The 56,673-nt window shown below is 72.9% G+C and carries 58 protein-coding genes (2 of these 58 only partly in view); 32 read left to right on the plus strand and 26 right to left on the minus strand.

Going from position 1 to position 56,673, the window contains the following annotated elements:
* The 5 genes from tpiA to EDD33_RS07325 all read left to right on the plus strand — a co-directional run.
* Nucleotides 1-200 carry the end of a triose-phosphate isomerase gene (gene tpiA, locus EDD33_RS07305; protein ID WP_123389741.1) on the plus strand. The gene continues 616 nt to the left of window position 1, outside the view, so only the last 200 of its 816 coding nucleotides appear in the window; the start codon falls outside the window, past its left edge; the stop codon is at nt 198-200.
* A gap of 31 nt (nt 201-231) precedes the next feature.
* Nucleotides 232-468, plus strand: coding sequence for a preprotein translocase subunit SecG (gene secG, locus EDD33_RS07310; protein WP_123389742.1), 237 nt, complete (start codon nt 232-234; stop codon nt 466-468).
* Nucleotides 469-493: 25 nt separating this feature from the next.
* Nucleotides 494-853 (plus strand): RNA polymerase-binding protein RbpA, encoded by a 360-nt coding sequence (locus EDD33_RS07315; RefSeq protein ID WP_123389743.1) that lies wholly within the window; start codon nt 494-496, stop codon nt 851-853.
* A gap of 168 nt (nt 854-1,021) precedes the next feature.
* Nucleotides 1,022-1,678, plus strand: a complete 657-nt coding sequence (locus EDD33_RS07320; RefSeq protein ID WP_123389744.1) for a type IV toxin-antitoxin system AbiEi family antitoxin domain-containing protein — start codon at nt 1,022-1,024, stop codon at nt 1,676-1,678.
* A gap of 30 nt (nt 1,679-1,708) precedes the next feature.
* The gene (locus tag EDD33_RS07325; protein WP_123389745.1) at nt 1,709-1,996 is read left to right on the plus strand and encodes a hypothetical protein; all 288 of its coding nucleotides are present in this window, start codon (nt 1,709-1,711) and stop codon (nt 1,994-1,996) included.
* A gap of 137 nt (nt 1,997-2,133) precedes the next feature.
* Here the strand turns inward: EDD33_RS07325 and pgl are convergent, their stop codons facing one another.
* From pgl to tkt, 6 genes are all read right to left on the minus strand, one after another.
* On the minus strand, nt 2,134-2,853 hold the full coding sequence (pgl, locus tag EDD33_RS07330; RefSeq protein ID WP_123389746.1) for a 6-phosphogluconolactonase: 720 nt from the start codon (nt 2,851-2,853) through the stop codon (nt 2,134-2,136).
* Nucleotides 2,850-3,755 carry a glucose-6-phosphate dehydrogenase assembly protein OpcA gene (locus tag EDD33_RS07335; RefSeq protein ID WP_246003413.1) on the minus strand — a complete coding sequence of 302 codons (906 nt, stop codon included), beginning with the start codon at nt 3,753-3,755 and terminating at the stop codon, nt 2,850-2,852. The genes pgl and EDD33_RS07335 overlap by 4 nt, the downstream gene beginning before the upstream one ends.
* Entirely contained in the window at nt 3,752-5,317 is a 1,566-nt protein-coding gene (gene zwf, locus EDD33_RS07340) for a glucose-6-phosphate dehydrogenase (protein ID WP_123389747.1), read from the minus strand. Before zwf ends, EDD33_RS07335 begins: the two co-directional genes overlap by 4 nt.
* Nucleotides 5,314-6,993, minus strand: a complete 1,680-nt coding sequence (gene pgi, locus EDD33_RS07345) for a glucose-6-phosphate isomerase (protein ID WP_123389748.1) — start codon at nt 6,991-6,993, stop codon at nt 5,314-5,316. Before pgi ends, zwf begins: the two co-directional genes overlap by 4 nt.
* Nucleotides 6,990-8,096: a transaldolase gene (gene tal / locus EDD33_RS07350; protein WP_123389749.1), complete on the minus strand. Its 1,107-nt coding sequence runs from the start codon at nt 8,094-8,096 to the stop codon at nt 6,990-6,992. Before tal ends, pgi begins: the two co-directional genes overlap by 4 nt.
* A gap of 91 nt (nt 8,097-8,187) precedes the next feature.
* Entirely contained in the window at nt 8,188-10,218 is a 2,031-nt protein-coding gene (tkt, locus tag EDD33_RS07355; RefSeq protein ID WP_246003650.1) for a transketolase, read from the minus strand.
* Between the two features lie 308 nt (nt 10,219-10,526).
* On the opposite strand from tkt, the gene EDD33_RS07360 reads away from it, so the two are divergent.
* The gene (locus EDD33_RS07360; protein WP_123389751.1) at nt 10,527-11,468 is read left to right on the plus strand and encodes a heme o synthase; all 942 of its coding nucleotides are present in this window, start codon (nt 10,527-10,529) and stop codon (nt 11,466-11,468) included.
* Nucleotides 11,469-11,496: 28 nt separating this feature from the next.
* Here the strand turns inward: EDD33_RS07360 and EDD33_RS07365 are convergent, their stop codons facing one another.
* The 7 genes from EDD33_RS07365 to EDD33_RS20275 all read right to left on the minus strand — a co-directional run bounded on the left by EDD33_RS07365 (nt 11,497) and on the right by EDD33_RS20275 (nt 19,155).
* On the minus strand, nt 11,497-12,030 hold the full coding sequence (locus EDD33_RS07365; protein ID WP_123389752.1) for a hypothetical protein: 534 nt from the start codon (nt 12,028-12,030) through the stop codon (nt 11,497-11,499).
* A 72-nt stretch (nt 12,031-12,102) separates the two neighbouring features.
* The gene (locus EDD33_RS07370) at nt 12,103-12,990 is read right to left on the minus strand and encodes a COX15/CtaA family protein (RefSeq protein WP_246003414.1); all 888 of its coding nucleotides are present in this window, start codon (nt 12,988-12,990) and stop codon (nt 12,103-12,105) included.
* 2 nt (nt 12,991-12,992) lie between these two features.
* Nucleotides 12,993-13,760 carry an ABC transporter permease gene (locus tag EDD33_RS07375; RefSeq protein ID WP_246003415.1) on the minus strand — a complete coding sequence of 256 codons (768 nt, stop codon included), beginning with the start codon at nt 13,758-13,760 and terminating at the stop codon, nt 12,993-12,995.
* Entirely contained in the window at nt 13,757-14,695 is a 939-nt protein-coding gene (locus EDD33_RS07380; RefSeq protein WP_246003416.1) for an ABC transporter ATP-binding protein, read from the minus strand. Before EDD33_RS07380 ends, EDD33_RS07375 begins: the two co-directional genes overlap by 4 nt.
* Nucleotides 14,696-14,727: 32 nt before the next feature.
* Complete coding sequence (locus EDD33_RS07385) at nt 14,728-15,240, minus strand: mycothiol transferase (RefSeq protein WP_123389753.1); 513 nt, start codon at nt 15,238-15,240, stop codon at nt 14,728-14,730.
* Between the two features lie 76 nt (nt 15,241-15,316).
* Nucleotides 15,317-17,704, minus strand: a complete 2,388-nt coding sequence (locus tag EDD33_RS07390; protein WP_123389754.1) for a zinc metalloprotease — start codon at nt 17,702-17,704, stop codon at nt 15,317-15,319.
* Nucleotides 17,701-19,155 carry a hypothetical protein gene (locus tag EDD33_RS20275; RefSeq protein ID WP_211332455.1) on the minus strand — a complete coding sequence of 485 codons (1,455 nt, stop codon included), beginning with the start codon at nt 19,153-19,155 and terminating at the stop codon, nt 17,701-17,703. Before EDD33_RS20275 ends, EDD33_RS07390 begins: the two co-directional genes overlap by 4 nt.
* A gap of 266 nt (nt 19,156-19,421) precedes the next feature.
* Between EDD33_RS20275 and EDD33_RS07400 the strand changes: the two genes are divergently transcribed.
* From EDD33_RS07400 to EDD33_RS07435, 8 genes are all read left to right on the plus strand, one after another.
* Nucleotides 19,422-20,177: a helix-turn-helix transcriptional regulator gene (locus tag EDD33_RS07400; protein ID WP_425463841.1), complete on the plus strand. Its 756-nt coding sequence runs from the start codon at nt 19,422-19,424 to the stop codon at nt 20,175-20,177.
* Nucleotides 20,174-21,592 carry a Fe-S cluster assembly protein SufB gene (gene sufB, locus EDD33_RS07405; protein WP_123389755.1) on the plus strand — a complete coding sequence of 473 codons (1,419 nt, stop codon included), beginning with the start codon at nt 20,174-20,176 and terminating at the stop codon, nt 21,590-21,592. Before EDD33_RS07400 ends, sufB begins: the two co-directional genes overlap by 4 nt.
* A gap of 169 nt (nt 21,593-21,761) precedes the next feature.
* A complete protein-coding gene (gene sufD, locus EDD33_RS07410; RefSeq protein ID WP_246003417.1) occupies nt 21,762-22,931 on the plus strand; it encodes a Fe-S cluster assembly protein SufD in 1,170 nt (389 codons plus the stop codon).
* Entirely contained in the window at nt 22,931-23,257 is a 327-nt protein-coding gene (locus EDD33_RS07415) for a non-heme iron oxygenase ferredoxin subunit (RefSeq protein WP_123389756.1), read from the plus strand. The genes sufD and EDD33_RS07415 overlap by 1 nt, the downstream gene beginning before the upstream one ends.
* 1 nt (nt 23,258) lies before the next feature.
* Complete coding sequence (gene sufC, locus EDD33_RS07420; protein ID WP_123389757.1) at nt 23,259-24,035, plus strand: Fe-S cluster assembly ATPase SufC; 777 nt, start codon at nt 23,259-23,261, stop codon at nt 24,033-24,035.
* Between the two features lie 3 nt (nt 24,036-24,038).
* Entirely contained in the window at nt 24,039-25,319 is a 1,281-nt protein-coding gene (locus EDD33_RS07425) for a cysteine desulfurase (RefSeq protein WP_425463842.1), read from the plus strand.
* A 2-nt stretch (nt 25,320-25,321) separates the two neighbouring features.
* A complete protein-coding gene (gene sufU, locus EDD33_RS07430; RefSeq protein WP_056538794.1) occupies nt 25,322-25,804 on the plus strand; it encodes a Fe-S cluster assembly sulfur transfer protein SufU in 483 nt (160 codons plus the stop codon).
* The gene (locus EDD33_RS07435) at nt 25,801-26,172 is read left to right on the plus strand and encodes a metal-sulfur cluster assembly factor (protein WP_123389759.1); all 372 of its coding nucleotides are present in this window, start codon (nt 25,801-25,803) and stop codon (nt 26,170-26,172) included. Before sufU ends, EDD33_RS07435 begins: the two co-directional genes overlap by 4 nt.
* Here EDD33_RS07435 and EDD33_RS07440 read toward each other — a convergent pair.
* A complete protein-coding gene (locus tag EDD33_RS07440) occupies nt 26,162-26,857 on the minus strand; it encodes a hypothetical protein (protein ID WP_123389761.1) in 696 nt (231 codons plus the stop codon). The genes EDD33_RS07435 and EDD33_RS07440 overlap by 11 nt on opposite strands.
* A gap of 19 nt (nt 26,858-26,876) precedes the next feature.
* Here EDD33_RS07440 and EDD33_RS07445 point away from each other — a divergent pair, with 19 nt between their 5' ends.
* Together EDD33_RS07445 and EDD33_RS07450 are read left to right on the plus strand one after the other, a co-directional pair.
* Nucleotides 26,877-27,575, plus strand: a complete 699-nt coding sequence (locus tag EDD33_RS07445) for a dienelactone hydrolase family protein (RefSeq protein WP_123389763.1) — start codon at nt 26,877-26,879, stop codon at nt 27,573-27,575.
* A complete protein-coding gene (locus EDD33_RS07450) occupies nt 27,572-28,189 on the plus strand; it encodes an acVLRF1 family peptidyl-tRNA hydrolase (RefSeq protein ID WP_211332456.1) in 618 nt (205 codons plus the stop codon). The genes EDD33_RS07445 and EDD33_RS07450 overlap by 4 nt, the downstream gene beginning before the upstream one ends.
* On the opposite strand, the gene EDD33_RS07455 is transcribed toward EDD33_RS07450, so the two are convergent.
* Both EDD33_RS07455 and EDD33_RS07460 read right to left on the minus strand, forming a co-directional pair.
* Complete coding sequence (locus EDD33_RS07455; RefSeq protein WP_123389765.1) at nt 28,186-29,577, minus strand: amino acid permease; 1,392 nt, start codon at nt 29,575-29,577, stop codon at nt 28,186-28,188. The two genes, EDD33_RS07450 and EDD33_RS07455, sit on opposite strands and share 4 nt — an antisense overlap.
* A 96-nt stretch (nt 29,578-29,673) precedes the next feature.
* The gene (locus EDD33_RS07460; RefSeq protein WP_123389767.1) at nt 29,674-30,357 is read right to left on the minus strand and encodes a dienelactone hydrolase family protein; all 684 of its coding nucleotides are present in this window, start codon (nt 30,355-30,357) and stop codon (nt 29,674-29,676) included.
* A 90-nt stretch (nt 30,358-30,447) separates the two neighbouring features.
* On the opposite strand from EDD33_RS07460, the gene EDD33_RS07465 reads away from it, so the two are divergent.
* The gene (locus EDD33_RS07465; protein WP_123389769.1) at nt 30,448-31,368 is read left to right on the plus strand and encodes a phosphotransferase family protein; all 921 of its coding nucleotides are present in this window, start codon (nt 30,448-30,450) and stop codon (nt 31,366-31,368) included.
* Between the two features lie 65 nt (nt 31,369-31,433).
* Nucleotides 31,434-31,886, plus strand: a complete 453-nt coding sequence (locus tag EDD33_RS07470; protein WP_123389771.1) for a DUF6314 family protein — start codon at nt 31,434-31,436, stop codon at nt 31,884-31,886.
* 19 nt (nt 31,887-31,905) lie between these two features.
* On the opposite strand, the gene EDD33_RS07475 is transcribed toward EDD33_RS07470, so the two are convergent.
* Complete coding sequence (locus EDD33_RS07475) at nt 31,906-32,505, minus strand: biotin transporter BioY (protein ID WP_123389773.1); 600 nt, start codon at nt 32,503-32,505, stop codon at nt 31,906-31,908.
* A 115-nt stretch (nt 32,506-32,620) separates the two neighbouring features.
* Nucleotides 32,621-33,559, minus strand: a complete 939-nt coding sequence (gene ypfJ / locus EDD33_RS07480; protein ID WP_123389775.1) for a KPN_02809 family neutral zinc metallopeptidase — start codon at nt 33,557-33,559, stop codon at nt 32,621-32,623.
* Between the two features lie 142 nt (nt 33,560-33,701).
* Between ypfJ and EDD33_RS07485 the strand changes: the two genes are divergently transcribed.
* Genes EDD33_RS07485 through EDD33_RS07500 form a run of 4 tightly spaced genes read left to right on the plus strand, consistent with a single transcriptional unit; the run spans nt 33,702 to nt 38,880 of the window.
* Nucleotides 33,702-35,300, plus strand: a complete 1,599-nt coding sequence (locus EDD33_RS07485; RefSeq protein WP_123389777.1) for an ABC-F family ATP-binding cassette domain-containing protein — start codon at nt 33,702-33,704, stop codon at nt 35,298-35,300.
* A gap of 48 nt (nt 35,301-35,348) precedes the next feature.
* Nucleotides 35,349-36,167: an enoyl-CoA hydratase/isomerase family protein gene (locus EDD33_RS07490; protein ID WP_123389780.1), complete on the plus strand. Its 819-nt coding sequence runs from the start codon at nt 35,349-35,351 to the stop codon at nt 36,165-36,167.
* A 28-nt stretch (nt 36,168-36,195) separates the two neighbouring features.
* Nucleotides 36,196-38,082 (plus strand): ABC transporter ATP-binding protein, encoded by a 1,887-nt coding sequence (locus EDD33_RS07495; protein WP_123389782.1) that lies wholly within the window; start codon nt 36,196-36,198, stop codon nt 38,080-38,082.
* 39 nt (nt 38,083-38,121) lie between these two features.
* Nucleotides 38,122-38,880 (plus strand): SDR family oxidoreductase, encoded by a 759-nt coding sequence (locus tag EDD33_RS07500; RefSeq protein WP_123389784.1) that lies wholly within the window; start codon nt 38,122-38,124, stop codon nt 38,878-38,880.
* Here EDD33_RS07500 and EDD33_RS07505 read toward each other — a convergent pair.
* Nucleotides 38,821-39,648: an SURF1 family cytochrome oxidase biogenesis protein gene (locus tag EDD33_RS07505; RefSeq protein ID WP_170169724.1), complete on the minus strand. Its 828-nt coding sequence runs from the start codon at nt 39,646-39,648 to the stop codon at nt 38,821-38,823. The two genes, EDD33_RS07500 and EDD33_RS07505, sit on opposite strands and share 60 nt — an antisense overlap.
* A gap of 41 nt (nt 39,649-39,689) precedes the next feature.
* Here EDD33_RS07505 and moaA point away from each other — a divergent pair, with 41 nt between their 5' ends.
* Complete coding sequence (moaA, locus tag EDD33_RS07510) at nt 39,690-40,715, plus strand: GTP 3',8-cyclase MoaA (RefSeq protein WP_246003418.1); 1,026 nt, start codon at nt 39,690-39,692, stop codon at nt 40,713-40,715.
* A gap of 61 nt (nt 40,716-40,776) precedes the next feature.
* On the opposite strand, the gene EDD33_RS07515 is transcribed toward moaA, so the two are convergent.
* Together EDD33_RS07515 and EDD33_RS07520 are read right to left on the minus strand one after the other, a co-directional pair.
* On the minus strand, nt 40,777-40,992 hold the full coding sequence (locus EDD33_RS07515; protein ID WP_123389788.1) for an acetone carboxylase: 216 nt from the start codon (nt 40,990-40,992) through the stop codon (nt 40,777-40,779).
* Nucleotides 40,989-41,285 carry a DUF3099 domain-containing protein gene (locus tag EDD33_RS07520; RefSeq protein WP_056538854.1) on the minus strand — a complete coding sequence of 99 codons (297 nt, stop codon included), beginning with the start codon at nt 41,283-41,285 and terminating at the stop codon, nt 40,989-40,991. Before EDD33_RS07520 ends, EDD33_RS07515 begins: the two co-directional genes overlap by 4 nt.
* Before the next feature lie 114 nt (nt 41,286-41,399).
* Here EDD33_RS07520 and EDD33_RS07525 point away from each other — a divergent pair, with 114 nt between their 5' ends.
* Genes EDD33_RS07525 through EDD33_RS07535 form a run of 3 tightly spaced genes read left to right on the plus strand, consistent with a single transcriptional unit; the run spans nt 41,400 to nt 44,767 of the window.
* Nucleotides 41,400-41,612, plus strand: coding sequence for a dodecin (locus tag EDD33_RS07525; RefSeq protein WP_056538857.1), 213 nt, complete (start codon nt 41,400-41,402; stop codon nt 41,610-41,612).
* Between the two features lie 4 nt (nt 41,613-41,616).
* Complete coding sequence (locus tag EDD33_RS07530) at nt 41,617-43,347, plus strand: Mur ligase family protein (RefSeq protein WP_246003419.1); 1,731 nt, start codon at nt 41,617-41,619, stop codon at nt 43,345-43,347.
* Between the two features lie 25 nt (nt 43,348-43,372).
* A complete protein-coding gene (locus EDD33_RS07535) occupies nt 43,373-44,767 on the plus strand; it encodes an NYN domain-containing protein (protein WP_123389791.1) in 1,395 nt (464 codons plus the stop codon).
* 169 nt (nt 44,768-44,936) lie between these two features.
* Here the strand turns inward: EDD33_RS07535 and cphA are convergent, their stop codons facing one another.
* A complete protein-coding gene (cphA, locus tag EDD33_RS07540) occupies nt 44,937-47,789 on the minus strand; it encodes a cyanophycin synthetase (protein ID WP_246003420.1) in 2,853 nt (950 codons plus the stop codon).
* A complete protein-coding gene (locus tag EDD33_RS07545) occupies nt 47,786-48,769 on the minus strand; it encodes a cyanophycinase (protein WP_123389793.1) in 984 nt (327 codons plus the stop codon). Before EDD33_RS07545 ends, cphA begins: the two co-directional genes overlap by 4 nt.
* Before the next feature lie 33 nt (nt 48,770-48,802).
* Between EDD33_RS07545 and EDD33_RS07550 the strand changes: the two genes are divergently transcribed.
* Both EDD33_RS07550 and EDD33_RS07555 read left to right on the plus strand, forming a co-directional pair.
* Entirely contained in the window at nt 48,803-49,342 is a 540-nt protein-coding gene (locus tag EDD33_RS07550) for a SixA phosphatase family protein (protein WP_170169725.1), read from the plus strand.
* On the plus strand, nt 49,342-49,902 hold the full coding sequence (locus EDD33_RS07555; RefSeq protein WP_123389794.1) for a DUF1990 domain-containing protein: 561 nt from the start codon (nt 49,342-49,344) through the stop codon (nt 49,900-49,902). The genes EDD33_RS07550 and EDD33_RS07555 overlap by 1 nt, the downstream gene beginning before the upstream one ends.
* Before the next feature lie 7 nt (nt 49,903-49,909).
* Here EDD33_RS07555 and serB read toward each other — a convergent pair whose 3' ends face one another.
* Entirely contained in the window at nt 49,910-51,163 is a 1,254-nt protein-coding gene (gene serB / locus EDD33_RS07560; protein WP_123389796.1) for a phosphoserine phosphatase SerB, read from the minus strand.
* Between the two features lie 10 nt (nt 51,164-51,173).
* Nucleotides 51,174-51,878, minus strand: coding sequence for a hypothetical protein (locus EDD33_RS07565; protein WP_123389798.1), 705 nt, complete (start codon nt 51,876-51,878; stop codon nt 51,174-51,176).
* Between the two features lie 97 nt (nt 51,879-51,975).
* Here EDD33_RS07565 and EDD33_RS07570 point away from each other — a divergent pair, with 97 nt between their 5' ends.
* From EDD33_RS07570 to EDD33_RS07585, 4 genes are read left to right on the plus strand one after another with little or no spacing between them, the layout of a single operon-like run.
* The gene (locus EDD33_RS07570) at nt 51,976-52,773 is read left to right on the plus strand and encodes an ABC transporter ATP-binding protein (RefSeq protein ID WP_123389799.1); all 798 of its coding nucleotides are present in this window, start codon (nt 51,976-51,978) and stop codon (nt 52,771-52,773) included.
* Between the two features lie 46 nt (nt 52,774-52,819).
* Nucleotides 52,820-53,281, plus strand: coding sequence for an NfeD family protein (locus EDD33_RS07575; protein ID WP_123389801.1), 462 nt, complete (start codon nt 52,820-52,822; stop codon nt 53,279-53,281).
* Nucleotides 53,282-53,328: 47 nt separating this feature from the next.
* Nucleotides 53,329-54,522 (plus strand): SPFH domain-containing protein, encoded by a 1,194-nt coding sequence (locus EDD33_RS07580; RefSeq protein WP_123389803.1) that lies wholly within the window; start codon nt 53,329-53,331, stop codon nt 54,520-54,522.
* A complete protein-coding gene (locus EDD33_RS07585) occupies nt 54,522-55,328 on the plus strand; it encodes a sulfite exporter TauE/SafE family protein (protein WP_123389805.1) in 807 nt (268 codons plus the stop codon). Before EDD33_RS07580 ends, EDD33_RS07585 begins: the two co-directional genes overlap by 1 nt.
* Before the next feature lie 121 nt (nt 55,329-55,449).
* Here EDD33_RS07585 and EDD33_RS07590 read toward each other — a convergent pair whose 3' ends face one another.
* Nucleotides 55,450-56,673, minus strand: the 3' portion of a protein-coding gene (locus EDD33_RS07590; RefSeq protein WP_123389806.1) for a catalase. The gene runs 324 nt beyond the window's last position; the window shows 1,224 of its 1,548 coding nt (coding positions 325-1,548); its start codon lies beyond the right edge, outside the window; the stop codon is at nt 55,450-55,452.

The raw sequence follows: 56,673 nt of genomic DNA on the forward strand, positions 1-56,673 counted from the left end.
TCCGCGCCCGGATCGGCGAGGTGCACGGTGAGGCGGCCGGGTCCGGCGTACGCGTGCTCTACGGGGGTTCGGTCAAGGCCGCCAACGTCGCCGGCATCATGCAGCAGCCCGACGTGGACGGTGCGCTGGTGGGCGGAGCGAGCCTGCAGGCCGACGAGTTCGGCGGCATCTGCCGGTTCTACGACATGCCGGTCCTCTGAGCCGCGCGCCTCATCGGTTAGGGTCGCGCTCGTGGTTATCGTCTTCGAGGTCTTGCTCGTCATCACGAGCCTGCTCCTGATCCTGCTCGTCCTCCTCCACAAGGGGCGCGGCGGCGGGATGTCGGACATGTTCGGTGGTGGCATGTCGAGTGGCCTGGGTGGCTCCTCGGTCGCCGAGCGCAACCTCGACCGGATCACCATCGGCCTGCTGCTGGTGTGGTTCGCGTGCGTGGTCGGGCTCGGGCTGCTGCTCAAGACCAGCAACTGACCAACCTCGGACGAAGGAGACCAGCGTGGCAGGCGGAGGAAGTGCGATCCGGGGCAGCCGTATCGGCGCCGGTCCCATGGGTGAGGCGGAGCGCGGCGAGGCCGCCCCGCGGCAGAGCATCACCTACTTCTGCTCCCACGAGCACCGGACCCTGATCGCGTTCGCGATCGAGGCCGTCGTCCCGGAGTCCTGGGACTGCCCGCGCTGCGGCCTCCCGGCGAGCATGGACTCCGACAACCCGCCCCCGGCGCCCAAGATCGAGCCCTACAAGACGCACCTCGCCTACGTGAAGGAGCGCCGCTCCGACGCCGAGGCCAAGGACATCCTCAACGAGGCCCTGTCCACGCTGCGCCAGCGCCGCAAGTCCGGCGACCTGATCTTCTAGCCGACCGGGCACTTCTGGTCGGTCAGAGGCCGCCGACCGGGCAGTTGTGCTGAGGCCAGGCCCGCCCACCGGGCAGTTGGGCTGAAGCCAGGCCCGCCCACCGGGCAGTTCTGCCGGGGCCTGTGGACGGCGCGAGCGCGCCGCGCAGGTCCTTGCCATCCTGCGCTGATGCGCAGCGACTGGTGGGACGACGAGCGACGCTTCCTGGGCGCGGCCTTCCCGCTGCCCCTGGACCAGCCCTTCAGCGCGGTGGACGCGGCTCGCTGCGGTGTCTCCCGCTACGCGCTCCAGCGGCTCGTGGCGACGGGGCTGGTCCGCCGGCTCCTCCGCGGGGTGTACGCCGCCGCGCAGGCGCCCGACGACCTGCTGCTCCGCGCGACCGCGCTCGGGCTGGTCCTCCCGCCGGCCGAGGTGGTCTGCGGCAGGACCGCGGCGTGGCTGCACGGCGTCGACGTGCTGCCGCGGACGGCGCTGCGGACACCGCCGCCGCTCGAGGTCGTCGACACCGGCGACAACCACGTGCGCCGGCCGGGCGTCGACGGCCGCCGCAGGATGCTGCTGAGGCGTGATGTCGAGGTCGTCCACGGCGTCCGGGTGACGACGGCCCACCGCACGGCGCTCGACCTCGGCCGGCTGCTGTGGCGGTACGACGCCCTGGCCGCGCTCGACGGGTTCGTGCGGGCCGGCGTACTGCGGGAAGGCCTGCTGGACGACCTCGACCGGTTCCGCGGGTTCCGCGGCGTCCGGCAGCTCCGAGCCCTCGCGCCGCTCGCCGACGGCCGGGCGCAGTCGCCGGGGGAGTCGGCACTCCGGCTCTGGTGGTAGGACGCGCTGCTGCCGACGCCCGAGCCGCAGGTGCTGGTCGAGACGGACGCGTCGTACGTCCTGGTCGACATCAGCGACCCGGTCTGCCGGTTCGGGGCGGAGTACGACGGCGAGGAGTTCCACACCTCGCCCGAGGACAGGGCGCACGACGCGGCGCGGCGCTCCTGGCTCGTCGAGGAGCGCGACTGGACGATCGAGGTGTTCACCAAGCACGACGTCTACGACCCAGGTGCCGATCCGGTCGCGCGACTGCAGGAGGGTCACGAGCGCGCCCGTCGTACGCACCGTCGGTGGTCTCCGGGGCGCCGCTCCGCGTGACCGCACCGACAGAACTGCCCGCTCGGCGGCACCGGGCCCAGCAGAACTGCCCGCTCGGCGTCTCCGGGCCCAGCAGAACTGCCCGGTCGGCGGTCCCGGGCCCAGCAGAAGTGCCCGCCCGGTGCAGGTGCCTCTCGCTACAGCTTGCTCGCGGCGGCCTCGTCGAGCCACCAGGTGCGGTCGGGGGCGGTGATGCCGCGGGCGGGGGTGTCGTGGACGGAGCCCACGTCGGCCAGGGCGCGGGCGACGGCGTCGGCCTTCCCGTCCCCGCTGACCAGGAACCACACCGCGCGGGTGCGGTTGAGGGCGGCGAAGGTGAGGGTGATCCGCTCCGGCGGGGGCTTGGGGGAGTCGGTGACGCCCAGCGCGATCGCGTCGTCGACGTCGAGCTGGGGGTGGTCGGGGAACAGGGAGGCGACGTGGCCGTCGGGGCCCAGTCCGAGCAGCACCAGGTCGAAGGCCCCACCGCCCGAGGACCGCACCGCCTCGCCGTAGGCATCCGCCGCCGCGTGCACGTCGGCATGCGACTCGTCGGCGGCCGGCATCGCGTGCACGCGCAGGGCGTCGACGCCGACGACGTCGAGCAGGTCCCGCCCGACGCCACGGTCGTTGCGGTCGGAGGAGTCGGCGGCGACGTAGCGCTCGTCTCCCCACCAGAAGTCGACCTGCGTCCAGTCGACGGCCGAGGAGTCGAGCGCCGCCACCGCGCGGTAGATCTCGTCGGCGATGGTGCCGCCGGTGAGCGCGACCGAGGGCACCCGGCCCTCGGCCTGCACCTCGGCCAGCCGGGCGACGAACGCCTCGGCGACGGCCGAGACCAGTCCGGCGGCGTCGGGGTAGCGCTTCAGGTCGGTCATCGGGGCTCCTTCGTCAGGTGCCGCGCCACGGCGGCGTAGGTGTCGTCCTCGTCGAGCCGTCGCAGCTCCTCGGCCAGCAGCTCGGGGACCGTACGACGCTTCAGCGCGACCGGGCGGTCGGGCTGGCCAGGGGAGCGGAAGCTGGCCAGCAGCCCGTCGGGCCGGGCGATGCTGACCTCGCCCTCGGCGGTCGTCATGGTGACCTCGGTCAGTCCGGGGCCCGACGAGGTGTGCCGGGTCACCTCGACGCGCAGGCACAGCGAGAGCCAGGCGACCAGCAGGTCGGCGCTGGGGCTGACCTTCTCGGCGCTGACGGAGGCGGCGGTGACCTTGGCCGGGTGCTGGTCGAGCGCGGCGGCGAGCAGCGCCCGCCAGGGCGTCAGACGGGTCCAGGCGAGGTCGGTGTTGCCCTTGGCGTACGCCGCGGCCTGGCGACCGATGGCCCTGGTGCGGGCCGTGGTGGCACCGGCAGCGTCGGTGATCCGGCGCTGGGCCAGCCCGCCGAGCGGGTCGGCGGCCGGGTCGTGGGGGGCGTCGACCGGCCACCAGACGGCCACGGGGGAGTCGGGGAGCAGCAGCGGCAGCACCACCGACTCGGGGTGCTTGGTCACCTCGCCGTGGAGCCGGATCAGGGCGGCCTCGCCGCTCCAGCCGGCGCCGGTGCCGACCTGGGCGTCGACCCGACCGTGGCCGCGGCCGTCGCCGAGGATGACGCCCAGGACCCGGGCGGGGTGCTCGTGGGAGGCCTCGCGCGCGCACTCCATCGCCTGCGTGGCGTGGTCCTCGTCGACCACCACGACGAGCGTCATCACCATGCCCATCGCGGGCGACCCGGCACTGGTCCGGGCCTCGACGAGCGCGGCGGCGATGCCGGCGGAGCTGGTCTCGGTGAGCTCTCTCACGGTCGTCTCCAGGTGCGTCCGTCACGGGCGAGCATGGCGTCGGCGGACTCGGGGCCCCAGTGGCCGGGGGCGTACTGGTCGATGCCGTCGGCCGAGGGGGCGGCGTCGCGGCGGGCCCAGTGCTCGATGACGGGGTCGAGGATCTTCCAGCTCAGCTCCACCTCGGCGTTCTGCGGGAACAGCGGCGGGTCGCCGAGCAGGACGTCGAGGATGAGCCGCTCGTAGGCCTCGGGGCTGGACTCGGTGAACGAGCCGCCGTAGGCGAAGTCCATGTTGACGTCGCGGATCTCCATCGCGCCGCCGGGCACCTTGGAGCCGAACCGGATGGTGGCGCCCTCGTCGGGCTGGATCCGGAAGACGATCGCGTTCTGGGTGAGGTCCTCGGTCGCGGTCTCGGTGAACGGCAGGTGCGGTGCCCGCTTGAGCACCACCGCGATCTCGGTGACGCGACGGCCCAGGCGCTTGCCGTGGCGCAGGTAGAACGGCACCCCGGCCCAGCGGCGGGTCTCGACGTCGACGCGGATCGCGGCGAAGGTCTCGGTCGTCGAGCTCGCCTCGATGTCGTCCTCGTCGAGGTAGCCGATCACCTTCTCGCCGCCGGCCCAGCCCGCGGCGTACTGGCCCCGGGCGGTGTGGAGGTCGAGCCGCGACGGGAGCACGACCGAGGAGAGGACCTTCTCCTTCTCGGCCCGCAGGTTGGCTGCGTCGAAGGAGAGCGGCTCCTCCATGGCCACCAGCGCCAGCAGCTGGAGGAGGTGGTTCTGGATCACGTCGCGGGCGGCGCCGATGCCGTCGTAGTAGCCGGCCCGACCGCCGATGCCGATGTCCTCGGCCATGGTGATCTGGACGTGGTCGACGTAGTGGGAGTTCCAGATCGGCTCGAAGAGGTTGTTGGCGAAGCGCATCGCGAGGATGTTCTGCACCGTCTCCTTGCCGAGGTAGTGGTCGATCCGGAAGACCGACTCGGGCGGGAAGACGTCGTTGATGACGGCGTTGAGCTCGCGCGCGGACTCCAGGTCGTGCCCGAACGGCTTCTCCACCACGACGCGACGCCACGACCCGTCGGGGCCCTCGGTCAGGCCGTGCTCCTGGAGCTGGCCGATCACGTCGCCGAAGAACTTCGGCGGGATGGAGAGGTAGAACGCGTGGTTGCCGCCCGTGCCGCGGGCGACGTCGAGCTCCTCGATGGTGCGGCGCAGCGCGTCGAACTGCACGTCGTCGCCGAAGTCGCCCTGGACGAAGCGGAAGCCCTCGGCGAGCTGCTTCCACACCTCCTCGCGGAACTCGGTGCGGGCGTGCTGGCGGACGGAGTCGTGCACGATCTGCGCGAAGTCCTGGTCGGCCCACTCGCGGCGGGCGTAGCCGACCAGGCTGAAGCCCGGGGGCAGCAGGCCGCGGTTGGCGAGGTCGTAGACCGCCGGCATCACCTTCTTGCGGGCGAGGTCGCCGGTCACCCCGAACAGCACCAGCCCGCACGGACCGGCGATCCGGGGGAGCCGGCGGTCGGCGGGGTCGCGCAGCGGGTTGGTCCAGCCCTGGTCAGCCGACGGTGCCGGGCTCACCGGCTGCGGTGCTCGCGGTAGTAGGCGATCAGGGCGCGTGTGGACGCGTCCTGGGCCGCGAGAGCCTCCTCGTCGCCGGCGATCGCCGGGCCGACCTCCTGCGCGAGCTTCTTGCCCAGCTCGACGCCCCACTGGTCGAAGGAGTCGATGCCCCAGACCACGCCCTGGGTGAAGGTGACGTGCTCGTAGAGCGCGACGAGCTGCCCCAGCACCGACGGGGTCAGCGCCGGCGCCATGATCGAGGCCGTCGGCCGGTTGCCGGTGAACACGCGGGCGGGTACGACGGCCTCGTCGGTGCCCTCGGCGCGGACCTCCTCGGCCGTCTTGCCGAACGCCAGCGCGCGGGTCTGCGCGAAGAAGTTGGCCAGGAACAGCTCGTGGACGTCGGTGTCGCCGTCCTTGAGGTCGTACGCCGGGTCGGCGAACGCGATGAAGTCCGCCGGGACGACCCGGGTGCCCTGGTGGATCAGCTGGTAGAACGCGTGCTGGCCGTTGGTGCCGGGCTCGCCCCAGAAGATCTCGCCGGTGTCGGTGGTCACGGGGGAGCCGTCCCACCGCACGCCCTTGCCGTTGGACTCCATCGTCAGCTGCTGGAGGTAGGCCGGGAAGCGGTGCAGCAGCTGGGAGTAGGGCAGCACCGCGTGGCTCTCGGCGCCGAGGAAGTTGGCGTACCAGACGTTGAGCAACCCCATCAGCAGCGGCACGTTGGCGGCCGGCTCGGTGGTGCGGAAGTGCTCGTCCATCGCGTGGAACCCGGCCAGCAGCTCGGCGAACCGCTCGGGACCGACGGCGACCACCAGCGAGGTGCCGATCGCGGAGTCGAGGGAGTAGCGGCCCCCGACCCAGTCCCAGAAGCCGAAGGCGTTGTCGGGGTCGATGCCGAAGTCGGCGACCTTGTCGAGCGCGGTGGAGACGGCCACGAAGTGCTGGGCCACCGCCTCCTCGGCGTCCGCGTCAGCCAGGCCGGCGAGGAGCCACGCCTTGCACAGCCGGGCGTTGGTCAGCGTCTCCAGGGTGCCGAAGGTCTTGCTGGAGACGATGAACAGCGTCGTGGCCGGGTCGAGCCCGGCCAGCGTGGTGGCGGCGTCGGTCGGGTCGATGTTGCTGATGAACCGGCACTCCAGACCCTCCTGGCGGTACGCCGCGAGCGCCTCGTAGGCCATCACGGGACCGAGGTCGGACCCGCCGATGCCGATGTTGACGACCGTGCGGATCTGCTGGCCGGTGACCCCGGTCCACGACCCGTCGCGCACCGACCGGGCGAAGGTGTAGACCCGCTCCAGTACCTCGTGCACGTCGTGGACGACGTCCTGGCCGTCGACCTCGAGCCGGGCGTCGGCGGGCAGCCGCAGCGCGGTGTGGAGCACGGCACGGTCCTCGGTGGCGTTGACGTGCTCGCCCGTGAGCATGGCGTCGCGGCGGCGGGTCACGCCGACCTCCTCGGCCAGCGCCAGCAGCGCCTCGAGGACGTCGGCGTCGACCAGCGACTTGGACAGGTCGACCCGCAGGTCGGCCGCCTCGTGGGTCAGCCGCTCGACGCGGCCGGGGTCGGCCTCGAACCAGCCCCGCAGGTCGGGGGAGAAGCGGTCGGCCAGCTCCTGGAGCCGACCCCACGCCCGGGTGGACGTCGGGTCGACGGGCGCGACCGGTGCGTCGTTCCCGGGCGCGGCGCTCACGCCTGCGTCGCCCCGTCGAGCTGGCCCTGGACCGTCTTCAGCAGGTCGTTCCAGGCCGACTCGAACTTCTCCACGCCCTCGCGCTCGATGGTGGCGATGACGTCGTCGTAGTCGACACCGGCCGCGGCGAGGGCGTCCATCACCTGGCGGGCGTCGTCGTAGAACGGGCGGACCCGGTCGCCGGTGATCTCGGCGTGGTCGCGGGTGGCCTCGAGCGTCTTGCCCGGCATCGTGTTGACGGTGTTCTCGACCGTGAGCTCGGTGACGTACATCGTGTCGGGGAGCGTGGGGTCCTTGACCCCGGTGGAGGCCCAGAGCGGCCGCTGCTTGCGCGCACCCTCGGCCTCGAGCGCCTCCCAGCGCTCGCCGGAGAAGAACTCCTCGTAGGCCTGGTAGGCCAGTCGCGCGTTGGCGACGCCGGCCTTGCCCTTGAGGGAGGTGTCGGCGCCGGACTTCTCGATCCGGTTGTCGATCTCGGTGTCGACGCGGGAGACGAAGAAGGACGCGACCGAGTGGATCCCCGACAGGTCGTGGCCCGCGGCCTTGGCCTTCTCGAGGCCGGTGACGTAGGCCTCCATCACCGAGCGGTAGCGCTCGAGGCCGAAGATCAGGGTGACGTTGACGCTGATGCCCTCGCCGAGGGTGTCGGAGATGGCCGGCGCGCCCTCGGTGGTGGCGGGGATCTTGATCAGCAGGTTCTCGCGGCCGACCTCGGCCCACAGCTCCTTGGCGGAGGCGAAGGTGGCGTCCTGGTCGTGGGCCAGCAGCGGCGAGACCTCGATCGAGACCCGGCCGTCGACGCCGTTGGTCGCGTCGAAGACGGGCTTGAGGACGTCGCAGGCGTTGCGCACGTCGGTCGTGGTCAGGGCGAAGACGGTCTTGTCGACGTCGGCGCCCTCGGCGGCGAGCTCACGCACCTGCGGGGTGTACTTCTCGCCCTTGGCCAGTGCCGAGGCGAAGATCGAGGGGTTGGTGGTGACCCCCACGACGTGGTCCTCGTCGATGAGGCGCTTGAGCTCGCCGTCCTCGATGAGCTCGCGCGAGAGGTCGTCGAGCCAGATGGAGACTCCGGCGTCGCTCAGGTCCTTGAGACGGTCGGTCATGGTGGGTTCCTCCCCAGTCGGGGCCTCGGGACCGAGACCCGGTGTGCGTGGTGGTGCGGGCCCGGGCGACGGCGCCGCCCGGGCCGGTGGCTCAGCCGGTGGCGACCCGGATGCTGTCCTCGGCCGCGGCGGCCACCGCCTCGGCGGTGATGCCGAACTCGCGGTAGAGGCGCTGGTAGTCGGCCGAGGCGCCGTAGTGCTCGAGCGAGACGATGCGGCCGTGGTCGCCCACGATCTCGCGCCACCCCATGGCGATGCCGGCCTCGACGGCGACCCGGGCCTTCAGCGTCGGCGGGATCACGGTCTCGCGGTACGCCGGCTCCTGCTGGTCGAACCACTCACGGCACGGCATGGACACCACACGGGCCTGAACACCCTGCTCGGCCAGGATCTTCCGGGCCTCGACGGCGAGCTGGACCTCCGAGCCGGTGCCGACGAGCACGACGTCGGGGGTGCCGTCCTCGGCGTCGAGCAGCACGTAGCCGCCCTTGCTCACGTCGTCGAGCCCGGCGTAGCCGTCCTCGCCGCGCGGGTAGGTCGGCACGTTCTGCCGCGTCAGGATGATGCCGGCGGGACGGTCGTGGTTCTCGATGATCGCCTTCCAGCAGGCGGCCGTCTCGTTGGCGTCGGCGGGCCGCACGACGTCGAGGCCGGGGATCGCCCGCAGCGCGGCGAGGTGCTCGACCGGCTGGTGGGTCGGGCCGTCCTCCCCGAGACCGATCGAGTCGTGGGTCCAGACGTAGGTGACGGGCAGCCGCATCAGCGCCGCGAGCCGGACGGCACCGCGCATGTAGTCGGAGAAGGTGAGGAAGGTGCCGCCGAAGACGCGGGTGTCACCGTGCGCGGCGATGCCGTTCATGATCGCGCCCATGCCGTGCTCGCGGATGCCGAAGTGGAGCACGCGCCCGGCGTACGGGTCGGCCTTCCACATCTTCGTGGCCCGCTCCTCGGGGATGAACGAGGCGGCCGACTCGATGGTCGTGTTGTTGGACTCCGCCAGGTCGGCCGAGCCGCCCCAGAACTCCGGGAGGGCGGCGGCGATGGCCTGGATGACCGCGCCGGAGGCCTTGCGGGTGGCCACGCCCTTCTCGTCGGCCTCGAAGGTGGGGAGCTTGGCGTCCCAGCCGTCGGGCAGGGTGCGGCTCTTCATGCGGTGCAGGAGCGCGGCACGGTCGGGGTGCTTCGAGGCCCACGCGTCGTACTTCGCGTCGAACTCGTTGCCGTGGGTGACGCCGCGGTCGCGCAGCGCGCGGGTGTGGGCGATGACGTCGGCGGGCACCTCGAAGGTCTGGTCGGGGTCGAAGCCGAGGATCTCCTTGGTGGCGCGCACCTCGTCCTCGCCCAGGGCCGAGCCGTGGGCCTTGCCGGTGCCCTGGAGCTTCGGCGCGGGCCAGGCGATGACGGTCTTGAGCACGATGAAGCTGGGTCGGTCGGTGACCTTGTCGGCCGCCTCGACGGCGCGGTGGAGGGCGTGGACGTCCTCCTTGTACTCCTTGCCGCCGTTGGTCCAGTCGACGGTCTGGACGTGCCAGCCGTAGGCCTCGTAGCGCTGCGCGACGTTCTCGGTGAACGCGATGTTGGTGTCGTCCTCGATCGAGATCGCGTTGTCGTCGTAGATCAGCGTCAGGTTGCCGAGCTTCTGCGTGCCGGCGATCGAGGAGGCCTCGGCGCTGACGCCCTCCTCGAGGTCGCCGTCGGAGCAGATCGCGTAGATGCGGTGGTCGAATGGCGAGGTGCCCGGGGCGGCCTCGGGGTCGAACATGCCGCGCTGGCGGCGGGCGGCCATCGCCATGCCCACGGCGTTGCCGACGCCCTGGCCCAGGGGACCGGTGGTGGTCTCGACCCCGGCGGTGTGGCCGTACTCCGGGTGACCCGGCGTCTTGCTGTCCCACGTGCGCAGCGCCTTGAGGTCCTCCAGCTCCAGGCCCCAACCGCCCAGGAACAGCTGGATGTAGAGCGTCAGGCTGGAGTGTCCGGCGGAGAGCACGAAGCGGTCGCGCGAGGTCCAGTCGGGGTCGGCGGGGTCGTGCCGCATCACCTTCTGGAACAGCAGGTACGCCGCGGGGGCGAGGCTCATCGCCGTCCCGGGGTGGCCGTTGCCGACCTTCTGCACGGCGTCCATCGCGAGGACCCGGACGGTGTCGACCGCCTTGTCGTCCAGCTCGGTCCAGTCAAGGCTCTTGCTCGTGGGCACGGTGTGCGTTTCCTCTCGTCGCGTGGATGCAGTTCGAGCCTAGTGCGGGCGTACGGTGCAGGTCACGTCCGGCGGGTTCGTGGCAGGCGGGGTGGCACCGATAGACTCGTGACGACCCGGTACCCGAACCGCTGCGGCCCACCGTCGCCGCGCGGGGGCCACCGGTGATCACCGTCACCGCCACCACGGTGTCCGACCCGCTCCCCATCCGTACGCCCCACCGAAGGCGAGGCCACGTGACCGCCCTCCACTCCGAGGTGTCCGTCGACGGACACACCTCGGGACGGGCGACGCTGCGTGACGTGGTCGGCGCCTACGTCGGCCTCACCAAGCCGCGCGTCATCGAGCTGCTGCTCCTCACCACCGTCCCGGTCATGTTCTTCGCGCAGCGCGGGGTGCCGCCGCTGGGCCTGGTGCTGGCGACCGTGGTCGGCGGCACGCTGTCGGCCGGGGCGGCCAACTCGCTGAACTGCGTCTACGACCGCGACATCGACGAGCAGATGCGCCGGACCCGCCGTCGCGCGCTGCCGCGCCACATCGTCACCCCCACCTCGGCCCTGGTCTTCGGGCTGGTGCTGATGGTGGTCTCGACGCTGGTGCTCGGGTTCCTGGTCAACTGGCTCTCGGCCGGCCTGGCGCTGGCGGCCAACGCGTTCTACCTCTTCGGCTACACGATGCTGCTCAAGCGGCGTACGACGCAGAACGTGGTGTGGGGCGGCATCGCCGGGTGTTTCCCGACGCTCATCGGCTGGACCGCCGTCACCGGGGAGCTGGCGTGGACCCCGGTCGTGCTGTTCCTGGTCGTCTTCTTCTGGACGCCGCCGCACACCTGGGCGCTGGCGATGCGCTACCGCGAGGACTACGCCCGGGTCGACGTGCCGATGCTCCCGGTCCGCCGCGACGCCGAGGGCGTGGCTCGCCAGGTCGTGGCCTACTCCTGGGTGACCGTGGCGGTCTCGCTGGCGCTGTGGCCCGTGGCCGGGACCGGGCTGCTCTACCCCGTGGTGGCGCTCGCGCTCGGCACGGTGTTCCTGGTCGAGGCCCACCTGCTCTGGCGCCGGGCCCGTCGCAGCGACGACCTCGCCGAGGTCCGCCCGATGCGGTTGTTCCACTGGTCCAACATGTATCTCTCGCTGCTCTTCGTGGCCGTCGCGCTCGACCCGCTGCTGCGTCGCTAGACCCCTGGTCGTCGGGCCGTCGCCGCGCCTAGCGGCCGGTGTCGATCTCGGCGAGGACGCCCTCGAGGAGCTGCTGGGAGCGCTGCAGCGCGGCCGTCCCGCCGCGGGTCTCGACCCGGGCGGTGAGCACCTCGCGGCCGCGGCGCACCGCCACGCTGGCGACGTCCTCGCCGCGGGCCTCGCGCGTGCCGGCGCAGGTCTGGATCGCGCCCTCGACTGCGAAGCCCTTCGGCTCGTCGAGGCGGCTGCGGTCGATGGCGGCGCACTGGCTGCGCAGCACGACGTCGGCGGGGTTCTCCTCCTCCAGCTGCAGCCAGGTCACGACGGCGCGCACCGAGGGGTCCGAGGTGGACCGGAGCGAGCAGACGGCGCGCGGGTCACCGCCGTCTTCGCTGCTGGCGCTGCTCTGCAGGCCCCGGGACACGCCCTCGGGCACCAGGGCGCAGAGGTCGGCCGGAGCGGGCGGGGGCACGGACTCGACCGCGGCCGGAGGCTCGTCGGCGCCGCACCCGGCCACGAGGAACAGCGCGGCGAGGGTGAGCGCGGTGGCGCGGACGCCCATGGGCGACTACCTCCTCAGGGGCCGGTCGGACAGGCCACATCACACCACAGCAGACGTCGCGGCGTGGCCGCATCAGGCGTGCTGCGCGTCGCCCTCCAGGACGCTGAGCAGCGCCCAGGTCACCACGGCCGCGATCACGGCCGCGCCGAGCAGGTGGATGCCGACCAGGATCTCGGGCAGGTCGGTGAAGTACTGGACGAACCCGACGACGCCCTGGGCCAGCTCGACGCCGAGCAGCACCCCCACCGCCCGCCGGGGGCCGCGACCGGCCCCGGTGGCCGCGAGCGCGAGCAGCAGCCCGACGGTCAGCCCGACGAGCAGGAACACCACGTCGGCGTGCAGCTGGGACAGCTGGAGCGGGTCGAGGCCGTTGCGCGGCACGTCGAGGTCGCCGGCGTGGGGACCCGACCCGGTCACGACGGTGCCGACGTAGAGCACGGCCCAGGACACGGCGTACGTCGACCAGGCCAGCGCGGCGAGCCCGCGCGGCGCCGGTCTCTGCTCCGGCCGGGCGCGGTCGATGCGCCAGAGGTAGAGGACGGCCACGCTGATCATCGCCAGCGAGAGCAGCAGGTGGACCGCGACCAGCCAGGGGTTGAGGTCGGTCAGCACGGTGATGCCACCCACCACCGCCTGGCCCGGCACGCCGAGGGCCAGGACCAGCGCGAGCCGGCGCAGGACGCGGCGCCGGGACTGCCAGGCGCTGACGAGGGTGGCGATCGCGATCGCCGCCAGCACGAAGGTCAGCAGCCGGTTGCCGAACTCGATGGCGCCGTGGAGCCCGAGCTCGCCGTGGGCGCGGAAGGACTCCTCGGTGCAGCGCGGCCAGGTGGGGCAGCCGAGCCCCGACGCGGTCAGGCGCACCGCGGCGCCCGTGACGACGATGCCGATGTTGGCGACCAGGCTGGCCCAGCCGAGCCGGCGCAGCCAGTCGCGCTCGCCGAGCCTGCGGAGGTGCACGTCTACTCCCACTGGAAGGTCCTCGCGGTCAGGGCCGCCCCGACGACGGCCCAGGCGGTCAGCACCAGCCACGCGCCCCAGGCGGCCTCGCCCGAACACAGCGCGCTGCGCAGCGCGTCGCCCAGGGCGCCGGAGGGCAGCAGCCGGGTGACCCCGCCCGCCGAGCCGTACGCCGAGGAGGGGAGCACCACCGCGCCGCCGGCCAGCAGCAGCAGGTAGACCAGGTTGGCGGCGGCCAGCGTCGCCTCGGCCCGCAGCACCCCGGCCACGAACAGCCCGAGCGAGGCGAAGGCCGCAGTGCCGAGGACCGTGCTCACCAGCGCCGCCGGGAGCGAGGCGTCGGGGCGCCAGCCGAGCGCGAGCGCCACGCCGGCGATGACGACCACCTGCAGGGCCTCCACGAGCAGCAGCCCGAGCACCTTGCCGAGCAGCAGCCCGGTGCGGGGCAGCGGGGAGGCGCCGAGCCGCTTGATCACGCCGTAGCGCCGCTCGAACCCGGTGGCGATGGCCAGCGAGGTGAACGACGTCGACATCACCGCCAGTGCCAGGACCCCGGGCGTGAACTCGTCGACGGCCCGCCGGGACAGGTCGAGGCCGATCCGGTCGGCGCCGAGCACGGCGCCCACCAGCACGACCACGGGGATCACGACGGCGAGCAGCAGCTGCTCGCCGTTGCGCAGCAGCAGCCGCGTCTCCATGCCCGCCTGGGCGAGCACCTGCGAGGCCAGCGGGGCACCGCCGGGCCGGGGGCTGAGGTCGAGAGGAGTCACGCCAGGCCCCGCCCGGTCAGCTCGAGGAAGACGTCCTCGAGGGTGCGCTGGCCCAGGTTGAGCGACTCGGGCAGGACCCGCTGCTCCTCGCACCACGCCGAGACGACGGCGAGGGTCGTGCTGTCGGCGGGACCGGTGATGAGCAGGCTGACGTCGCTGATGGTGGTGACCTCCAGGTGGCCGCCCAGCGAGGCCTGCAGCGAGTCGGGGGCGCCGACGGGGAAGGGCTTGGTCACGACCAGCCGGATGGTCGAGGTGCCGCCGCGGGTGAGCTGGAGCGGCGTACCGCTCGCGATGACCCGCCCCCGGTCGATGATGTGGATCAGGTCCGCCAGCCGCTCGGCCTCGTCCATGTGGTGGGTGGTCAGCACGACCGTGACGCCGTCGGTGCGCAGCTGGCGGAGCAGCTCCCACGTCGTACGACGGGCGGCGGGGTCCATGCCGGCGGTCGGCTCGTCGACGAAGACCAGCTCGGGCCGTCCGACGAGCGCGAGCGCCAGCTTGAGGCGCTGCTGCTGGCCGCCGGAGAGTCGCCGGTACGGCGTACGGCCGCAGTCGCCGAGACCCAGCCGGTCGGCCAGCGCGTCGACGTCGAGCGGGTGGGCGTGGAGCCGCGCGACGTGGCGCAGCATCTCCAGCGCGCGTACGCCGGACCACGCGCCGCCGTCCTGCAGCATCACCCCGATGCGGGGGAGCAGCGCCCGCCGCTCTCGCTGGGGGTCGAGCCCGAGCACCCGCACGGTGCCCTGCTGGGGGGCGCGGTAGCCCTCGCAGGTCTCCAGGGTCGTGGTCTTGCCGGCTCCGTTGGGCCCGAGCACGGCGGTGATGGTGCCGCGCTCGACGCGCAGGTCGAGGTGGTCGACGGCCGTCTTCTCGCCGTACCGCATCACCAGTCCCGTCACCTCCACGGCGGGGGAGGGAGCGGCGTCGGGCACGGGGAGAAGTCTACGAACCGGGGTGGTGAGGCTCAGAGCAGACCCTTGACGTACGCCGCCTGGCCGAGGTGCTGCAGGCAGTCGCCGATCACGCTCACCAGCCGCACGCCGGCCGTGACCGGCGGGTCCCAGTCCTCGTCGACCACGCGGTCCAGCTCGTCGGGCCCGACCCCGGAGGCCGGGTCGAGACGGCGCAGGTAGGAGAGCGTCCGCTCGTGGACGGCCTGGTGGTAGGCCACCAGCAGGTCGAGGTCGGCGACCCGCACGGCTGCGACCTCCTCCGGACCGTGTCCGTAGCCGAAGTCCTCGAGGTCCAGGGGCAGGTCGAAGCGCCCGGCCCAGCCCGTCCAGGCCTGGGGGTCGCCGGAGAGGCCCGCCACGTGGTCGTCCAGCACCCGCGAGGTGTGCCAGAGCAGCCAGACGATCGGGTTGCCCCGGTCCAGCGGCCGTCGGTGCGCGTCGTCGAGCTCGAGTCCGTCGACGACGGAGTCGACCAGCTCGCGGATCCGTCCGACGTGGTCGACGAGCAGGGCGTGGGGGTCCATGACACCGACGCTACGTCGGGCCTGGGGGAGCGCCGGACGGCGCCGGTCCGGACGGCCGGCGCGAGACCCCGGCCGGTCAGGGCGCCGCCGTGGCCCCGTCCGTGGTCGGCGCGGTCTGGCTCTCCCCCTCGGCCGGTGCGTCGGTGGGGGTCGGGGTGGGCGACCCGCCCTCGGTCGTCGTGCCGCTCGTGGGGGTGGGGGACGGGGACGTGCTCGGCGCGGACGACCCGGTCCCTCCCGGGGACTCGGGGTACTCCGGGGCCTCGGGATCGGCGGGCGTCGTGCCGGACGGGGATGCGGACGGGCTGGGTGAGCTGCTCGCCGTGGCCGACGCCGTCCCGGCCGCCACCGGTGGCGCGCTGCCCAGGATGGCGACGATCTCGGCCTTGAACCCCTCGAGCCGCGCCGCGACCTCCGCGAGCGGGTAGGAGGTGATGGTGCGGCCGAGCTCGATCAGCCGGCCCCAGACCTCGCCCAGGGCGAGCAGCTGCTCCTCGCCCGGCTCGCTCGCCACCGAGAGCACCAGCTGGTTGGCGATGGCGGCGGTGATGCAGCGGTAGCAGTCGTAGTTGGCGGCGACCGCGAGGTTCTGCGGGACGATCACCCGCGCGTCGTCCATCACCAGCACGACCTGGAACGCGACGGCGACGGTCACGCAGTCGGAGCACGACGCGTAGGCGCGGGCCTCGTTGACCTGGAGCACCTCGTCGCCCTCGGCCCACACCAGGGCGAACGCGACGTCGTAGGACACGCTGTCGTCGCGCGTGTTGACGGCCAGGGCCTGGTTGTCGCCCTCGGAGGGCGGGAGCGGCCGGTCGAAGGGGAACACCCACGGCTGCTCCGCGCCGTCGCCCGCCCCGCTCGCCCCGTCGCCGGTCCCGGCGCCCGCGTCGCTGCGGACGAGCACCATCGCCAGTCGCGGCTCGGCCTTCGTGGGCAGCCGCTCGCCCTTCCCGAAGGTCGCGGCCAGCGGGTCGGAGCCCGCCAGGCGCCGCTCGGCGGCGGCCCCCGTGACCGAGGCCGAGGCGGCCGGGGCGGCCTCGACGGCCGGGCCCCTCACCGCGCCGGGCAGAGCAGCGGTCAGCAGGCCCTTCTCGTCGGGTCCGATGGGGCGGTAGGCGCCCGGGCGCGGAGCCCAGGCGAAGGACAGGAAGATCGCGACGGCGGCCACGAGCGCCACGGCGGCGGTCCGGCGGCCGACGGAGCCGCGGCTCCAGGCCACCAGCCCGGTGCTCCACCGCAGCACGAGGCGCCCGAGGATCATCCCGCCGGCCACGACGGGCAGGACGACGGCCAGCACCTGGACCACCTGGGCGGCGACGTCGACGGGGTCGCCCTGGGACCAGGCGGCGCCGACGGCCGAGGAGCTGTCGCCCATCGCGGCCCAGGCGGAGCCGACCAGTCGCGGGAAGGCCTTGACGAGCGTGAAGAGCATGAAGGCCATGAGCGGCACGGTCACCAGCACCCAGGCGGTGATGACGACCCGTGCCCAGGGCTTGAGCACGCGGTTCTCGTCGTCGCGCCAGTGGTGGGGCAGCAGGCCCAGGAGCGTGGGCCGGATCCGCTGGTAGAGGTCGGGGACGCCGGTGAGGTCGGCGAGGACGTGGTAGCCGTCGAAGCGCAGCAGGGGCATCAGCTGCTGCACCATCTGCAGGACCTGCGTGGCCACGAGGAGCAGCAGGGCGTCCCAGCCGGTGGCCCACCAGCCGACGAAGGTGAGCACCACGACGACGGCGTTGAAGTAGAGCCCTCCCAGGTCCGTGCGCAGCCGGCCTCCGCGGGGGAGGCGGTAGCTGTCGGTCACGTCGGTGTAGAACGCCGGCCAGACGAGGTAGAGGCCGGCGCCGATCACCCCGGGCACCGCACCGCCGTAGCGGGCGGCAGCGGCGTGACCGAACTCGTGGAAGCCACCCGACAGCACGGTCACCACGAAGACCAGGAGCAGCAGGTGGGGCCGCTGGAAGGCGTCGTACGCCGCCGGGGCCAGCCCGTGCCGGAAGAAGACCCACCCGGTGACGGCCAGGAAGGCCAGCACCACCGCACCCATGACGCTCGGTCGGAAGAGGATCCGGAACGGGTCGGTGATGCGGCGTGTGGCGGCAGGGTCGGTGACCTTGAACCGCATCTTCAGCCCGAGCAGGGGGTCGGAGCGCTTCAGGGCCGGCTCGCTGCCGTCGGCCAGCTTCAGCAGGCCCAGCGGCCGGAGCTGTTGGTCGACCAGCGTGGCGACGACCTCGGGGGTCACCTCACGGCGCACACGCTCGCGCACCCGGGCGGCGACCTCCTCCGGGCTGCTGTGGCCGTCGATGGCGTCGAGGACGGCGTACAGCAGCGGCGTGAGCTGGAGCGTCTGGCCGTCGCCGCGTCGCACCAGTGCAGGTGGGGTCCGGTAGCCGGACCCCACCATGGTCCCGAGCAGCTGGAGGCCGTCGGCGCGCGCCGGCGCGTCGACGAGCGCGGTCACGGCGCCGTGGTGGGCGTGCCCTGGTCGCCGGTGCCGGCCGACGTGGTGTCGGCCGGGGCCTCAGTCGGGGTCTCGGCCGGGGCCGGGGCCTCTGCGGGAGCCGGGTCGGTCGCGGCAGCGTCGCCGGTCGCGTCGGTGCCGTCCGCCGAGGCGGTGTCGGTGTCCGGCGGCTCGATCGAGCCCTGGTCGATGGCCGAGGTCTGCTCCGAGACCGCGTCGGCGGAGCCGGTGATCGACTGCGTGATGATGGCGTCCTGCTGGGCCAGGGCCGTGGCCTCGGAGTTCTCCGAGAGGATGTTGGCCGCCACGGAGGCGTCGATCGGGGCCGCGACGTTGGCGTTGGCCGCCACCGCGCCGTTGATCGGTGCCGCGAGGTCGGCGTCGAGGTCGACGTTGACGTCCACGTTGAGCAGGTCGCCCTTGAGCAGGTCGCCCGTGTCGAGCTGGTCGAGGGTGTCGGTGACGTCGTCCACGACGCCGCCGACCTGGCCGACGAGGTTGCCGGCGGCGTCGAGCACCTGACCGGTCAGCGGGTCGAGCGCACCCACGACGTTGCCCGCGGTGTCGACGACGTCGCCCGTGGCTCCGTCGAGGACGCCGACGACGTTGCCCGCGGAGTCGAGCACCTGGGTGCCGTCGACCAGGCCGGTCACCGTGCCGAGCAGGTCGCCGGTGAGACCGACCACCTGACCCGTCACGGGGTCCAGGGTGCCCACCACGTCGCCGGTCGGGTCGAGCACGTTGCCGGTGGCCCCGTCGAGCACGCCGACGACGTCACCGGTGGGCCCGGCGACGGACGCACCGTCCACCAGGTCCGTGACGGAGCCGACGACGGCCCCGGTGGTGTCGGTGACCAGGCCGGTGGCCTCGTTGAGGGTGCCCACCACCGCGCCGTCCGCGCCGAGGACGGTGCCGGTCGCCGAGTCGAGCGTGCCCACGAGCGCGCCCGTGGAGTCCACGACGAGGGCGCCGTCGACGGGAGCGCCGGCGGCAGCGGTGCCGGCGGCGTCCGCGGCGTCGGTCGTCCCGGCGGTCGCGTCGTCGACCGTCGTGGTCGCGGCCAGCGCGGGCTCCTCGCCCCCGGTGCCGCCGGTGTCGCCCGCGACCGGAGTGCCGGGCGTGACGGTGTCGGACTGGTCGATGGTGCTGTCCTGGATGCCGGTCGCGGACGCGTCGGCGTCGATGGTCTGCGTGACCTGCACGCCCTGGTCGGCCAGCGCCTGCGACGTCGAGCCGTCGGAGAGCAGGTTGGCGCTCACGGCGGCGTCGATCGGGGCCGCGACGTTGGCGTTCAGCGCGACGGCGAGGTCGATCGGCGCCGCACCGTCGATGGCGAGGTCGACGTCCGCAGCGAGGTCGAGGATCGAGACCACCTCCTTGTCCGGGAGGGCGGTCACCCCCTCGGACGCCAGGTCCTCAGCCGTGATGGGTGCGTACTCGTCGGTGCTCATGCGGTGTCCCTCTCCCTGTGCCGACCGGCGGGTGTGGACCAGTCGGACGCTCCTGTGTCGACGGGGACCGGTCCGTGGCCGGACGCGGGTCCTCGTGGGAAGACGCGTCGACCCGTCGGACGTGACGGCCCTCCGGGCCCCTTACTACCCTGGGGGGAACGGATCCACACCGAGTTCCCAGGAACACGGAGCGGCCGGTGGCGGCGGCAGGCGGGTAAGGGCAGCCTTATTTGAAAGGCCCCCACCAATAAGAGCACACTTGCGTTGTGGAAATCCCCAGCCAGAGCCTCGCCCCCGGCGCCACCGGCGTCGTGGACGGGCACGACCGGCCGACGCGTGAGCGCGTCGCCCGTTCGATCCTGGACAACGGGCCCTCCACCGCAGCGGTGCTGGCACAGCGGCTCGGGCTCACTCCCGCCGCCGTGCGCCGCCACCTCGACCAGATGATCGAGGACGGGACGCTCGAGTCCCGCGAGGCCCGCAGCGTCGGTGCCCGCGGCCGAGGCCGTCCCGCTCGGGCCTTCGCCCTCACCGAGACCGGTCGCGACCGGTTCGACCAGGCCTACGACGACCTCGCCGTGCAGGCGATGCGCTTCCTGGCCGAGACCGGCGGCGACGCAGCCGTCCGCGCCTTCGCCGAGCGTCGTGCCTCCCAGATCGAGCGGCGCTTCGCGGACCTCAGCGAGGAGCACCCCGAGCTGGTGGCCACCGAGGCGCTGGCCCGGGTGCTCTCCGAGGACGGCTACGCCGCCGCGGTCCGCGACGTGCCGGTGGGGGAGCAGCTGTGCCAGCAGCACTGCCCCGTGTCCCACGTTGCCCACGAGTTCCCCCAGCTGTGCGAGGCCGAGACCGAGGCCATCGGCCGCATGCTCGGCCGCCACGTCCAGCGCCTGGCCACCATCGCCCACGGCGACGGCGTCTGCACCACCTGCATCCCCTCGGCGCCCGGCACGACCGGCGCCGGGTCCCGCACCACCACCGGATCGACCACCGCTCCCCAAGGCAAGGAGATCGTCACATGACGTCCATCGAGGAGCTCAACCCCGAGCTCAAGGGCATCGGCCGCTACGAGTTCGGCTGGTCCGACAAGAACGACGTCGGCGCCAACGCCACGCGCGGCCTCAACGAGGACGTCGTGCGCAACATCTCCTCGCTCAAGAGCGAGCCGCAGTGGATGCTCGACCTCCGCCTGAAGGGCCTCAAGCTCTTCGGCCGCAAGCCCATGCCGACCTGGGGCTCCGACCTCGGCGGCATCGACTTCGACAACATCAAGTACTTCGTGCGGTCGACCGAGAAGCAGGCCCAGACCTGGGACGACCTCCCCGAGGACATCAAGAACACCTACGACAAGCTCGGCATCCCCGAGGCCGAGAAGGCCCGCCTGGTCTCCGGCGTCGCCGCGCAGTACGAGTCCGAGGTCGTCTACCACGCGATCAACGAGGAGCTCGAGGCCCAGGGCGTGCTGTTCCTGGACACCGACACCGCGCTCAAGGAGCACCCCGAGATCTTCGAGGAGTACTTCGGCACCGTCATCCCCGTCGGTGACAACAAGTTTTCCGCGCTGAACTCCGCGGTGTGGTCCGGCGGCTCGTTCATCTACGTGCCCAAGGGCGTCCACGTCGAGATCCCGCTGCAGGCCTACTTCCGGATCAACACCGAGAACATGGGCCAGTTCGAGCGGACGCTGATCATCGCCGACGAGGGCTCCTACGTGCACTACGTCGAGGGCTGCACCGCGCCGATCTACTCCTCGGACTCGCTGCACTCCGCGGTCGTGGAGATCATCGTCAAGAAGAACGCCCGGGTGCGCTACACGACCATCCAGAACTGGTCGAACAACGTCTACAACCTGGTGACCAAGCGCGCGACCTGCGAGGCCGGCGCCACCATGGAGTGGGTCGACGGCAACATCGGCTCCAAGGTGACGATGAAGTACCCCGCCGTCTACCTCATGGGCGAGCACGCCAAGGGCGAGACCCTCTCGATCGCGTTCGCCGGCGAGGGCCAGCACCAGGACGCCGGCGCCAAGATGGTCCACGCCGCGCCCCACACCTCCAGCTCGATCCTGAGCAAGTCGGTGGCGCGTGGCGGTGGCCGGACGTCCTACCGCGGCCTGATCCAGGTCAATGAGGGCGCCCACGGCTCCAAGAGCAACGTGCTGTGCGACGCGCTCCTGGTCGACCAGATCAGCCGCTCCGACACCTACCCCTACGTCGACATCCGCGAGGACGACGTCTCGATGGGGCACGAGGCATCGGTCTCCAAGGTCTCCGACGACCAGCTCTTCTACCTCATGTCGCGCGGCATGGAGGAGGACGAGGCCATGGCGATGATCGTGCGCGGCTTCGTCGAGCCGATCGCCAAGGAGCTGCCCATGGAGTACGCCCTCGAGCTCAACCGCCTCATCGAGCTCCAGATGGAGGGCGCGGTCGGCTGAGCCGCCGGAGCCGGCACAGCCGACCAGTGGGGCCTGCTCGTCCTCGCTGGCGCTCGTCCTCGGTGTGGTCACCGACCAGCCGACCGTCAACCAGAACTACCGAAAGAGTCTTGTGACTGTTGCAACCGAACCCGTGCGCGACGCGCTCGAGGTGCCGGAGGGGTCCCAGGTGGTCTCCCACCTGAACCCCCCGGCGTCCTACGACCTGGCCGACCACCCGGCGCCCACCGGGCGCGAGGAGGTGTGGCGCTTCACCCCGCTGAAGCGGCTCCGCGGCATCCTCGACGGCGAGGCGTCCGACGCCTCGCTGACCTGGACGACCTCGCTGCCCGAGGGCGTCACCGTCTCGACCATCACCGCGCAGGAGGCTCGCGACCTCGGTGAGCTCGGGCCCAACGAGCGGCCCGCCGCGCTGGCCGTGGCCAACGCGGGCGGGGCCGTGCTCATCGACGTGCCCGCCGAGCTGGTCGGCGACGAGCCGCTGGTCATCGACCTGTCGGGCACGTCGGCCGACGACCTCGTGTGGGGCCACCTGGTCTTCCGGGTCGGCCACCACGCCGAGGTGACCATCGTGGTGACCCACACCGGGTCCGCGCGCTACTGCGCCACGACGTCCTACCTCGTCGGCGAGGGCGCGCAGGTCGACGTCGTCAGCCTCCAGGACTGGGACGACGACGCGGTGCACCTGGGCCGCGACGCGATCCGCGTCGGTCGCGACGCGCGGGTCAAGCACACCTCGATCAGCTTCGGGGGCGACCTGGTCCGGATGCACGCCAACGTCTCGTACGCCGGCCCGGGTGGCGAGTCCGAGCTGCTCGGCCTCTACTTCGCCGACGAGGGCCAGCACCTCGAGCACCGGCTCTTCGTCGACCACGACGCCCCGCGGACCCAGAGCAACGTCCTCTACAAGGGCGCGCTGCAGGGCAAGGGCGCCCACACGGTGTGGATCGGCAACGTCTTGATCCGCAAGGTCGCCGAGGGCATCGAGACCTACGAGGAGAACCGCAACCTCGTCCTCACCGACGGCTGCCAGGCCGACTCCGTGCCCAACCTGGAGATCGAGACCGGCGAGATCGAGGGCGCCGGGCACGCCTCGGCGACCGCCCGGTTCGACGACCAGCAGCTGTTCTACCTCCGCTCGCGCGGGGTCACCGAGCAGGAGGCCCGACGCCTCGTGCTGCACGGCTTCTTCCACGACCTGATCCGCAAGGTCGGCGTCCCGTCGCTCGAGGAGCGGCTGACCGCCACCGTCGAGGAGGAGCTGTCGAAGAACGTCTTCCGGGCCGACCACGTCGTGCCCGTGGACCAGCCGACGGTCGCCGCGGAGGCCGGCGCCTGATGGCCTTCCAGCGCGCCTGCGCCCTCGCCGACCTGACCCCCGACCGGCCCCTGCGGGTCGAGGTCGAGGGGGTCGACGTCGCCGTGGTGCGCCACGGCGAGGAGGTCTTCGCCATCGAGGACGAGTGCAGCCACGCCGCGGTCGCCCTCTCCGAGGGCGACGTGGAGGACTGCACCATCGAGTGCTGGCTGCACGGCTCGCGCTTCGACCTCCGCACCGGCAAGCCCACCGGCCTCCCGGCCACCGAACCCGTTCCCGTCCTCGCCGTCCGACTCGACGGCGACGACGTCCTCATCGACCCCGACACCACTCTGGGAGACAACTGACATGGCAACGCTCGAGATCAAGGACCTGCACGTCGCGGTCGCCGCGTCCGACGAGGACGGGGGCTCCGAGGGGTTCAAGCAGATCCTCAAGGGCGTCGACCTCACCATCCGCGACGGTGAGACCCACGCGATCATGGGGCCCAACGGCTCCGGCAAGTCGACCCTGGCCTACTCCATCGCCGGCCACCCCAAGTACACCGTCACCCAGGGCTCGGTGACCCTCGACGGCGTCGACGTGCTCGCGATGAGCGTCGACGAGCGTGCCCGCGCCGGCCTGTTCCTGGCGATGCAGTACCCCGTGGAGGTGCCCGGCGTGTCCGTGGCCAACTTCCTGCGCACCGCCAAGACGGCCATCGACGGCGAGGCGCCCAAGCTGCGCACCTGGGTCAAGGACGTCAACGCCGCCATGGAGCAGGTCAAGATGGACACCGCGTTCGCGCAGCGCTCGGTCAACGAGGGCTTCTCCGGCGGCGAGAAGAAGCGTCACGAGATCGTCCAGCTCGAGCTGCTCGACCCCAAGGTCGCGGTGCTCGACGAGACCGACTCCGGCCTCGACATCGACGCGCTCAAGATCGTCTCCGAGGGCGTCAACCGCTTCAAGGCCAACGCCGACAAGGGCGTGCTGCTGATCACGCACTACACCCGCATCCTGCGCTACATCACCCCCGACTTCGTGCACGTCTTCGTCGACGGCCGGATGGTCGAGCAGGGCGGGCCCGAGCTCGCCGACGAGCTCGAGGCGCACGGCTACGACAAGTACGTCACGGCGAAGGCCTGAGTCGTGACCGCGACCGGCTCGAGCACCCTGCCGGGGCTGCTGCCCGACCTCGAGGTGATCCGCAAGGACTTCCCGATCCTGTCGCGGCGGCTGGCCGACGACCGGCCCCTGGTCTACCTCGACAGCGCGAACACCTCGCAGAAGCCGCAGTGCGTGATCGACGCGATGGTCGACCACCTCGAGCGGCACAACGCCAACGTGGCCCGGGCCATGCACCAGCTGGGCGCGGAGTCGAGCGAGGCCTTCGAGGCCGCGCGCGACAAGGTCGCGGCGTTCCTCAACGCCCCGTCGCGTGACGAGGTGATCTTCACCAAGAACGCCTCCGAGGCGCTCAACCTCGTGGCCAACACGCTCGCCTGGGCCCGCGGACCGCTCGAGGTCACCGACGGCGACCGGGTGGTGATCACGCAGATGGAGCACCACTCCAACATCGTGCCGTGGCAGCTGCTGACCCAGCGCACCGGCGCCGAGCTGCGCTGGTTCGGGCTCACCGACGACGGCCAGCTCGACCTGTCCGACATCGACGAGCTGATCACCGAGCGCACCAAGGTGGTCTCGCTGACCTGGGTGTCGAACATGCTCGGCACCATCAACCCGGTCGCCGAGATCGCCCGCCGGGCCCACGAGGTCGGCGCGATCGTCGTCGTCGACGCCTCGCAGGCAGCACCCCAGCTGCCCGTCGACGTGCAGGCGTCGGGGGCCGACGTCGTGGTGTTCACCGGCCACAAGGTGACCGGGCCGACCGGGATCGGCGTGCTGTGGGGCAGGCGCGAGCTGCTCGACCAGCTGCCGCCTTTCCTCGGTGGCGGCGAGATGATCGAGACGGTCACGATGGAGCGGTCGACGTACGCCGGGATCCCGCACAAGTTCGAGGCCGGGACCCCGCCCATCGTCGAGGCCGTCGGTCTCGGTGCGGCCGTGGACTACCTCGGCGCCATCGGGCTGGACAACATCCACCGGCACGAGCAGGCGATCACCGGCTACCTGCTCGAGGGTCTGGCGACCGTCCCGGGCGTGACCGTGCTCGGCCCGCTTGACCCGACGTTGCGCGGGGGAGCGGTCTCGTTCGAGGTCGACGGGGTCCACCCCCACGACGTCTCGCAGCTGCTCGACAGCTTCGGCATCGCCGTGCGCGCCGGGCACCACTGCGCCAAGCCGGCGCACAAGCGGTTCGGGGTGCAGAGCTCGACCCGCGCCTCGTCGTACCTCTACACCACGCCGGCCGAGGTCGACGCCTTCGTGGAGGGAATCATCGCCACCCAGAAGTACTTCAAGGTGGCATGAGCGTGGACCTCGACAGCCTCTACCAGGAGATCATCCTGGACCACTACCGCAACCCGCACCACGCGGGCCTGCGGGACCCCTTCGAGTCCGAGGTCCACCACGTCAACCCGACGTGCGGCGACGAGATCACGCTGCGGGTGCACCTCGACGGCGAGCCCGGCCACGAGACCGTCTCCGACGTGTCCTACGACGCCGAGGGCTGCTCGATCAGCCAGGCGGCGGCCTCGGTGATGGCCGACCTCGTCATCGGCCAGCAGGTCGACGAGGCGCTGCGCAAGCACCAGGCGTTCCTGGAGCTGATGCAGTCCCGCGGCACGATCGAGCCCGACGAGGAGGTGCTGGAGGACGGCATCGCCTTCGCCGGCGTCTCCAAGTTCCCGGCACGCGTCAAGTGCGCGCTGCTGGGCTGGATGGCCTTCAAGGACGCCACCTCGACCATCCTGGCCGGGACCGCGTCCACCACGACCCCCGAGGAGAACCGATGACCGCCGACCACAGCGACCTGCCCGACGTGCCCGAGGCCTCCGGCTCCGCCGGCACCGCCACGGTGAACCGCGAGGACGTCGTCGAGGCCATGAAGGACGTCGTCGACCCCGAGCTGGGCATCAACGTCGTCGACCTGGGCCTGGTCTACGACGTCCACATCGACGACGCGTCGGCCGCCGTGCTCGACATGACGCTGACGTCCGCGGCCTGCCCGCTGACCGACGTCATCCAGGACCAGACCAACCAGGCGCTCGAGGGTCTGGTCACCGACGTGACGATCAACTGGGTCTGGATGCCGCCGTGGGGCCCGGACAAGATCACCGAGGACGGTCGCGAGCAGCTGCGGGCGCTGGGCTTCAACGTCTGACGGACTCGCCCGACGCCCGCTGGCGGCGCAGCCCGTCCAGGGAGGCGTCGGCGTAGTAGCGCGGCTCGAGGTAGACCGACAGCTGCAGGGTCTCGCCCTCTCGCGCCGGCGTCGTCCTCGCGGTGATCTCGCCGACCAGACCGGAGGCGGCGAGGCCGACGCCGAAGCTGGTGCGGTGGGTGCTCTCCGGGTCGGCGAAGGGCCCGCTGGTGGCCAGCTCGACGCCCTCCTGCCAGCTCGCGACCGTGTCGTCCGGCAGTCCCCAGTGCTCGACCGCACGGGCCAGGGCGGCGTCGCCCTCGGCGCGGGTGTCGTAGGACTCGAACCAGGTCACCGAGGTCATCCGGTCGCGGCTGCTGTTGAAGAACGGCACGACCGTCGAGGTCCGCGCCCGCTCGGTGCCGCGGGGCCCGACCAGCTCGAGCTCGAGGAGCCGGTCGCGGGGCGAGCCGACCTGGGGGCCCAGGCGTCCGGGCTGGACGCCGACCTCCTGGCGGGTGACACGGAGGTCGCGCAGGTCGAACCGCATCCGGCCGGTCTGCTCGACGTGGGCGATGCCGGCCTCGGTGAGCAGCGAGAAACCCTCGGGACCGACGCGCGGGCCCTCGGGCTCGGGTTCGGAGAAGCAGCCCGCGGTCAGCCCGAGCGCAGCCGCGAGGACGAGCGCGCGGACCCGGACTGGCATGCGGGCTAGTTTGGCACCCATGACCCGTTCCGCGACGTACGTCGAGACTCCCGACGGCCAGATGCCCGCCCACCTCTGGCTGCCCGAGGGCGGGACCGGGCCGGGTCTGCTGCTGCTGCAGGAGATCTTCGGCATCAGCCGCTACGTGCAGTCCCGTGCCGAGGACCTCGCCGACCTCGGCTACGTCGTGCTCGCCCCGGAGATCTACTGGCGGCTCGGGGTCAGCCGCGTCGCGGAGGGGCCGCAGGCGATGGACGAGGGCCTGGCGCTCATGGGCCGGGTCGACTGGGACGCCGCGGTCCGCGACGCGGGCACCGCGCTCGGAGACCTCCGAGGGCGCCCCGAGGTCGACGGTGGCGCGGGCGTCGTGGGCTTCTGCTTCGGCGGGGGACTGGGCTTCCACCTCGCCGCCGTCGAGGAGCCCGACGCCCTGGTGGCCTACTACGGCTCCGCGATCCCGCAGCTGCTGGAGCTGGCGCCACGGGTGACGTGCCCGTCGCTGCACCACCTCGGGCTCGCCGACGCCTACATCGACGGCGACGCGCGGGCGGCGATGCTCGACGCACTGCGGTCGCGGCCCGCGACCCGGGTCGAGACCTACGAGGGCGCCGACCACGCGTTCGACAACCCCGACCTCCCGCTGCACCACGCGGACGCCTCGGCGGCGGCGTGGGAGCACACCGTGGCCTTCCTCGCCGAGCAGCTGCCCGCCACGTGAGCGCTGCCGGCGAGGTGCTGGTGCCGGCCGAGCGCGTGGTGCGCTGGACCGAGAACTTCGTCGCCCGCCACGGAGCCACGTCCTTCGTCGTCGCCGACGGGGTGCTGCACGGGACCGCGGCCGACGGGTCCGACTTCGTCGCCCGGCTGCCCTTCGACCTCGCCCACGCCGGCCCCGCCGACCCCGCGGCGCTGGCCCGGGCGTGCGTCACGCCCCCCGCCTGGGGGCTGCTGCTGGTGCGCAAGGGCGGCTTCGCGGTGGCGCGTCTGTCCGGCGACCGGCTGGTCGGCTCCAAGACCGGTCAGCGGCACGTGCAGGGTCGGACCAAGGCGGGCGGGCAGAGCCAGCAGCGCTTCGCCCGGCGGCGCGACAACCAGGCCCGGGCGGCGTACGACGCTGCGGCCGACCACGCGGCCCGCGTGCTGGGCGAGACCCCGCTGCTGCTGGTGACCGGCGGCGACCGGGAGGCCGTCGACGCGGTCGTGGCCGACCGCCGCCTGGCCGCCGTGTCCGTCGTCGGCCCGTGGCTGGCGGTCCCCGACCCTCGCCGGGCCGTGCTCGACCAGGCGGTCCGGGACGCGCAGGCGGTCCGGGTCGTGGTCCGGAACGCCTAGCGCTGGCCCCCGGTCGAGGCGGGCTGCTCGCTGAGCTCGTCGGGCGAGACCGACCCGCCGCGGGCCCGGGTGACCAGGTAGAGGTCGACCACGACCGCCCAGGAGAGCAGGCTCAGGAGCAGCTGCGAGCGGGTGTCGCTGGAGAGCGCCATCTGCACCAGGATCGCCAGGATCCCGGCGATGGCCACGATGGTCAGGGCCGGGAAGAGCCACATCCGGACCACGAGCTGCTCGTCGGGGGTCCGCCGCCGCAGCACCAGCTGCGAGATCGCGATCAGCAGGTAGACGAACAGGATCACCGCGCCCGAGGAGTTCAGCAAGAACAGGAAGACCGTGTCGGGCGAGACGTAGGCCGCGATCACGCTGAGGAACCCGATGACCGTGGAGAACAGGATCGCCCACACCGGGACCCCGCGCCGGTTCGTGGAGACCAGCACCGCGGGGGCCTCCTTGCGCGCGGCCAGCACGAAGATCATCCGCGAGGCGGTGTAGAGCCCGGAGTTCAAGCACGACAGCACGGCGGTCAGCACGACGGCGTTCATGATGTGGTCGGCGTACGGGATGCCCATCTCGCTGAAGGCGGCGACGTACGGCGAGGAGCCGAGCGCGTTGTCGTCCCACGGCACGATCAGCACCAGCAGGATCATCGAGCCGACGAAGAAGGTCGCCACGCGCAGGATGACCGACTGCGTGGCCCGGGCGATGGCGCGCTCGGGGTCGCTGGACTCGGCCGCCGCGATGGTCGCGATCTCGGCCCCCACCATCGAGAACACCACGACCACGATGCTGGAGAAGATCGCGCCGACGCCGTTGGGCACGAACCCGCCCTGGCTGGTCATCAGGCTGACGTCGAAGTCCTTGTCGGGCCAGAGCCCGACGACGAACAGCGTGCCGAGCACGAGGAAGACGATGATCGCGAACACCTTGATGCCGGCGAACCAGTACTCGAACTCGCCGTAGGAGCCCACCGAGACGAGGTTGGTGGCGGTCATCAGCACCATCAGCACCAGCGACATCAGCCACAGCGGGACGTCGATCCAGTAGCGCAGGATCTCCGCGCCGGCCACGGCCTCGAAGCCGACCACGATCACCCAGAAGTACCAGTACAGCCACGCCACCGAGAAGCCCGCCCAGCCGCCCAGCGCCCGCCGCGAGTAGTCGGAGAACGACCCGGTCGAGGGGTTGGCCGTGGCCATCTCGCCCAGCATCCGCATCACCAGGATGATCAGCACCCCGGTGACCAGGTAGGACAGGAACGCCGCCGGACCCGTCTGGTTGATCACGACGCCCGACCCCACGAACAGCCCGGCGCCGATCACGCCGCCGATCGCGATCATCGTCAGGTGGCGCTGCTTGAGGCCCTTCTGCAGCTGAGCGGGAGCGGACATCGCGAGATCCTCACGGCCGGGGGGCCGCGCCCGAGCAGACGGAGCCGTCCGCCAGCATCGCACGGCAGGACCGCGGCGAGCGAGGGCTGCGGGCGACTAGATGGTGAGCGAGGCCACACCCTCGAGCAGCTCCGAGACGGGCTCGCCGACCGCACGGTCCAGCAGCGTCGCCGTCGCGAAGTCGGCGGCGGCACGCTCGAAGACCGAGCCCCGTCGCAGCATGGCGTGCTTGCCGTCCTGCACGTCCAACCAGCCGAACGAGGCGGCGGTCCCGGCCACCTCCTGGCCGAGCCGTCGCGCCCGGCGGGGGTCGGCGACGCGGTCCGCGGTGCCGTGCACCATCAGCACCCGGCGACCGGCGAGCGTCGCGTGGTCGGCGGGTGCGATCCAGGCGTTGAGCGCGGCCACGCCCACGACCGGGGCGGCCGATCCCGCGAGGAGGGCCGCCCTGCCGCCGAGGGAGTGGCCGACCAGGCAGGTCGGCAGCGCGCCGAGCCGGCGGGCCACCTCGTCCAGGGCCCACAGCGCGTCGTCGACCGGGGTGTGCCCGGTGTCCCAGCCGCGGGTGGAGTTGAGCACCCGGAAGACGGCCAGCCCCCGGCCGCCCCCGACCCGGCCGACCCGCGCGATGCGCCGTGCCACCGGCACCATCCGCAGCACCGACAGCTGGGTCGGGCTGACCTCGGCGCGGTCCCGGCGGGCGGCACCCCCGTGCAGCACCAGCACGACGCCGTCGGGGTGGCGTGGCTCGCGGACGGGGACGAGACGGGGCTGCGGCACGTGGGCGCTCCTGGGCGTACGACGGGGGAGGGTGCTCGGCGACCGGCGGGTCGACGGTGATCGCGGGGGGCTGCTGCCAGGATGACGGACGTGTGGGAGCCGGACCCCTCGTGGGAGGTGCTGCCCGGCGCGGCCGGCCCGGCGAGCGCCGGGGTGTGGCGCGCCCGGTCGGGTGGTCGGAGCTGGGTCGTCAAGCGGCTGCGCCCCCCGTCTTACGACGAGCCGGGCGGTCACCTCGCGCTCGACCCCGTGCACCCCGGCTACTGGCGCCGTGAGGCCGACGCGGCCCTGACCGGCTTCGGCGACGGTCCCGGCCTGGTCCGCGCCGGCGACGGCCCGGTCGAGGAGGACGGCGAGGGCGTGACGCTGTGGAGCCCGGAGGCGGTGGGGGAGCCGCCGACGGGGCTCCACGTCGCCCGGGCCCTCGGCAGCTTCGCCGCGGCGGCGTACGACACCCCGCCGTGGGCCGCCCGCGAGCAGCTGCGCCGGCGGCTCGAGCTGGTGGAGGCCCGGGGCGGGTGGCGCACCCTGGCGCGCACCACGCTGGCCGACGTCACGAGCCTGCTGTGGGAGCGTCGCGGGCACTGGCTGGCCCGCCTCGACGAGGGGCCCCAGGGGCGGGTGCACGGCGACGCGGTGCCCTCGAACTTCCTCACCACCGGTCGGGGCGGTGCGGTCGTGGCGGTCGACTGGCAGTGCCTGGGCGTGGGACCCGTGGGTGCCGACCTGGGCTACTGGTCGCTGTCGAGCCGCGAGGAGTTCGGGGTGCTGCTGGAGGCGTTCCTCGCCGGGGTGGTCGCGGCGGCCGGTCGCGAGGTCGACGTCGAGGCCGTGGCGCGGGCGGCGCGGGTGCACGCGGCGTACTCCGTGCTGAGCCGTGCCGAGTGGGCGCTGGCCCAGGCGGCGAAGGGCGAGGGAGCGCTCGCCGGCAAGTTCCGCCACCCGGCCGTCGCGCCCTACCTGCGCGCGATCGAGCGGCAGTTCCCCCAGCTCGAGGCACTGCTCCCCTGAGCCCCGGGTCCCGAGGCGGACCCCAGCGCCTCACCGGAGGGCTGGCGCCGACCTAGGCTGACGCGGTGACCCCTGCGCACCCCCTGGCCGACCCGCGGCTCCTGCTCGGCGGCTGGCTGCTGGAGCGCACCATCGAGGACCGCCGCGGCGACCTCGACGGGGTGGTCGAGGGCCGGCTCGAGCTGGCCGAGGAGGCGCCCGACCGGCTGCGCTGGGAGGAGCGGGCCACCTGGCTCCGCCCCGGCGGCGAGGTGCCGGTGACCCGCACGCTGCGCGTCGTACGCCGCGGCGAGGGGTGGTGGGTCCTCTTCGAGGACGGGCGCGACTTCCACCCGTGGTCACCCGGCGACGCGGTGGTGCACGACTGCCGGTCCGACACCTACCGCGGCGTGGTCACCGGGTCCCCGGCCTCGTGGTCGGTGACCTGGGAGGTGACCGGGCCGGCCAAGGACTACGTGATGCACACGCGGCTGCGGCCCGCCCGCCCCGGCGAGGGGACGAGCGGGCCGCAGCAGTGACGTGCGGTGAGGAGGATCCTCAGCGGTGCAGCTTGTCGACGAGGCGCCACGCGACGGGCAGGCACCCGGCCGCGAGCAGGATCTTCAGGCCGTCGCCCAGCAGGTAGTTCTTCATGCCGATGTCGAAGGCCTCGCCGAGACCGATGCCGAGCGAGGCGGCGAGGTAGGGCAGGCCGATCGCGTAGACCACGGCGTTGCCGAGCACCATCGTGGCGATGGTGCGGCCCGGCGAGCGGTCGCCGCCACGGCTGGCCAGCAGGCCGACGACGCCGGCTGCGACCACGAAGCCGATGACGTAGCCGAGGGAGGGTGCCATCACGCCGGAGCCGCCGTCGGCGTACCACGGCATCCCGGCCATGCCGGCGAGCAGGTAGACGAGCAGCGCGAGCGCGCCACGCTGCCAGCCGAGGGCCGCACCGACCCCGAGCGCGGCGAAGGTCTGGCCGGTCACCGGCACGGGGGAGCCCGCGACCGGGATCGCGACCTGGGCGGCGAGACCGGTCAGTGCGGCACCGCCGAGGACGAGGGCGATGTCCCGGGCGAGCGCCCCGGGGACGACGTCGGCCAGGACCAGCGGGCGACGCCGGTGCAGCGGGACGGACAGGGCGGAGCTGGACATGGGGACCTCCGTGACGGACGTGCGGTGCGGCTATCTCTACCAGAACGCGACGCCCGGGACCGGCGTCGCCGTCCTACTGGACGGTGCTACCGGTGGGTCCGCCGCGAGAGCCGCGTCACAGTCGACCGGCGGAGAAGGTGTCGCAGGCCTCCAGCGAGCCCTGCTCGAGGCCGATGTTGAACCACTTCACGCGCTGGGCGGCGGAGCCGTGGGTGAAGGAGTCGGTGTCGACCCGGCCCGAGGAGCGCTGCTGGATCCGGTCGTCGCCGACCGCCTCCGCGGCGTCGATGGCCCGCTCGATGTCGTCCTGGGTCAGGTCGGAGATGATCGTCTGGCCGTCCTGGTCCCGGGTGCGGGTCGCGCTGCGGGCCCACATGCCGGCCAGGCAGTCGGCCTTGAGCTCGACCCGCACGGCGTCGCTGTCGGCGCCCTGCTGGGTGCGGATCCGGCCGAGGTCGCCCTGGAGGTCCTCCACGTGGTGGCCGTACTCGTGGGCGATGACGTAGCCGATCGCGAACGGGCCGCCCTGCGCCCCGAGCCGGCCGCGCAGCATGTCGTCGAAGAAGGTGGTGTCGAGGTAGACCAGCTGGTCGTTGGGGCAGTAGAACGGCCCCATCTCCGAGCTGGCCTGGCCGCAGCCGGACTGCGTCGATCCCTCGAACCGCACCGTCTTGATCTGCTGGTAGGCCTCGCCCGTCTGGTCGGGGTAGGCCCGGTCCCAGAAGTCCTGCACCGAGGTGGTGAACAGGTCGATCGCGCAGGCGTCGGAGCTGTTGGCGTCCTCCCCGGTGCGGCACTCGTTGGTGGTCTGCTCGCCGGTCGCGCCCGAGGAGCCGGTCCCGCCGCCCCCACCGCCTCCGCCGAGGAACTGGATGGCCACGTAGACCAGCACCACCAGGATGATCCCGCCGATCCCGAGGCCACCCTTGCCGCCGGTGGGGATGGGCAGTCGGCCGCCGCCGCCTCCCGTGCCGCCGCCGAAGCCACCGCCGCCACCGCCGCGGCGTACCTCCACCTGGCCCTGGTCGATGCGGGCCTTGGGGTTGAAGCGCATGGGTGCTCCGCTCGGTCGGGGTGGCTCGTAGACTAGGGCCCGCGGGTCGGTCGTGTCGCAGCCCGGCTGCGGCCCGCGATCCACCGTGAGTACCCCGTCCCGGGGAGCCCAGCACGGTGGCCACCCCCGACGAAGGCCTGTCGTGATCACTGTCTCCCAGCTCGAGGTGCGCGCCGGCGCGCGCCTGCTCATGAGCGACGTCAACTTCCGCATCGGCGCCGGCGACCGGGTCGGCCTGGTCGGCCGCAACGGCGCCGGCAAGACGACCATGACCAAGATCCTGGCGGGGGAGACGCTCCCGGCCGGCGGCACCGTCACCAACTCCGGGACCATCGGCTACCTGCCCCAGGACCCCCGCACCGGTGACCCCGAGGTGCTCGCACGCGACCGGATCCTCTCGGCCCGCGGTCTCGACGAGGTCGTACGCCGGCTCCGCGCCGCCGAGGCCGAGATGGGCAGCGACGACCCGAACACCCGGGACCGGGCCATGCGCCGCTACGAGAAGGCCGACGCGGCCCTGCACGCGGCCGGCGGCTACTCCGCCGAGGCCGAGGCGGCCCAGATCGCCTCCTCCATCGGCATCGCCGACCGGCTGATGGACCAGCCGCTGCGGACCCTCTCCGGTGGGCAGCGGCGCCGCGTCGAGCTCGCCCGCATCCTGTTCTCGGGCGCGGAGACGCTGCTGCTCGACGAGCCCACCAACCACCTCGACGCCGACTCGATCGTGTGGCTGCGCGACTACCTGCGCAACCACAAGGGCGGCCTGGTGGTGATCTCCCACGACGTCGGGCTGCTCGAGGCCTGTGTCAACAAGGTGCTGCACCTCGACGCCAACCGGGCCGTCATCGACGTCTACAACATCGGCTGGAAGGCCTACCTCGCCCAGCGCGAGACCGACGAGAAGCGCCGCAAGCGCGAGCGCACGAACGCCGAGAGCAAGGCCAAGACGCTCACCGACCAGGCCAACAAGATGCGCGCCAAGGCCACCAAGGCCCAGGCCGCGCAGTCGATGCTCAAGCGTGCCGAGAAGCTGATGGCCGGTGTCGAGGGCGAGCGGCAGGCCGACCGCGTGGCCAAGATCACGTTCCCCGATCCGGCCCCGTGCGGCAAGACGCCGCTCACGGCCCGGGAGCTGTCGAAGTCCTACGGCTCGCTCGAGGTGTTCACCGACGTCGACCTGGCGGTCGACCGGGGCAGCCGGGTGGTGGTGCTCGGCCTCAACGGCGCCGGGAAGACCACCCTGATGCGGATCCTGGCCGGCGTCGACCAGTCCGACACCGGCGGCGTCGTGCCCGGGCACGGCCTCAAGATCGGCTACTACGCCCAGGAGCACGAGACGCTCGACACCAACCGGACCGTGCTGCAGAACCTGCAGTCGGCGGCGCAGCAGCTCACCGACACGGAGGCGCGCTCGGTCCTGGGGTCGTTCCTGTTCTCCGGCGACGACGCCACCAAGCCCGCAGGCGTCCTCTCGGGCGGGGAGAAGACGCGGCTCGCGCTGGCCATCCTGGTGGTCTCCAGCGCCAACGTGCTGCTGCTCGACGAGCCGACCAACAACCTCGACCCCGCCTCCCGCGAGGAGGTCCTCGCGGCGATCCGCTCCTACGCCGGCGCGATCGTGCTGATCACGCACGACGAGGGCGCCGTCCACGCGCTCGAGCCCGACCGGGTGCTGATCCTGCCCGACGGGGTCGAGGACCTCTGGACGCCCGACTACGCCGACCTGGTGTCGCTGGCCTGAGCGTCGGTGCGGGGCCGGGTGTCGGTGGCGCGCACTAGCCTCGGGCCCATGTCCACCGGCTCCTCACCCTCCACCACGCCCTTCCCCGACACCGAGCGGCTGAGCCGGGTCGGGTTGCGGGCCGAGCTCGACGGGGCCGTGCTGACCGTCACCCTCGACCGGCCGCAGCGCCGCAACAGCCAGACCCCGGGCCAGTGGCACGCCCTGGGCGACCTCGGCGCGTCGGTGCCCGACGAGGTCCGGGTGGTGGTGGTGCGCGGCGAGGGGGCGACGTTCTCGGCCGGCCTCGACACGCGCCTGCTGGGCCCCGACGGCGTCCCGGGGGAGGACTCGGTCCACGACCTGATGCGCGGCGACGACCAGCACGTGCTGGACACCATCGACGCCTACCAGCGCGGCTTCACCTGGCTGGGCGACCCCCGGTTCGTCTCGGTCGCGCAGGTGCGCGGGCACGCCATCGGCGCGGGGTTCCAGCTGGCCCTGGCCTGCGACCTGCGGGTGGTGGCCGAGGACGCGCTGTTCTGCATGAAGGAGCCGGCGCTGGGCCTGGTGCCGGACCTGGCGGGAACAAAACCCCTGGTCGAGCTGGTTGGCTACTCGCGGGCGCTGGAGATCTGCGCGACGGCGAGGTTCCTCGGGGCCGAGGAGGCACGTCACCTCGGCCTGGCCACCGCGGTGGTGCCGGGCGACGACCTCGAGGCCACCACGGCCGACCTCGTCGAGGCCCTGCTCTCCAGCGACGCAGGAGCGGTCCGCGAGACCAAGGCACTGCTGCAGTCAGCAGGCAGCCTCGGTCTGGAGGAGCAGCGCCTGCGCGAGCGACAGGCACAGCTGCGTCGGTTCCGGGCCCTCACCGCGAGGGGCTGAGCGGCCGGGCAGCCGGGAAGGAGAACCCATGAGCGGCATGAGTCCCTGGGCGATGCTCGGGTCGGCCCGGCGCGACCGGTCGGTGGTGGACCACCGGCTGAGCCGCGACACGGTGCGTCGGGTCGTCGGCTTCGCCCTGCCCCACCGGGCGTTGATCGCGGGGTTCCTGACCTTCGTGGTCCTCGACGCCGCCCTGGTGGTCGTCAACCCGCTGCTGGTCAAGCACCTCCTCGACGACGGGGTCCTGGCCCAGGACGTCTCCGTCGTGGTGTGGCTGGCCGTCGCGATGGGCGTCACCTCGATCCTCTCCGCCGGGCTGGGTGTGGGGTCGGGCTTCTTGTCCTCGCGCATCGGCGAGAGCCTGATCTTCGACCTGCGCACCCAGGTGTTCGCCCACGTCCAGCGGCTCAGCCTCGCCTTCTTCACGCGCACCCAGACCGGCGCGCTCGTCTCCCGGCTCAACAACGACGTCGTGGGGGCGCAGCGCGCCTTCACCTCGACGCTGTCCAGCGTGGTCTCCAACTCGATCAGCGTGGTCGTCGTGGGGATCACGATGTTCGCGCTCAGCTGGCAGGTCACGCTGGCCTGCCTGGCGCTGTTCCCGCTGCTGCTGCTGGCCTCGCGCTGGGTGGGCCGTCAGATCAGCGGCCTGACGCGGCGCCAGATGGACGGCAACGCCGACCTGGGCAACATGATGACCGAGCGCTTCAACGTGGGCGGCGCGCTGCTGCTCAAGCTGTTCGGCCGACGCGACGAGGAGGACGACCGCTACGCCGAGAAGGCCGGCGTGGTGCGCGACCTCGGCATCCGGATCGCGCTCGTCACCCGGATCTTCATGGCCTTCATGATGCTGATCCCGGCGCTGGCGACCGCGCTGGTCTACGGCATCGGCGGCACCCTGGCCGTGAGCGGGGCGCTCACCATCGGCACCCTGACCGCGCTCGCGACGCTGCTGCTGCGACTGCTCGGGCCGATGCAGGGCCTGTCCAACGTGCGTGTCGACGTGATGACCGCGCTGGTCAGCTTCGACCGCGTCTTCGAGGTGCTCGACCTGCCCTCCACCGTGGCGGAGAAGGACGACCCCGTGGAGGTCGACCCCCACCACGGCCGGGTGCAGTTCTCCCACGTCGGCTTCGGCTACCCCTCCGCCGAGGAGGTCTCCCTGGCCAGCCTCGAGACCGTCGCACGGGTCGAGACCCGCGACAACGGGCCCGTGCTGCACGACGTCGACTTCGTGGCCGAGCCCGGCCAGATGGTGGCCCTGGTGGGCCCCTCGGGCGCCGGCAAGACCACCATCACCCACCTCGTCGCCCGGCTCTACGACGTGACGAGCGGGGCCGTGCTGGTCGGCGGCCACGACGTCCGCGAGGTGTCGCTGCAGTCGCTGGAGGACTCCGTCGGCTACGTCACCCAGGACGCCCACATGTTCCACGACACCATCCGCGAGAACCTCCGCTACGCCCATCCCGACGCCTCGGACGAGCAGGTCTGGGCGGCCCTGGAGGCGGCGCGGATCGCCTCGCTGGTGCGCTCGATGCCCGACGGCCTCGACACCGTCGTGGGCGACCGCGGCTACCGGCTCTCCGGGGGCGAGCGGCAGCGGCTGGCCATCGCCCGGCTGCTGCTCAAGGCGCCGTCCATCGTGGTGCTCGACGAGGCCACCGCCCACCTCGACTCCGAGTCGGAGTTCGCGGTGCAGCAGGCCCTGGACTCCGCCCTGGAGGGACGCACCTCGCTCGTCATCGCCCACCGGCTCTCCACCGTCCGCAACGCCGACCTGATCCTCGTCGTCGACGGCGGTCGCATCGTGCAGCGCGGCACCCACGCCGAGCTGCTGGCCGCCGGCGGCCTCTACGCCGACCTGCACCGCACCCAGTTCGAGGAGGACGCCCCCGCCCCGCAGACGGTGGGCTGAGCCGCGCCCGGGCCGGTCGGTGTCCCCTAGCGTGGGGGCATGGACCTCCAGCTGACCGACCGTGTCTTCCTCGTCACCGGGGGCGCTCGCGGCCTGGGCCGGGCCAGTGCCGAGCTGCTCGTCGCCGAGGGCGCGCGCGTGGTGCTGTCGGGGCGGAGCGAGAGCTCGCTCGGCGAGGCCGTGACCGCGCTGGGCGAGGACCGGGCCACCGCGGTGGTCGCCGACAACGCCGACCCCGCCACCGCCCACCGGCTCGTCGAGACGGCCCTGTCGCGCTGGGGCCGGCTCGACGGGGCCCTGGTCTCGGTCGGTGGACCACCGCCCGGCTCGGTGATGGAGACCGAGGACCGGATCTGGAGCGAGGCCTTCGAGTCGATCGTCGTCGGAGGCCTGCGGGTCGCACGGGCGACCGCGCGGGCCGTCGAGGGGCCGGCGTCGATCGTGTTCGTGCTCTCCACGTCGGTGCGCGAGCCGGTGGCCGGCCTGGCGGTGTCCAACGGCCTGCGTCCGGGCCTGGCCATGGCGGCCAAGGTGCTCGCCGGCGAGCTCGGGCCGCGGCAGGTGCGCGTCAACGGCCTGCTGCCCGGGCGCATCTCCACCGACCGGGTGGCCGAGCTCGACCAGGCGACCGGCAACGCCGAGGAGGCCCGACGCCGGGCGGTGGCCTCGATCCCGCTCGGACGCTACGGCCGGCCCGAGGAGTTCGCCGCCGCGGCGGCGTTCCTGCTCAGCCCGGTCTCATCCTTCGTCACGGGGACGATGCTGCCCGTGGACGGCGGTCTGCTGCGCGGGCTCTGAGTCACGGCCGGGGCGGCGTCGCGCCTCGCCCGCGGGCGTGCCCTCCCGTCGCCGGCCGCGCAGCTCGTCGTAGGCCAGGTAGGCGAACCCGAAGACGGCCAGCGCCCCGAAGAACCACCACTGCAGGCCGTAGAAGAAGTGCGGGCCGTTGCTGCCGGCGTCCGGGAGCTCGGTGAGGGCGAGCTGCTGCTCCGGCTCCGGGCTCTCCTCGGCCAGGTCGAGGAACCCGCGGTAGAGCGGGTGGGGGACCGCCTCGGCGGCCGCCTGCGAGGACACGGCCCGGGTGCTGAGGTCCTGGACCTGCGTCGCGCCGCCGGTCGCGTCCTGCCGGACGTAGCCGGTCACCGTGACCGTCCCCTCGGTCGCGGGTGGCAGGTCGGGGCGGGTGCGGCCGGAGTTGTCGGTCGCGAGCCAGCCACGGTCGACCAGCACCGCGGTGCCGTCCTCGGTGACCAGGGGGGTGACGACGTCGACGCCGGCACCGCCCTCGCGGGTCTGGTACTTCAGCACGATCGTGTGCTCGTCGTCCCAGGTGCCCCGGGCGGTCACCCGCTGCCACGCCGCCTCGGCCGGGGGCTGTCGATCGGTGGAGAGCACCTCCTCGACGGGCACGGGAGCCGCGCGGAGGTTGGTGCTCACGATGCGGTTCTCCTGCTTGCGGTCCTCCAGCCGGCCGAACTGCCACTGCCCCAGCAGCAGGGTCAGGTAGGCCAGGAGCGCGACCACGACGGCGAACACGACCCAGCGACGTGACAGCAGGAACCCCACGGCACGAGCGTAGTTCGGGGTTCCGTCCCTAGACTGGCCGGGTGAGCGCCCACGACGACATCCAGCCAGCCCCGGCGGGCGGCCTGCTCGACGGCTTCGGCCGGGTCGCCACCGACCTGCGGGTCTCCCTGACCGACCGGTGCAACCTGCGGTGCAACTACTGCATGCCGGCCGAGGGGCTCGACTGGATGCCCACCGACCAGACGCTGACCGACGACGAGGTCGTCCGTCTGGTGAGGATCGGCGTCGAGGACCTCGGCATCCGCGAGGTCCGCTTCACCGGGGGGGAGCCGCTGCTGCGCCGGGGGCTCACCGACATCGTCCGGCGTACGGCGCAGCTGCGCCCGCGCCCGGAGGTCTCGCTCACCACCAACGCCCTCGGCCTCGCCCGCACCGCCGGGGCCCTCGCCGAGTCGGGCCTGGACCGGGTGAACGTCAGCCTCGACACCATCCGCGCCGACGTGTTCGCGCAGATCACGCGCCGCGACCGGCTGCACGACGTGGTCGCCGGGCTCGAGGCGGCGGACGCGGCCGGCATCGGCCCGATCAAGATCAACGCCGTGCTGCTGCGCGGCGTCAACGACCACCTCGCGCCGGAGCTGCTCGGCTGGTGCCTGGAGCGCGGCTACCAGCTGCGGATCATCGAGCAGATGCCGCTCGACGCCCAGCACGCCTGGTCCCGGGAGGGCATGGTCACCGCCGAGGAGATCTTCGCCTCGCTGGCCACCGCCTTCACGCTGACGCCCGACCCCGACCACCGCGGCAGCGCCCCGGCCGAGACGTTCCTCGTCGACGGCGGGCCCGCCCGTGTCGGGGTGATCGCCTCGGTGACGCGCCCGTTCTGCGGCGACTGCGACCGGGTGCGGCTCACCGCAGACGGTCAGGTCCGCAACTGCCTGTTCGCCCGTGAGGAGTCCGACCTGCGGGCGGCGCTGCGCGGCGGTGCGAGCGACGACGAGATCGCCGACCGCTGGCGCCTGGCGATGGTCACCAAGCGTCCCGGCCACGGCATCGACGACACCACGTTCCTGCAGCCGACGCGTCCGATGTCGGCGATCGGCGGCTGACCGGGAGACCGACCGGGCGGCTGCTCGGCGGCCGGTCGACCCGCTGCGTGCGACGCCCGCCTCAGGCGTGCGGGACGACGTCGCGCAGGAACTGGCGCGCGGCGAGGAAGTCGCCCAGGGAGCCGCGGTGCTCCTCGCACGCCAGCCACACCTTGCGCCGGTCGGGCGTGTGCAGCTTGGGGTTGTTCCACAGCAGCTGGTGGGTCGCGGGGGCCTGGCAGCCCTTGGCCGAGCAGGTGGCCTCGACCTCGGGGGCGGTCTCGTCGGCCGTGCTCACCCGAGCTCCTTGTAGCCCCGCCCGGGCTGCACCAGGTCGGCGCCGTCGGTGCGCGGTGCGGCGCTGTTGGCCACGATCACCGCGACGTAGGGCAGGAAGACCGCGCCGAAGATGAGGACCCAGCGGACCCAGCCCGGACCGACCACGGCCGCGCCGACGAAGCAGAGCGTCCGCACGACCATCGAGATGATGTAGCGGCGTCGCCGCCGGTCGAGGTCGTCGCGGTGGCTCTGGGGTGCGGTCGTGATGCGGACCGGCTCGGTACCGCGCCGGTTGCTGCGTGTTCCTGCCACACCTCCCAGCGTACGGGCGGGCTCCCAGCCCCTCGGGCGGCCGGGGGAGCCGCAGTGCGACACTGGCGCCGTCATGGGGCCCCGAGCCTCCACCGCGCACCCAGGAGGACGTTGATGTCCGACCGCACCTACCGAGTGACCGAGATCGTCGGCACCTCCACCGAGGGCATCGACCAGGCGATCCGCAACGGCGTCGAGCGCGCCGCGCGCACGCTGCGCCACGTCGACTGGTTCGAGATGACCCAGGTCCGCGGCCACGTCAAGGACGGCCAGGTGGAGCACTTCCAGGTCGGTCTCAAGGTCGGCTTCCGGCTCGAGGACGACTGAGGCGTTGGGCTCCTCGGCCGAGGGCACGTCCGGTTCGGCCCTGGTCGAGCTGAGGGTGCTCGAGGGACCCAACCTCTACTTCCCCCGCGCGGCGGTGAAGCTCACCGTCGACGTCCACCCGTTGGCCGCGGCCGACGAGGCCACGCTGCGGGCGCTGGCCGCCGGGCTGGGCCTGCGCTCGGTGCGTGCCGGGGCACCGCTCAGCGGGTTCCGCCAGCGGGCGCTGGTGCGCGTGGTCACCGCCGTGGTGCGGCGGGTGGCGCGCGAGTCGGGCACCACCCGGCTCGGCGTACGGGTGCGGGCCACGGCCGAGGCCGACCGTCTCGTGGTGGCCTTCCCCTGGCGTGACCGCGCCCGGGCGCAGGCACTGGGGCAGCAGGTGGTCGCGGTGCTCGACGGACTGGAGGGGGGCGGCTCCCTGGAGGAGCTCGTCGCCGCCGCCGCCGCGGTGGTGCGGGACACCCCTCGCGGCCCCGGCCCCACGACCGTGCGGCCCCGGGTCCCCCTCGTGGCGGTCACCGGCACGAACGGCAAGACGACCACCTCGCGCATGGTCGCGCACATCGCCCGCGAGGCGGGCCACCACGTGGGGTGGTCCAGCACCGACGGGGTGTACGTCGACGGGGTGCTCGTCGAGCCGGGTGACTACTCCGGCCCCTCGGGTGCCGGGCAGGTGCTCTCCCGCCCGGAGGTCGACTTCGCGGTGACCGAGACCGCCCGCGGCGGCATCCTGCTCAAGGGCATCGGCGTCACCAGCAACGACGTCTCCGTCGTCACCAACGTGACCGCCGACCACCTCGGCCTGCAGGGCATCGACACCGTCGACCAGCTGGCCGAGGTCAAGGCCGTCGTGCCCTCGATCACCCGGCGCGACGGCTGGGCCGTGCTCAACGCCGACGACCCGCGGACGCTGGCCATGCGCGGCGTCACCAAGGCGCAGCCGTGGCTGTTCTCCCGCGACCCCGACTCTCCCGCGCTGCGCGAGGTGCTGGGCGCGGGCGGTCGCGCCACCACCGTCATCGACGGGTGGATCACCGTCCTGGAGGGCCGCGGCTCCGACCTGCTCCTCGAGCTGGTCGACGTGCCGATGACCCTGGGCGGGCTGTCACGCTTCAACGTGGAGAACGCCCTCGCCGCGGCGTCGGCCGGCCTGGCCGCCGGGCTCGGTCGCGAGCACGTCGTGGCCGGGCTGCGCTCCTTCCGGCCCGACGCCGAGCACAACCCGGGCCGGATGAACTTCTTCACCGTCCCCACCGAGCGCGGCGACCTGTGCGTGGTGATGGACCTCGCGCACAACGAGGCCGGCCTCGAGGCGATGGTCGAGATCATGCGGGGCGTGCGCGCGCCGGGTGGACGGCTGCTGTTGGGGCTCGGCGCGGTCGGTGACCGCACCGACGAGCTGCTCGAGGCACTCGGCGAGATCGCCGCCCGTGACACCGACGTGGTCGCGATCGGGCACAAGCAGAAGTACCTCCGCGGTCGCACGGTGGCGGAGATGGACGCCCTGCTCCGCGCCGGCGCGGAGCGCGTCGGGGTCACCGACGTCACGTCGTACCCCACCGAGCTGGCCTCGCTGCAGGCCCTCGTCGCCCAGGCCGGGCCCGACGACGTCGTGGGCCTGATGTGCCACGCGGAGCGCCAGGAGGTCTACGACTGGCTGGCCACGCTCGGTGCCACGCCCGACTCCGCGGAGCAGCTCGCCACGCGCGTACGGCGGGCGGCGGCGCAGGACTGAGCCGGGTTGGTGGAGACTGTCGGTCATGACCGACTCACGACGCCTCGCCGTCCTCATCGACGCCGACAACGTCTCCTCCAAGGTCTCGACCGACCTGTTCGCCGAGCTCGCGGGCTACGGCCTGCTGACCGTGAAGCGCGCGTACGGCGACTGGACCACCGACCAGCTCAACGGGTGGAAGAAGCGGCTCCACGAGCACGCCATCTCCCCGATGCAGCAGTTCGCCTACACGACCGGCAAGAACTCCAGCGACTCCGCGCTCATCATCGACGCGATGGACCTGCTGTACGCCGGCAACCTCGACGGCTTCGTCATCGTCTCCAGCGACAGCGACTTCACCCGCCTGGCCACCCGGCTGCGCGAGTCGGCGATGACCGTCTACGGCGTCGGCGCCGGCAAGACGCCCCGCGCCTTCCGTGACGCCTGCGACAAGTTCACCTTCCTCGAGGTGCTCGGCGCCGCCGTCGCCGAGGACGAGGAGGAGGAGCCCGCCCCGCAGCGCAGCCGGCGGTCGTCGCGCGGGGGTGGCGGAGGTGGTGGCGCCGGCGGCGAGAGCCCCGAGCCCCGCGAGACCAGCGACGCCGGCACCCGCGACCAGGCAGCGGTGCTGCAGAGCGTGCTGTCGCGCAGCCTCAACAAGGCCGACTCCGACGACGAGGACTGGACGACCCTCGGCTCGCTCGGCACCCTGCTGACCCGCACCGACCCGTCCTTCGATGCCCGCACCCACGGGTTCGGCAAGCTGAGCGACCTGATCCGCGAGCAGCCCTTCCTCGAGACCCGCACCATCACCACGGCCGCCGGCACCGAGCAGCTGATGGTGCGGCTCAAGGGCCGCCGCCGCAACAACCGCGGCCCCGGCCGCCGCTCGCGCGGCGAGGGCGCTCCCGAGCAGGTCCAGGAGCAGCCGACGCCGGAGCCCCCCGGCGACTCCGCCCCGGAGCCGGTCGTCGAGCCGGCCGTCGCCCCCGGCGTCGTCGACGTGCCCGAGGTCCCCGAGGCCGCTCCCGCGCAGGCCGAGGTCCCCGAGGTCGAGAGCGTCACCCCGGTGGCGCCCGAGACCGTGGACGGCGACGAGCCCGGCGACGAGCTTGTCGAAGCGGAGCCGGTGAAGAAGACCGCAAAGAAGGCTGCCAGGAAGGCACCCGCCAAGAAGGCGGCCGCCAAGACCGCGGCTGCGAAGAAGGCGCCGGCCAAGAAGACGGCCAAGAAGACGTCGGCGAAGAAGTCCGCCCCCGCGGAGGGGACGAGCGCTCCGGAGACCACCGAGCCCGCCCCGCAACCCGCCGTCGAGGCGGAGCCCGCGGCGGCACCCGCGCCCGGCGGTCACACCGTCACGGTGGGCCGCACGTCGCGCCGGTCGGCCAAGCGCGCAGCCGGGCCGTCGAAGGCGACCGACGAGGCACCCGCTCCGTCCTAGGCGACCGCGGGGACCGCTCCCGCCGTTGGTGGAACGGTCGTTCCACCAAGGCGCGTTGGTGGAACAGCTGTTCCACCAACGCCGGGAACGGACCCGAGGCGGGTCGGGCTGGCTCTGGGCCCGCCCAGGGGGCCGGTCGTGAGGTCAGGCCGTGGGGTCGGCCGTGGGGTCAGGCCGTGGGGTCGGTCGGCGGCGTCCAGTCGGGGTCGGCCACGGGCGCGTCGCTCGACCCGGCACCGGCGCCGGCCTGGGCATGGGGCGACCAGTTCTCCAGCTCGCTCATGACCAGCGGGTGCTGGTCGACGCAGACCACGACGAGGTCGCCGTAGTTCGCGCGGCTCATCGCGTGGTGCACGGCCTCGATCTCGTCGAGGATGACCTCGAGCTGCTTGCAGCGGCTGCCGGCGTCCATGGCCCGGCGTACCCCCTCGGCGACGAGGGAGGCGGTCTCGCCGCGCTCGCGGCGGCGCAGCGCCTTGTCCTCGCGCACCACGACCACGTCGAAGTGCTGGGCCGCGACGTCGCCGAGCTCGCGCATGTCCTCGTCGCGGCGGTCGCCGGCGGTGGCGATGACGCCGATGCGCGACGGCTTGCCCAGCTCGTGACCGGAGTCGAGGCTCTCCCCGAGCCGGTCGACGAAGTCACCCAGCGCGCGCATGCCGGGCGCGTTGTGGCAGTAGTCGACGATGACGTTGACCCCGTTGACCTCGATCTCGTTGAGGCGTCCGGGGGAGAGGTAGTAGCTGGTGGAGAAGGTCCGCAGGCCCTGCCGGATGTCGTGCAGCGGAGCGCCCGCGGCGAAGGCGGCGGCTGCGGCGGCGAGGGTGTTCTGGACGTTCATCCGGGCGCGGCCCGAGAACGTGGCGGGGAGCAGGTGGGTGAAGGCCAGCTGCATCTGGCGGGCACCGTGGCGCACCACGATCATCTCGCCGCGCTCGGTGCGCTGCAGCACCAGCGCCTTGCCGCCCCGGCGGCAGTGGGCGTCGATGAGGTCGATCTCCTCCGAGCCGGGCTCGGCCATGGAGAACCACACCACCTGGCCCGAGCAGCGCCGGCGCATCTGGCGCACCAGCGGGTCGTCTGCGTTGAGCACGGCGTGGCCGTCGCGCGGCACGGCCTCGACCAGGACGGCCTTGACGTCGGCGAGCTGCTCGACGGTGTCGATGCCGCGCAGGCCGAGGTGGTCGGGCTGCACGTTGAGCACGACGGCGACGTCGTTGCGCTCGTAGCCCAGGCCCTCGCGCAGGATGCCGCCGCGCGCGACCTCGAAGACGGCGAAGTCGACGCGGGGGTTCTGGAGCACCATCCGCGCGCTGCGCGGGCCCGAGGCATCCGAGCGGATCAGCAGCCGCTCGTCGATCACGACGCCGTCGGTCGAGGTCATGCCGACCTTGCGACCCATTCCCTTGAAGATGTGGCTGATCATCCGGCTGGTGGTCGTCTTGCCGTTGGTGCCGGTGACGGCCACGATCGGGATCCGGCTCGGGGTCCCCGGCGGGATCAGCATGTCGACGACCGGCTTGGCGATGAACTGCGGCTCGCCGATGGTCGGGTGGGTGTGCATCCGGAAGCCCGGGGCGGCGTTGACCTCGCAGATCGCGCCGCCGGTCTCGCGGACCGGCTGGGTGATGTCGGGGCAGATGAAGTCGATGCCGGCGATGTCGAGCCCGATCATCCGGGCCGCCTCCTCGGCGATCTCGACGTTCTCGGGGTGCGCCTCGAAGGTGCGGTCGATGGAGATGCCGCCGGTGGACATGTTGCCGGTGAGTGCGAGCTTGACCATCTCGCCCTCGGCGGGCACGGAGTCCAGCGTGTGGCCCTGGCCGGCCAGCACCTCCTCGGCGGCCGCGTCGACCTTGATCCGGGTCAGCACCTTCTCGTGGCCCAGGCCGCGGCGCGGGTCGGCGTTGGTGAGGTCGACCAGCGACCGCACGGTGCTGGTGCCGTCACCGGTCACCGAGGCGGGGACCCGCTCGGCGATCGCGGCCATCCGGCCGTCGATGATCAGGCAGCGGTAGTCCTTGCCGGTGACGAAGGACTCCACGATCACGGTGCCGCGGCGGGACTGGGCACGCGCCACGTCGAAGGCCTCGCGGACGTCGTCGTCGGACTGCAGGTCCAGGCACACGCCGCGACCGTGGTTGCCGTCCAGGGGCTTCACGACGACCGGGAAGCCGATCCGGCGCGCCATGGCGACCGCCTGGTCCGCCGTACGCACCGACTCCTGCTTGGGCACGGGCAGCCCGGCGGCGCCGAGCAGCCGGGTGGTGAGGTCCTTGTCGGAGGCGATGTCGACCGCGATCGAGCTGGTCTCCGAGGTCATGGTGGCGCGGATCCGCTTGGCGTGGACGCCCTGGCCCAGCTGCACCAGCGAGTGCTGGTTGAGCCGGATCCAGGGGATGTCGCGCGAGACGGCCTCGTCGAGGATCGCCTGCGTGGAGGGGCCGAAGGCGGTGCGCTGGGCCCGCAGGATGAAGGCGTCGAGCTCGGCCTCGAAGTCCAGCTCGGGATCGGGCTGGACGAGGTGGTTGACCAGGCGTACGGCGAGCCGGGCGGCCGCCAGCCCGACCTGTTCGTCGACGTAGCCGAAGATGACGTTGTAGTGGCCCGGCCGGCCCTTGACCTGACGGGTCTTGCCGCGCCGTACGTCGTGGCCGACCACCTGCTGCAGCGCCAGCGCGCAGTGCTCGGCGACGTGGCCGAGCCAGGTGCCCTCGTGCAGCCGCTCCACGAACCCACCGCGCCGACCGCGCGAGCAGGAGTGCTCGCGCAGGCCGGGCAGGGCCTCGAGGAGGTGCTCGGTGAGGCCGGGGATCGTGTTGGTGGGGTACTCCTCGATGACGCCGAGGTCCACCACGAGGTGGATCGCCTTGTCGTAGGACCACACGTTGGCGCCGCGGTAGACGCGGGTCTCCACGATCGCGAGGTCCGGGGTGGGCCGACCGCCGCCGCTCACCTGGGTCACGCCGCTGCGCGGCTCGGGGGAGTGGTCGTCACGGCGGTCCTGGGGGCTCTGCGTCACGGTCGGGCTCCTCTGCTCCGTCGGGCCACCCGGCGGCGGAGCACCGAGGGCGAGGCGTCGTCGGCGGCGATGTCGCGCGCCAGCTTGGACAGGTCGCGGTTGGCCACGGCCAGCTCGTCCGCCTCCGCGGGGTCGCCGACGGTGGGGGCCGGGAGCAGCGTGCGGTCGGTCAGGTCGAAGTGGGACCCGGCGGGCAGCGCGTGCAGCACCACCCCCGAGGCCAGGATCGGCCGGTGCTCCTTGGCGGCGTGGGCGTCGGTGACCATCGTGCTGCCGTCCAGCAGCGTCACCACGCCGCGGCCGACCACCTCGAGCCGCTGGCGGCCGTCCTCGTCGGTCGTGACGACCGCCGCGGTGTCCTCGTCGACGCCGATCCCGAGCAGCTGGGGGCTCTGGGAGACGATCATCAGCAGCCGTCCGTAGCGGTTGCGCTGCGCGAAGTGCTGGTCGACGACGCAGTCCGCGAGCAGCCCCAGCCCGGCGGCGACCTGGGTCATCCGCTGCTTGGCCGTCGCGCCGCCCGGGCCGAAGGCGACCATGTGCGAGGACTGGATGCTGGCGCCGGCCGAGGTGCCGCCGACGGTCACGCCGCGGCGGTGGGCGTCGTGGAGCGCGTCGCCGAAGGGTGTCCCCGCGACGACGGTGCCGAGCTTGAGCTGGTTGCCGCCCGTCATGAAGACGCCGGTGGCGCGGTCGAGCTCGGCCACCAGCGCCGGGTCGAAGGCCTCGGCGCGGTCCTGCGGGCGGACGCCGTAGACCTCGGCGGCCCCCAGCTTGGCGAACACCGCGGCGTACACCTCGACGATCTCGTCGCCGAGCGAGGAGGCGGTGGGGACCACCGCGATCCGGGCCTGCTCACCGCCGGCGCGGCGGACGAAGTCGGCGAGGACGGCCCGCTTGCCGAGCTTGTCCTCGGCCCCGCCGATGACGACGAGGTCACCGCGGGAGGACCCCGGCACGGGCGTGGCACCGAATGGCATGACAGGCAGCCTAGGGGGTGGAAGATTGACGGTGTGACCCCCTCTTCCCCCGACGATCCTGCGGTCCCGCAGCGCCTCCTCGTGGTCCTCCGGCACGCTCGTGCCGAGTCCTTCGCCGAGGAGGACCACGCCCGGCGACTGACCGCCCGGGGCCGCCGCGACGCCGCCGCCGTGGGGGAGTGGCTGGCCGGCACGGACGTCCGGCCGGACGTCGCGCTGGTGTCCTCGGCCGCCCGCACCCGCGAGACCTGGGACCTCCTGACGGCCGCCCTGGCCGACGCCCCCGAGGCGCAGGTCCGCGACGACCTCTACTCCGCCTCGGCCGACACCGTCCTCGACGCCCTCCGCGCGGTGCCCGAGGACGTCACGACCGTGATGTACGTCGGCCACAACCCGACCGCCGCGTCGCTGGCGCAGGCCCTGGAGGACGGGGAGCCCGACGTCGAGGCGTTCGTCGCCCTGAGCCGAGGCTTCCCGCCCGGGGCGGCCGCGGTGCTGCGCGTGCCGGTCGCCTGGTCCGACCTGGACGCAGCCGGTGCGCGGCTGGTCGACTTCCACGCCCCCGTCGGCTGATGTCGCTCGTCGTGCCCGGCCCGGGGTCGCAGGCCGCGTTCACCTACGCGCCCGTCGGCGGCACCCGGGAGACCGGCCCGCCGCCTGCGGGCTACCGCGCCGTGCGGGAGCGCCGCCGGGTCGGCACCACCGAGGCCGACCTGGAGGCCGCGGCCGCGTTCGTGCTGGGCTTCGGGATGCAGCGCGCCCTCGGTCTCGACCCCGTCTCGGTCTCCCCGGTCGCCGTCGAGGGGGTCACGGTGGTGCTGACCGCCGGCGCCGGCCCGCTGCGGCTGCGGGCTCCCACGCGGGTGGTCTACGTCGTCGACGAGCCCGACCGGCGCGGCTTCGCCTACGGCACCCTGCCCGGTCACCCCGAGAGCGGCGAGGAGCTGTTCGTCGTCGAGCGGACGGCCGCGGGCGTCGTCGCCGAGGTGCGGGCCTTCTCGCGTCCGGCCTGGGGCCTCCTGCGGGCGGCCGGACCGGCCGGTCGGCTGGCCCAGCGGTTCGCGGCCCGGCGCTACCTGGCGGCCTGCGCCCGGGCGTGCGCCGACGCGCGGGGCGACGGCGCGGCCGGGTGAGCGGTGCTCAGACCTCGGGCTCGGGCGTGGTGAAGCCGGCCTCGGCGTCGGCGGCCACGACCTCCTCGCGCGTGATGCCGAGCAGGTAGAGGACGGCGTCCATGTAGGGGACGTTGACCGACGTCTGCGCCGCCTCCTGGACGACCGGCTTGGCGTTGAAGGCGATGCCCAGGCCGGCCGCGTTGAGCATGTCGAGGTCGTTGGCGCCGTCGCCGATGGCCACCGTGGAGGTGACGGGCACACCCACCTCGGCGGCGAACCGGCGCAGCGCGTCGGCCTTGCCGGCCCGGTCGACCACGGGTCCGACGACGCGGCCGGTGAGCCGCCCGTCGAGGACCTCGAGCTCGTTGGCGACCGCGAAGTCGATGCCGAGGTCCGCGGCCAGCCGGTCGGTGAGCTGGGAGAAGCCGCCGCTGACGATCGCGAATCGGTAGCCGAGCCGCTTCAGCACCCGGACGGTGGTCCGGGCCCCGGGGGTGAGCTGCAGCTCGTCGTACACCTCGTCGAGGGCGGTGGCCTCCAGACCCTCGAGCAGCGCGACGCGGGAGCGCAGGCTCTCGGCGAAGTCGAGCTCGCCGCGCATCGCCTCCTCGGTGACCCGCGCGACCTCCTCCTCGCAGCCGGCCTTGGCGGCGAGCATCTCGATGACCTCGCCCTGGACGAGGGTGGAGTCGACGTCCATCACGATCAGCCGCATGCCGCGGCGCAGCAGGCTCGCGGGCTGGACCGCGATGTCGACGCCCTGGACGGCGGCCTCGCGGGCCAGCAGGTCCCGGAGCTGGTCGGGGTCGGTGCCGGACACGTGCAGGTCGATGGCGGTGATCGGGTAGCGGGCCATCCGCTCGATGCGATCGATATTGGCGCCGGTGTCGGCCACCCGGCCGGCGATGGCGGCGACGGCGGCGGCGCGCAGCGGGCTGCCGAGCACGGTCACGTGGCTGCGGCCCTCGGGGCGCGGCCGGTTGTCGCCCGAACCCTGGACGACCTCGACGGTCATGTCGAGGTCGGCGGCCACCTGCTCCAGCGCGTTGCGCAGCGCCTGCCACTGTCGCGGCGAGGAGACCAGCAGCCCGAGGACGAGGCGTCGCCGCAGCACGATCTGCTCGATGTCGAGCACCTCGACCGAGAAGGCGGCCAGGGTGTCGAAGACCAGCGAGGTGACACCCGGACGGTCACGGCCGGTGAGGGTCACCAGGAGGGTCCGCTCCCCCCCGGGAGGCTCGGGGGCGGGTCCAGCGGGGACGTCGGGCTGCTCCGGCACGCGGACGAGGCTAGCGGTCGTGACGCCCGGTGCAGGCGCCGACCACGGCCCGGCGGGCGGCCCGGTCGAGGTCGGCCAGCGCCTCGCGGCGCCGGGCCACCTCGTGGGTCGACAGCGCGCCGCCCTCGTCGGCCCGGGCGGCGTCGACGACGTCGAGGCACAGCGCGGCCCGCTCGAGGGTCTCGCGACGCCGCGGGTCGAGGACCGGCGGGAGCGGCAGCGGGGGCCGGTGGCGCAGGTTCATCAGCAGGTCGGGCACCTCGGGGCTCCACGACGCGACGTCGAGGTCCACCAGGCGCTGGGTGACGGTGGCGAGGGCCAGCCGCAGCTCGGAGGCGCTCTCGCGCTCGTCGACGTACGGCGCCGGGGCCGCCCGGTGGGCGCGCCAGACCACGCTGCGGGCGTCGAGCTCGGGCACCAGCGCCACCGATCCCGCGAGCACGGCCTGGCCGGACTCCAGCGCCGCGTGGTTGAGCGCCGGCGGACCGCCCAGCCCGGTTAGGTCGCCCGGGACCGGCAGCGCCAGCGAGACCGGGCCGCGCAGGGCGCCGGGGAGCTCGACCAGCTCGGCCACCTCGCGGTCCGGCAGCCCGACCACGAGGTGGCGGGGGTCCTCGCCGCGCACGGCGTCGGCGAGGTCGTCGGGACCGACGTGGCCGGCGCGGACGGCGTCCAACCAGGTCGCCAGGACGGCGGAGACGGGCAGCGAGCTCACCGGGGAATCGTAGGAGCCCGCGCCACGCCGCGTCCCCACCGCCCGGTAGGTTGACCCAGGTCCGTCGCCCCCGTCCCGCCGCGTGAGGTCCCCACCCGTGAACGCCGTCCTCGAGCTCGCCGACGTGACCGTCCGCCGGGGGGAGTCCGTGCTCCTCGACGGTCTCGACTGGGCGGTGGAGGAGGACGAGCGCTGGGTGGTGCTGGGCCCCAACGGCGCCGGCAAGACCACGCTGCTCCAGCTGTGCTCGGCGCAGATCCACCCGACCTCCGGCGTCCTGGCCGTGCTCGGCGAGGTGGTCGGCACCGTCGACCTCTTCGAGCTGCGTCCCCGCATCGGCTGGACCAGCGCCGCCGTGGCCGATCGCATCCCGCGCCACGAGCTGGTGCGCGACGTCGTCGTGTCCGCGTCGTACGGCGTGGTGGGCCGCTGGCGCGAGCACTACGACGACCTCGACCACGCCCGGGCCGCGGAGCTGCTCGTCGAGGTGGGTGCGGGCAACCTGGTCGACCGCACCTTCGGGACGCTGTCCGAGGGCGAGCGCAAGCGGGTCCAGATCGCCCGGGCGCTGATGACCGACCCCGAGCTGCTGCTGCTCGACGAGCCCGCCGCCGGCCTCGACCTCGGTGGCCGCGAGGACCTGGTCTCCACGCTGTCGGTGCTGGCGATGGACGAGTACTCCCCGGCCACCGTGCTGGTCTCCCACCACGTCGAGGAGATCCCTCCCGGGTTCACGCACGCGCTGCTGCTCCGCGACGGCAAGGCGGTCGCCGCCGGCCCGCTCCCGCACGTGCTCACCGAGGAGCTGCTCTCGCGCACCTTCGGACTGCCGCTGACGGTGCAGGAGGAGGACGGGCGCTGGGCCGCACGGCGCAAGGCGGGCCGACGCGCCTGAGCGCCGGACCCGGGAAGGCTGTTCGGTCCCCGGCTAGGGTTCGGCCATGGACTGGCTACGGGACAACGCATGGCAGAGCTGGATGCTCCTCGCCGTCGTCCTGGGCGGCCTGGAGATGCTCGGCCTGGAGCTGTTCCTGCTGATGCTGGCCGGTGGCGCCGTCGTCGGAGGCGTGACGGCCCTGCTCGGCGGGGATCCGCCCCTCCAGCTCATCCTCGCGCTGGTCACCTCGGTCGCGCTGCTGGGCCTGGTGCGTCCCAACATCATCGGCAGGCTCCACTCGACCCCCAAGCTGGTCACCGGCCACCACTCGCTGATCGGACGTCGGGCCACCGTGCTCCGGGAGCTGTCCACCTCGGCGCCGGGCCGGGTCAAGGTCGAGGGCGAGGAGTGGACCGCGCTGCCGTACGACGAGGACGACGCCATCGAGGCCGGTGCCGTGGTCGACGTCGTGATGATCAAGGGTGCGACGGCGTACGTGCTGCGCGCCCACCCGCCGACGACGTAGCCACGTCGCGGCGTTCCGCTGCAACTCGGGTGACAAGGGGGATAGCCATGGGACTTCTCATCGTGCTGGTGGTGCTGCTGCTCTTCGTGGTGGTGCTGCTGGCCAAGTCCATCCAGATCGTGCCGCAGTCGCGGGTGGGCATCGTGGAGCGGCTGGGCAAGTACCAGCGCACGCTCACCGAGGGCCCCAACCTGCTCGTGCCGTTCATCGACCGGGTGCGCTACAAGATCGACCTGCGTGAGCAGGTGGTCTCGTTCCCGCCCGTCTCGGTGATCACCGAGGACAACCTCTCGGTCGACATCGACACGGTCATCTACTTCACCGTCACCGACCCGGTCGCGGCGACGTACGAGATCGTGAACTACATCCAGGGCGTCGAGCAGCTGACCATCACCACCACCCGCAACATCGTCGGTGGCATGACGCTGGAGGAGACGCTGACCTCCCGCGACCGCATCAACACCAGCCTCTCCGAGGTCCTCGACGACGCCACCGGCCGCTGGGGCATCAAGGTCAAGCGCGTCGAGATCAAGGCGATCGACCCGCCGGCCTCCATCAAGGACTCGATGGAGAAGCAGATGCGCGCCGACCGCGACAAGCGGGCCGCGATCCTCACCGCCGAGGGCCAGCGCCAGTCCGCGATCCTCACCGCCGAGGGCGGCAAGCAGGCCGCCATCCTCAACGCCGAGGGCGACCGCCAGTCGCTGATCCTGCGGGCCCAGGCGGAGCGTGAGTCCTCGATCCTCAAGGCGCAGGGTGAGGGCCAGGCCATCCAGACGGTGTTCCAGGCCATCCACGACGGGCAGCCCGACCAGGCGCTGCTCGCCTACCAGTACCTCCAGATGATGCCCAAGATCGCCGAGGGCTCGGCCAACAAGGTGTGGGTCGTGCCGTCGGAGATCACCAAGGCGCTCGAGGGCCTCGGCTCGGCCATGAACCAGGTCAGCGGCATCCCGAAGGACTCCGGCGGTCCGCGCGTGCGGGTCGACCCCGGGGCCATGGACGTCGAGATCCCCGAGGTCGATACCAGCAGCGCCGACGAGGCCGTCCGCGAGGCGCTGCGCGCCGCCGAGGAGTCGGCACGCACCGCGCCGGGCCAGGCGGCCAGCCCGATCGGCGGACTCGACGCCGGCCGCGACCTCGCGGCCGGCATCCCCGACCCGTCGGTGACGCCCCCGCCCGCCGAGGCCCCGCCGGCCGGCGCCGACGGGCCGCCCGACGACGGGTCGACCCGGGCCTAGTGGGTCCCTTCGAATCGGCGGCGATCCTCCTCGCGGGGGTCGCCGCCGGCACGATCAACACCGTCGTGGGCTCCGGGACGCTGATCACCTTCCCGACGCTGCTCGCCTTCGGCGTACCGCCCGTGACGGCCAACGTCTCCAACACCCTGGGCCTGGCACCGGGCTCGCTCTCCGGCGCGATCGGCTACCGCGCCGAGCTCCGCGGGCAGCGCCGCCGGCTCGTGGTGCTGGGCTCGGCCTCGCTGCTCGGCGGCATCGTCGGGGCGCTGCTGCTGCTCTGGCTCCCGTCCTCGGCCTTCGACGCCGTGGTGCCCGTGCTCATCCTCCTCGGGTGCGCCCTCGTGGTCGTCGGCCCGCGCCTCTCGCGCCGGGTCGCGGCGCGGGCGGCCACCCGCGGCGGCCTGGCCGAGCACGGCGCGTGGTGGGTGTGGCCCGCGGTGGGCCTGGCCGGGGTGTACGGCGGCTACTTCGGCGCCGCCCAGGGCGTGCTGCTCATGGCGATCCTCGGCATCGGCGTCGCCGACACCATGCAGCGCCACAACGCCGCCAAGAACGTGCTGGCGCTGATCGTCAACGGCATCGCCGCGGTGGTGTTCGTGCTGCTCGCCTTCGTCGACGTGCCGTTCGCCCCGTCGAGCTCGGCGGGGAGCATCGACTGGTCGGTCGCCGGCCTGATCGCGGCGGGCTCGGTGATCGGCGGCCAGATCGGCGCCAAGGTCGGCCGCCGGCTGCCGCCACCGTTCCTGCGGGCCGTCATCGTGACGGTCGGCCTGGTCGCCGTCGCGGCGTTCGTGCTGCCGCTGTAGGTGCGGGCGGCGTACGCCCTCGGGGGAGGCGGCCGCGCCCCCGGACGTCCGGGCCGGCCCCCGACGTACGACGCCCCCGACCGCGCGCGGCGGACGGGGGCGTCGGGTGGAGCGGGGTGCGTCAGGCCGAGCGGGCGTGGCTCTTGCTCGACTCGGTGATCACGCCCACGCGGTCGGTCGGGCCGGGGGCCGGCGCCTTCTCGTCCTGGCCAGCGTTGACGGCCTCCTCGATGCGCTTGCCGGTGTCGGCGTCGACGTTCTTCCAGTACTCGAGGACGCGGGGGAGCGTCTCGGGCTTCACGCCGCCGAGGATGTGACCGGCGACGTTGCCGACGAAGCGCTCGCGCTGCTCGTCGTCCCAGACCTCGCGCACCAGCGTGCCGGCCTGGCCGAAGTCGTCGTCCTCGGAGCGCAGCGTGTAGGCCTCGCGGACCATGGCGCCGTCGACCTCCCAGCCGTCCTCGGCGACACCGGTCTCGTCGGAGTAGCCGCGCCCGTAGGAGTTCGGGGCGTAGACCGGGGCGTCACCGGAGTGCTGGTAGGCCATCGGCCCGTCGAAGGTGTAGGTGTTGTGGTCGGCCACGCGGTTCTGGTTGACCGGCAGCTGGTGGTAGTTCGGGCCGATCCGGTAGCGGTGCGTGTCGGCGTAGGAGAACACCCGTCCCTGCAGCATCTTGTCGGGGCTGAAGGAGATCCCCGGCACGATCGCGCTGGGCTCGAAGGCCGCCTGCTCGATCTGCGCGAAGAAGTTGTCGGGGTTCTTGTCGAGCCGCATCGTGCCGACCTTGATCAGCGGGTAGTCCGCGTGCGACCAGGTCTTGGTCAGGTCGAACGGGTTGAACCGGTAGGTCTTGGCGTCCTCGTAGGGCATCACCTGCACGTTCAGGGTCCAGGACGGGAAGTCGCCGTTGTCGATGGCCTCCTGCAGGTCGCGACGGTGGAAGTCGCTGTCCTCGCCGGCGATCTTGTTGGCCGCCTCCTGGGTCAGGTTGCGCACGCCCTGGTCGGAGTGGAAGTGGAACTTCACCCACGACTTCTCGCCGGCGGCGTTGATCCACATGTAGGTGTGCGAGCCGTAGCCGTTCATCTCGCGCCACGAGGCCGGGATGCCGCGGTCGCCCATCAGGTAGGTCACCTGGTGCGCGGACTCGGGGTTGAGGGTCCAGAAGTCCCACTGCATGTCGTTGTCGCGCAGGCCGGTGCCGCCGCGCCGCTTCTGCGAGCGGATGAAGTGGGGGAACTTCATGGTGTCGCGCACGAAGAACACCGGGGTGTTGTTGCCGACGAGGTCCCAGTTGCCCTCGGTCGTGTAGAACTTCAGCGCGAAGCCGCGGGGGTCGCGCCA

Source organism: Nocardioides aurantiacus (assembly GCF_003752505.1).
GTDB classification, from domain to species: domain Bacteria; phylum Actinomycetota; class Actinomycetes; order Propionibacteriales; family Nocardioidaceae; genus Marmoricola; species Marmoricola aurantiacus.

Coding starts and splice junctions, on each gene's coding strand:
- EDD33_RS07415 (WP_123389756.1), top strand. CDS start 22,931: ATGGCCTTCCAGCGCGCCTGCGCCCTCGCCGACCTGACCCCCGACCGG.
- EDD33_RS07580 (WP_123389803.1), top strand. CDS start 53,329: ATGGGACTTCTCATCGTGCTGGTGGTGCTGCTGCTCTTCGTGGTGGTG.
- EDD33_RS07490 (WP_123389780.1), top strand. CDS start 35,349: ATGTCCACCGGCTCCTCACCCTCCACCACGCCCTTCCCCGACACCGAG.
- tal (WP_123389749.1), bottom strand. CDS start 8,096: ATGACCGACCGTCTCAAGGACCTGAGCGACGCCGGAGTCTCCATCTGG.
- EDD33_RS07475 (WP_123389773.1), bottom strand. CDS start 32,505: ATGTCCAGCTCCGCCCTGTCCGTCCCGCTGCACCGGCGTCGCCCGCTG.
- tkt (WP_246003650.1), bottom strand. CDS start 10,218: ATGGACGCCGTGCAGAAGGTCGGCAACGGCCACCCCGGGACGGCGATG.
- EDD33_RS20275 (WP_211332455.1), bottom strand. CDS start 19,155: ATGAGCACCGACGAGTACGCACCCATCACGGCTGAGGACCTGGCGTCC.
- EDD33_RS07445 (WP_123389763.1), top strand. CDS start 26,877: ATGACCCGTTCCGCGACGTACGTCGAGACTCCCGACGGCCAGATGCCC.
- pgl (WP_123389746.1), bottom strand. CDS start 2,853: ATGACCGACCTGAAGCGCTACCCCGACGCCGCCGGACTGGTCTCGGCC.
- EDD33_RS07435 (WP_123389759.1), top strand. CDS start 25,801: ATGACCGCCGACCACAGCGACCTGCCCGACGTGCCCGAGGCCTCCGGC.
- EDD33_RS07495 (WP_123389782.1), top strand. CDS start 36,196: ATGAGCGGCATGAGTCCCTGGGCGATGCTCGGGTCGGCCCGGCGCGAC.
- EDD33_RS07500 (WP_123389784.1), top strand. CDS start 38,122: ATGGACCTCCAGCTGACCGACCGTGTCTTCCTCGTCACCGGGGGCGCT.
- EDD33_RS07575 (WP_123389801.1), top strand. CDS start 52,820: ATGGACTGGCTACGGGACAACGCATGGCAGAGCTGGATGCTCCTCGCC.
- EDD33_RS07525 (WP_056538857.1), top strand. CDS start 41,400: ATGTCCGACCGCACCTACCGAGTGACCGAGATCGTCGGCACCTCCACC.
- EDD33_RS07365 (WP_123389752.1), bottom strand. CDS start 12,030: ATGGGCGTCCGCGCCACCGCGCTCACCCTCGCCGCGCTGTTCCTCGTG.
- EDD33_RS07385 (WP_123389753.1), bottom strand. CDS start 15,240: ATGGACCCCCACGCCCTGCTCGTCGACCACGTCGGACGGATCCGCGAG.
- ypfJ (WP_123389775.1), bottom strand. CDS start 33,559: ATGCGCTTCAACCCCAAGGCCCGCATCGACCAGGGCCAGGTGGAGGTA.
- sufB (WP_123389755.1), top strand. CDS start 20,174: ATGACGTCCATCGAGGAGCTCAACCCCGAGCTCAAGGGCATCGGCCGC.
- EDD33_RS07440 (WP_123389761.1), bottom strand. CDS start 26,857: ATGCCAGTCCGGGTCCGCGCGCTCGTCCTCGCGGCTGCGCTCGGGCTG.
- EDD33_RS07320 (WP_123389744.1), top strand. CDS start 1,022: ATGCGCAGCGACTGGTGGGACGACGAGCGACGCTTCCTGGGCGCGGCC.
- EDD33_RS07545 (WP_123389793.1), bottom strand. CDS start 48,769: ATGCCATTCGGTGCCACGCCCGTGCCGGGGTCCTCCCGCGGTGACCTC.
- EDD33_RS07455 (WP_123389765.1), bottom strand. CDS start 29,577: ATGTCCGCTCCCGCTCAGCTGCAGAAGGGCCTCAAGCAGCGCCACCTG.
- sufC (WP_123389757.1), top strand. CDS start 23,259: ATGGCAACGCTCGAGATCAAGGACCTGCACGTCGCGGTCGCCGCGTCC.
- EDD33_RS07535 (WP_123389791.1), top strand. CDS start 43,373: ATGACCGACTCACGACGCCTCGCCGTCCTCATCGACGCCGACAACGTC.
- EDD33_RS07555 (WP_123389794.1), top strand. CDS start 49,342: ATGTCGCTCGTCGTGCCCGGCCCGGGGTCGCAGGCCGCGTTCACCTAC.